This window comes from Cryobacterium sp. TMT1-66-1 (genome assembly GCF_004403435.1).
Taxonomy (GTDB): domain Bacteria; phylum Actinomycetota; class Actinomycetes; order Actinomycetales; family Microbacteriaceae; genus Cryobacterium; species Cryobacterium flavum.
In genome coordinates this window covers 1-56,921 of the sequence record NZ_SOGP01000011.1, presented here as the reverse complement: position 1 = coordinate 56,921, position 56,921 = coordinate 1, and the positions used below count along the sequence as shown (strand labels likewise).

Here is a 56,921-nt window from a genome sequence, read left to right as displayed (position 1 = left end):
CGTCCACAGCAGCAGCGCCCACACCAGCAGGCTCAGCCGGGTGCGCCAGAGCGCCGGCCAGGTGCGTTTGATGATGGAGCCGGCAAACAGCCCGGAGGCGAGGAAGAACAACGGCATGCGAAACACGATGAACATCAGGTTGATCTTGTTCCACAGCTCGGGGGCCAGGCCGGAGAGAACTGTCCACTGCACGGCATGCGCCAGGGCCACGAGCAGAATGGCAATGCCCTTGGCACCGTCGACCCAGTCGACCCGGGTGTGATCGATTGTGCTGGCCACAAGTGCCTCCCTGCTAGACCGTCCGGTGTCTCAGACCGACCACGGTGTTATACCGACCACTGGGCGAAGGTTTTGATCATGTCGGTGTGGGCGAAGCCCGGCGTTTCGTGGCCGAGCGTGTGGTACATCACCTGGGTGTCGGCGGCGACGAGCTTGATCTTGTTGACCAGGGCGAGACCGTTTTTGCTCGGCACGACGACGTCATCGGGGTGGGCATCATCGGAGACGAGCACCTTGACCCGGCTATTGGTCCACGGTGTTGCGCTGATGCGCGCCGGGTTGGTGCCCTTGATCAGGGTGGGGTCGTTGCTGTAGGCGTCGCCGACGTGCGCCTGATTCTTGGTGTCGTAGGCGTAGAGCCACTCGTTGTCATAGAGGCCGTTCACCATGTACAGGCCGCGAATGTAGGGGATGAGCTTCTTGCCGTAGGTGTAGCAGGCCAGCGACCCGCCAAAGGAGGTCGCGCGCAGAAAATTGCGACGCACGGTGTAGAGCGAGTTCAGGTAGGTCCAGGCGTTCTTCTGAGCAGTCGTGGCGATGGAGTTGGTGTACTGGGTGCCGCCGGCATTGATGCAGATGGCGATGCTGTTCTGGTCGACCACCAATTCGCCCGGGTATTTGAAGCCGCCGTTCAGCGCGTTGTGGGAGCTGGAGGCCGCGTGATAGAACCACACGGCACCGATGGCGGCGGTCGAGTTCATCGAGATTGTCTGCGGAATGAACAGGCGGGCACGATCGCCGCCGATGTCCACCTCAACGTTGTCGTAGAGCTTCCGTCCCTTCTGGGTGAGCACATTCGACAGGCGTGACACCTCCCCGGGTAGTTTCGGGGCGGTGGCAGCGAACGCGGCGGGTGCGCCGAGCGCACCCAAGCCGAGCGTGGCTGCGCCAGCAGTTGACAAAGTGAGAAACTCTCGACGCTTCATTCTGCCGAAGGTAGCAGAGAGAAACGACGAGGTCCAACCCGAAATGTTAGCGAAGGTGGATCGGGTGGGGCGTCTGGCGCGGTCCGAGGGCGAATCGCAGCACGACGAGCGCGAGACCCGTGCCGAGTAGTGCCCCGAGACTGTTGGCGACAACGTCGTTCATGGTCGCGAACCGTTCCGGCAGAAAAATCAGCTGGCCGAGCTCGATCATGGCGCTGATCAGGGCGCCAGCCACCAGGCCGAGCCACCAGCGGCGCGCTCCTGCGAGCACGACGACGAGCAGGCCGACCGGAACGAACAGCGCGATGTTGGCGGTGAACTCAATGGTGTCGTAACCGAACCGGTTCGGAATCCCGTGTGCGTGCAACCAGGTCACGAAAGCCCCGATTGATCCGTGCATGTCGCGGTCGACCGGCGTGGGCCAGAATGCGATAAGCGCGAGCAGCACCAGGTAGACCAGCGTGATCCACAGGGCACCGCGGCGCAGCAGGCTGTGCCGACGTCGTCGAATCACGGTCATGTCAGGTCCTGCATACTCGTCAACTCTGCCTTACCCGGCGGCAGCGGCCGGGCCGTTGCCGGCGACGCGTTTCGGCAGGGCAAAGACGAGCACGAGCGCGAGCAGGGCGAACCCGACGCTCACCGCCATCGCCATGGTGGCGCTGTGGGTGAAAGCCGTGGCGAGGGCATCCGCTCCAGGGCCGGTCACGGTCAGGGTTCCGAAGAAGACGCTGCCGATCACGGCGATACCGACCGCGCTGCCGACGCGCTGCATCACGCCGACCACGCCGCTCGCGCCGCCGGCCTCGGCGCGGTCGACGGTCGCGACGATGAATGACACGTTCGGGGCGATGAAGAATCCGCTGCCGAGGCCCGCGATGAACAGAGGCGGCAGCAGGTGCCAGTTGGTCAGATCGCCCGGGGTGGTCAGGAGCATGACCAGCCAGATCCAGGTCAGGCCGATCGTGACGAAGGCAACGCCGACCACGAGAATGGTGCGTCCGAGGCGTTTGGCCAGTCGGTCGCTCTGTGAGGCCCCGAGAATCGTGCCGATCGCGAAGGGGATGGAGACCAGGCCCGACTCGAGGGCGCTGTGCCCGAGGCCAGCCTGCCAGAGGATGGAAATGGTGAAGAAAATGCTGGTGAACGCCGCGAAATAGACCAGCGCGAGAATGACACCGCCGGTGAAGGCCGGGTGGGAGAACAGGTGCGGAGGCACGAGCGGGCTGCCGCTGCGCTTGGCGACGGACACCTCCCAGGCACCGAACGCCACCACGAGCAGCACGCCGGCCGCCAGGGTGAGAAAAGTCCAGAGCGGCCAGCCCTGGTCTTGACCCTCGATCAGCGGCACCAGGAGCGCCACGAGACCGACCGAGATGAGCACGAGTCCCAACCAGTCGATGCCCGCCCGCGAGCTCCGGGTCTTCTGAGGGAGCGCGGCGCCGCCGGGCAGGAGAAAGACCGTGGCGATGAGGGCGAGAACACCAATCGGAAGGTTCACCCAGAACACCAGTCGCCAGCCGTTCTCCACACCGAAGGCTTCGATGATCAGTCCGCCGACGATGGGGCCGAGGGCCGTCGAGACACCGATGACCGAGCCCATGATGGCATAGGCCTTGCCACGGGACAGCGGCGGGAACATCAGTTGGATGACGGCGGTCACGGCTGGCACGAACATGCCGCCGGCCAGGCCCTGAATGACCCGGGCGACGATGAGCTGCAGGTCGTTTTGTGCGAGTCCGCAGGCGAGGCTCGCCAGGGTGAACAGGGCCAGGCCGGTGAAGAAGACCCACTTGTGGCCGTACCGGTCGCCCACCCGGCCCGCCGGAATGAGCGCGAGGCCGAAGGCCAGGGCGTAACCGGAGATGATCCACGACAAAGTGGCTTCGCTGGCATCGAGGCTCGTGCGGATGCTCGGCAGCGCCACGTTCACGATGGTCGTGTCGAGCAGGGCCATGAACATACCGGCCAGCAGCACGATCAGGGCCTGCCAGGCGCGGCGGGGAACGACGGAAGTTGTTGGGGTGGCTGGCGTAGAAGTCATGCGCGAGATCCTTTTGCGCCGGTCTCCCGGCGATCCTCGGCAGGAGTGACGCTGATGCCGACAGGCGATCCTACAACAAAACCCCCACTCGATTGGAGTGGGGGTTTTGTGATGTTTCTGCTGATTTTACTGCTGTCGGGGTAACAGGATTTGAACCTGCGACCTCGTCGTCCCGAACGACGCGCGCTACCAAGCTGCGCCATACCCCGATGGCCCGTGGGCCTCAATCAGTATAGGCGCTCCAAGCCTCCCGCGACGAATTGAGTCGGCAGTTAGGCTGCGGTCAGGGTCAGCAGGGTCGCCTCGGGCGGGCAGGCGAACCGAACCGGCGCATAAATCGAGGTGCCGAGACCGGCCGAGACGTTCAAAAAGGCGGTGTGCAGGCCGTGGTTCCACAGGCTCAGACCCTTCACCTGGCGGCGCGGAATGTCGCAATTGGTTACGAGCGCTCCGAAACCGGGTACGCAGACCTGACCGCCGTGGGTGTGGCCGGCCAGAATGAGCTGGGCACCGTGGTTCACGAACGAATTCAGCACGCGTTGGTAGGGCGCGTGCGCCACGCCGACCGTCAGGGTGGAGCGCGGGGCAGCGGCTTCTTCCGGGTCGGGCCAGACGTCATCGCCGAGCGGATCGTTGGCCCGCAGGTCGTCGATCGCGCGAGTGATCAGGTCGAGCCGGTCTCGGCCGATGTGCGGGTCGTCGACGCCGAAGAACTCCACGTGGGTGCCGTTGAGGTCGAGAGCCTCGGCGGCGTTGTTGATGTCGGTCCAGCCAAGATCGGCGAACACCCGGCGGAGGGCATCGGTGTCGAGCTCCTCCCGGCGCACAGTACGCCGGCTGGACGGCCCGCCGAAGTACGTGAACGGGTTCTTCAACTGCGGAGCAATGTAGTCGTTGGAACCGTTAACGAACACGCCGGGAATTCCCCGGAACGGTGCCAGGGCATACTCGATGCCCGTGACGCCGTCGTCATGCCCGAGATTGTCGCCGGTGTCGACCACGAGATCGGGCTTCAGGGCGGCGAGACTGCGCACCCACTCCTGCTTGTTCTTCTGCCACGGAGCCATGTGCAGATCGGAGAGGTGCAGCACCCGGATAGGCGCCGATCCCGGCGCGAGCACCGGCACACTCACCTCACGCAGGGTGAACCGGGTGCGCTCCACGAGCGCGCCCCAAGCGAAGGCGGCCAGGCCGATGGCGCCGGCCGCCGCGAGCGATGTGCCGACGAGCCGCCCGCCCTCGCCCAGGCGACGGAGCGCGGTCATCCGTTCTTCTTATCGGGGGCGGCCGTGGCGGGGGCTGGCTCGGTGTATTTGCCGATGACGATCGTCACCCCGTCGCCGGGACGGCCTACCGCGCCGACCCCCGGCTGGATTGCCATGACCTTGCCGTCTTGCGCCTTGTCGGCGGTGGCCTCTTCAGTCTTGGCCACGCTGAAACCGTAGGGAGCGGCCGTCAGAGTGGCGCGGGCATCCGCTTCGGTCTTACCGATAACCGCGGGAATCACCACTCCGGTGCCGTCACTCGAGAAAGCCGTGACGGTGGCACCGCGAGTGGATGCCGCACCGCCGGCCGGATCCGTGTTGGCCACGGTACCGGCGGGCATCTCGGAGCTGGTCACGCCGCCGTCGACGAACAGGAACCCGGCCGCCTCAATGGTGGTCTTGGCTTCGGCCATCGACTTGCCGCGCACGTCGGGCACCGGAACGGCGACCGCGTTGATCACGGCCGAAGACGCCTCGGGAAAGTCAGCTCCGCCGTACTTGGCGTTGGCGACCGACATGATCTTCGGCCAGATGGTGTGGCGCACGTTGGAAACCTGTTTGCCGAAGAACTTACTGTTGCGTTGGTTCTTCCAATTCGACCCGCCCACGTTGACCACGCCGACGACGGTGGCCACCTGGGTGGTGGCACCGCTCATCCAGGTGTCCTTGGCGGAGTCAGTGGTTCCGGTCTTACCGATCATGGGCAGTCGGGGTGATGTCGCACCGTTGGAACTGCGGGCTGTTCCGTTGGTCATGACCGTTTCCATGGCGTACTGCATGCCGGCGGCCACTGCGGGCTCGACCGACTGGGTGCAGGTCGATTTCGGAATCGGCAACTCGGTGCCGTCGGAGCTGAGCATCTTCGTAATGGCGATTGGACTGCAGGTCATGCCGTTGTTGGCGATTCCGGCGAAGGCCACCGCCATGGTCAGCGGGGCGATCTCGTTGGTACCGATCACTGACGAGGCACCCTGGTCGAGGACAGCTCCGTCAGCACGGTGCACGCCAAAGGCTTCGGCGGTCTTGCGGATTCCGCAGAGATCGAGCTTCTTGGCCATGCCGATGAAACCCGTGTTGATTGAACCGGTGGTGGCCTGAAGCGCCGAGTAATTTGGGTTCGATTCGCTACTGCCGCCGTCGTTGCGCGGGTTGAAGGGCGGGTTGGTGTTGTCGTAGTTTTGCACCCCGTTGCAGCTGTCCTGAAAATTACCCCAGTTGGATTTGCGTCGGGAGTCGACCCGCTCGGTGAGCGCGTGACCTTCCTTGAGCCACTCGGCCAGGGTGAACACCTTGTAGGTAGAACCGGGTTGGAACCCGTTCGATCCGCCGTAGGCGTGGTCGGTGTTGTAGTTGAGGCTCGTGTAGTTGGTACCGGTTGCCTGAACGGCCGGATCCTGACTGTAGTCCTTGTTCTGGGCCATCACGAGAACGGCTCCGGTGCCGACCTTCACGCTCGACACCACACCGCCGACGTTCCAATCGTCGACAACCTTCGGAACGCTGGCGTTGAGTGCGGCGACCGAGGTGGCCTGCAGCTCAACGTCAAGGGTCGTGTATACGTCGAACCCGCCGCGGGTGAAGTTGTCGATGCGTTCTTCCTCGGTCGCGCCGAATGTCACATCGTTCTTGAGCACCTTGGTCACGTAATCGCAGAAGAAGGCGTTGTCGCCGGCGGTCTGGCAGCCGGTGCTCGGCACGGTAATGACGGGCTCGATCGGCGCTGCGATAGCGGCGTCGTAGTCGGCCTGCACGATCTTGTCGTACTTGAGCATCTCGGCGAGGATGTAGTCCCGCCGTACCTTGTTGGCGGCGTAGCCGTTGGCGGCGCCGTTGGTTTCGCTGTCTGGGCGGTCGAGCTGAAACTTCACCGGGTTGTTCACGATCGCCACCAGGCTCGCGGCCTGCGGCAGGGTCAGGTTGAGGGCGGTGGTGTTGAAGTAGTAGTTGGCGGCGGCTTCAATGCCATAGACCGTTCCGCCATAACCGGCAATGTTGAGATAGCCGCGAAGAATGTCTACTTTTTCGTACTTCTTCTCGATGCCGATGGCGAGGCGCATCTCGCGCAGCTTGCGGTCGGCGGTGGGCTTGGTGGCATCGGCGTAGCACGACTTCGCCGCATCGGCGTCGGTCATGACCTCACACTTTTGAATGAGCACGTTCTTCACGTACTGCTGCGTGATCGATGAGCCGCCGCGGGTGTCGCCGCCGGCCAGGGTCTGCACGGCACCGTTGAAGCTGGACTGAATATCCACGCCGCCGTGCTCCATGAAGCGCGGGTCTTCACCGGCAATCGCGGCATCCTTGGCGAACTGGCTGATCGCGTCGGAGGCGACATCTACCCGGTTCTGTTCATAGAACGAGGCGAGAAGTACGCGGGTACCCACCGGATCCTCGGCGTTGGTCGACGCGTAGATGTTGCTTTTCTGGGAGAGCCGATCGATGGAGAGATACTCGGGCAGGCTGTCGAACACGTTGATGGTGTTCGTAGCGGCCATGCCGGACAGGGCAACGGCGGGGGCGACGGCGGCGGTCACGAGAATGCCGGCAACGGCACTCATCCCGACGAGACCCAGGAAACCCCCCAGAGCCCCGCTCACGGTTCGATTTTTGGCAGACATACACTTGAGCGTAAGCGACAAATCTGAATGACCGCCTCAATAGGAGACTTATGCCCGCCTGGGAGTACCTCACAACGCCGTTGATGATCCACAACACGGCCGCTATTTTGAACAACTGGGGCACTGACGGGTGGGAACTCGTGCAGGTTGTCCCCGGCCCCGAAGGCGGCCTGGTTGCCTATCTCAAACGCCCGCTCGCCGGCAAGGAAGAGGCCTAAGCGTGTCGAAGATCGAAGCCCGCCTGGCCGAACTGGGTCTTGAATTGCCCAGCGTCGTACCGCCGGTCGCCGCCTACCTGCCCGCCGTGATCAGCAACGGGTTCGTCTATACCGCCGGCCAGCTGCCCATGGTGTCCGGCGCGCTGCCCGCCGCCGGCAAGGTCGGTGACGGTCACGGCCTCGTTCCCGCCGCTGACGCCCAGGAATATGCCCGCACCTGCGCCCTCAACGGCCTCGCCGCCATCAAGAGCGTCATCGGTTCGCTCGACCGCATCACCCAGGTGGTGAAGGTCACCGGCTTCGTCGCCTCCGATCCGTCATTCACCGGCCAGCCGACCGTGGTCAACGGAGCCTCCGACGTTCTCGTGGAGATCTTCGGAGACATCGGCCGCCATGCGCGTTCCGCCGTCGGCGTCGCGGTGCTGCCGCTCGACGCTCCGGTTGAGATCGAGTTCGTCGTCGCGTTCGCCTAACCGCCGTTATCTGCGCGGCGCGAGCCGGAGCATCCGCTCTGAAACGGATGCCCCGGCTCGCGTTCCGTAGACCTGCGCCGGTCGCTCGACCCACCGGGTCATCGCTTGCGCCATCAGCAGGCTGAGCGGCACCGACACCAGAGCGCCCAGCCACCATCGACCCGGTCCGGCGAGCAGTGCGAAGGCCACCACTATCGGAAAATGCACGAGGTACAGGCTGAAGCTGATCGAGCCCAGCCAGGTGAGTAGTCGGCGCGGCCAGTGCCCGCTGAGCCGCGGCCCGCTGACCCGCTGCGCAGCTGGCCAGAACGCCACGGTCGCCACGATCACGAACGCGCCGGCCACTCGCAGCGACAGGGTGACGTCGCTCCACGCGCCGTTGGTCAGCGGGCGCAGCATCCAATAGGCCACGAGCAGGAACGGGCCGAGCGCGGCCAGCGCGAATCCGAGCAGGCGGCCGCTGGCCCGTTCGGCCAGCCGCTCGCTGCACCGCTGCAGTTCATCAAAGTTGGCAGCGAGCAGGGCGCCGAGCGCGAACGGCGGCAGGTACATGAGCGCCTGAGTGGTCGTGACGTAGCCGAGGCCGGCGAGGGCACACCAGAAAGCGGCCCAGAGCAGAACACGGCGCACCGGCGCGCTGACCAGACTGCGGGTGAACGCGGCGAGGGCGACGAACACCGGCAGCAGCAGCGAGAACCACATTTCCCAGACCAGGGACCACAGGGGCGGGTTGATGTCGGGGCGCCGGGTCTCTCCAATGATGCTGGCTTCCCGCAGCAGATTGCCAAGGCCCAGGTCTGGTGTGTCCTGCCGGGCCAGCCACGGTCCGCCTGCCGCGCCCACCGTGCGCGGCACCAGCACGATCCAGATGACAGCGAGGCCCACCGACACCAGCACGGGTACGGCCAAACGGATGACGCGGCGCACGTAATAGGCCACCCAGTCGTACCGCGCGCCGTTCCAGCGGGCAGCCAACGGGGACCGCACGAGCACGAAGCCGCTCAGCACGAAGAACACCAGCACGAACTCGGGGCCGGCCAGCAACACCTTGAGCGGGGACAGGGTGGTCCACCAGCCAACGGAGTACACGGTCACGCCGGCACTCGACTCGTAGGCTGCAGCGATCTGCGGCACCGTCATCGACACGTGGTGCACCAGCACAACAACGGCGGCCACCCCGCGCAGCGCATCCAGCCGGCCGAGGCGACCGCGCCCGGGTGTCGCGGCTGAAGTCATGTCCACACAGTAGGGCCCCTTGCTGGTTCCCGGGCGGGAGCCTGCACAACTCCTGCAATTTGTGGGGGTCGCGCGAAGCATCCGCGTGAAATCAGGGGCCAGATCTGCGGCGGCGGTGAATTGCCGGAGTTACGGTGCCGGGGGAACGGCAACGGCCGACTTCCGGAGGGAAGACGGCCGTCGCTGGTGTTCGCTGGCTACTTCTTCATCTGCGAGGTGATGGTGTTCATGACCATCGTGTCGGCGAGGGTCGTGACGTCGCCGACGTCGCGTCCCTCGGCCGCGTCACGCAGCAGACGGCGCATGATCTTGCCGGAGCGGGTCTTCGGCAGCTCGTCGACGATGTAGATGTCGCGCGGGCGGGCAATGGCACCGATCTGCTGGGCAACGTGCTTGCGCAGAATATCGACGATGTCCTCGTGCGAGGCAATCTCAGCCTGGCTGAACTTGATCACGACGAACGCGACGACCGCCTGACCGGTGGTCTCGTCGGCGGCACCGACCACAGCGGCTTCGGCCGTGAGCGAGTGGGCAACGAGAGACGACTCGATCTCGGCCGTGGACAGGCGGTGGCCGGACACGTTCATGACGTCGTCGACGCGGCCGAGCAGCCAGATGTCACCGTCGTGGTCGAGCCTGGCGCCGTCGCCGGCGAAGTACAGCGGGCCGTCCTTCGCGCCGGTTGTGCCCTCGAACTTGTCCCAGTAGGTCTCCTTGAAGCGCTCGGGGTCGCCCCAGATGCCGCGGAGCATGGCTGGCCAAGGCTGGGTGACGACGAGGAGCCCGCCATTGCCGTGGCCCACGTGCACGCCGTCGTCGTCGAGCACGTCGATGGTGATGCCGGGAACCGGAACCTGGGCGGCACCCGGCTTGGTTTCGGTGAGGCCGGCGAGGGCCGAGACCATGATCGAGCCGGTCTCGGTCTGCCACCAGGTATCGACGATCGGCGTGATGTTACTGCCGATGACCTCGCGGTACCACATCCAGGCCTCGGGGTTGATGGGCTCGCCCACCGAGCCGAGGACGCGCAGGCTCGACAGGTCGAACTGCTGCGGAATCTGACGGCCCAGCTTCATGAACGTGCGGATCGCGGTCGGCGCTGTATACAGAATCGAGACCTTGTACTTCTCGATGATTTCCCACCAGCGACCGGTGTGCGGGGAGTCGGGGGTGCCCTCGTAGAGCACCTGGGTGGCGCCGTTGGCGAGAGGGCCGTAGACCACGTAGCTGTGTCCGGTGATCCAGCCGACGTCGGCGGTGCACCAGTAGACATCCGTTTCAGGCTTGAGGTCGAAGACGTTCTGGTGGGTGAACGCGTTCTGAGTCAGGTAACCGCCGCTGGTGTGCAGGATGCCCTTGGGCGCGCCGGTCGTGCCCGATGTATACAGAATGAAGAGCGGGTTCTCGGCCGGGAAAGCCTCGGCCTCGTGATCGGGAGACGCCGTCTCCATGGCGTCGGACCACCAGATGTCGCGGTCGTTCCACTGCACGTCCTGGCCGGTGCGCTTGACCACGAGTACGTTCTTCACCGAGGAGTCGTTGGACTGCAGGGCGGCGTCGACGGCCGGCTTGAGGGCGCTGATCTTGCCCTTGCGATAGCCGCCGTCGGCCGTGATCACGAGCACGGCATTGGCATCGTCGATGCGCGAGCGCAGGCTTTCGGCGCTGAATCCGCCGAAGATGACGGAGTGCACGGCGCCGATGCGGGCCACGGCGAGCATGGAGATGACAGCCTCTGGAATCATCGGCAGGTACACGGCCACGCGGTCGCCGGCTGTCACGCCGAGGCCGAGCAGCACGTTGGCGGCTTTTTTGACCTCGGTGGTGAGCTCGGCGTAGGTGTAGCTGCGGGAATCGCCGGGCTCGCCCTCGAAGTACAGAGCTACGCGCTCGCCGTTGCCGGCCAGAACGTGGCGATCGAGGCAGTTGTAGGCGACATTGAGTTCGCCGTCTTCAAACCACTTCGCGAACGGCGGGTTGCTCCAGTCGAGGGTCTTGGTGAACGGCTTGTGCCAGTGCAGCAGATTGCGGGCCTGATCAGCCCAAAAGGTGGTCGGGTCGTTTTGCGCTTCGGTGTACAGGTCTGGTGTCGCTGCTGTCTGCGCGGCGAACTCGGGAGTGGGCGCGAATCGACGCGATTCGTGCAGGAGGGTGTCAATTTTAACCGTCATATGTGTAATTCGCTCCTTTGCGGTACGTGCATGCAGGACATTGCCAGCTCACCTGAACCCTACCGGTTTCAGGCCAATCTCTGTATACACAAACGAAATACTGAGAAATGGACCCCTGTTTCAGGGTGATTTTGTACCCCCCGCCCGAGTGTCCTCTCTAATGAGGACATCGGACTTGCATTTTGAGCGCGGCTGCGTAAACTGAAACACGTCTGAACGAAAGTTTTGACCAGCATCGCGTACGGTTCCCCCCAATCTGCGCGATGCTAGGCGGCACCTGTTCCCCCCAATAGGTGCCGCCCCTTCTATTTAAGCGGTTCCATAGTTTATGGCGGGTGCGCGGAGTTGATGTGGGTGAAAAGTCGTGCCGATGCGGCTCCTCCCCTGCTTCCTCGGCCCGCCGGTTGTCCACAGATTGTGCCGGCCGAGCCGGCGCCGGCACGGCTCGCCGTACCGTCGAAGCATGGGCCAGCCTTTCGTTGCCGTTCCGTCGTACGCCGTTCCGGCCGCGGCCGTTGCAGTGTCGGCCATTCCGAGTGCTGCCGGTTCGGGCGCTGCCGTCTCGGGCGTTGCCTATTCGGGCTCGCCAGCTGTGGCAGATCCCTGGGCGGCGCCGCCGGTCGGCCCGGCGGTGGCACGGTCGGGCACGTCGGGCACGTCGGGTTCTGGAGCCGCACCGCCGCCTGTGAACTCCGCCCGGCACCGTTCGGCGACAGCGGATGCCGCTGGCGCGAGACCGCAGACCACCCCGGCGACCCCGTCGCTGGTGGGCAACGAGCGACTGAATGTGCGGGCGCTGGGCCCGCTGGCCAGCTATGCTGCCGCCCCGGAGACCACTGACCTGTTCGTCAACGGAGATGCCGGTCTGTGGATCGACGCCGGGCACGGTCTCGCATTCGCGCCGGCCTGGCAGCTCGGCGAGGCCGAAGTGCGCGAGCTGGCCGTACGGCTGATCGCTCTGGGCGGGCGGCACATTGACGAAGCGAGCCCGTGCGTCGACGTGCGACTGGCCGATGGCATTCGGGTGCACGCCGTGCTTCCACCGGTCTCGAGCACCGGAACCCTGCTCTCGATTCGGCTTCCCCACGCTGCCGACCGCAGCCTTGGTGCACTCGCTGACGCCGGTTTGTTTGGCGTGGGGGAGGCAGCCGCTGCCCGATTAGGGCGGCTGCGCGCCGCGGTGCGCGGCCGCCAGAATCTGCTGATCACCGGTGCTGCCGGGAGTGGAAAGACCACGCTGCTGGCAGCGCTGCTCGGCGAAGCGCCGGACAACGAGCGCATCGTCGCGATCGAAGATGTCGCCGAGTTGCGCATCCGGCATCCGCACGTGGTTGCCCTCGAGGCCAGGCAGGCCAATCTGGAGGGGGCCGGGCGCATCGGCCTGGAGGCGCTGCTGCGGGAGGCGCTGCGCATGCGGCCGGATCGGCTCGTGCTCGGCGAGTGCCGCGGGTCGGAGATTCGGGAACTGCTCGCCGCGCTCAACACCGGTCACGACGGGGGAGCGGGCACGCTGCACGCGAATTCGCTCGAAGACGTTCCGGCCCGTCTGGAGGCGCTCGGTTCTCTCGCCGGCATGAGCGCTTCCGCCGTGGCCCGGCAGACCGTGAGCGCGATCGGCCTGGTGCTGCACCTGGAACGCACCGACGGGGTACGCCGACTCGACGCCGTCGGCCGTTTCACGCTCGACGGCCGAGACCGGCTCTCGATCGAGGCGGTCTGATGCGGGGCGATCAACCAGCCACGATTCGGCCAGGGGACAACCGTGCGCCGAGCTGATGCTGTCCCGCCGATCGAAGAGGTCGCGGCGGTGACCCAACGGCTGGCGGTATTGCTGTCGGCGGGTGTGTCCCCGGTGTCCGCTTGGGGCTACCTGTTACCGCCGTCACTACTGGTGGATTCGGGGACCACGGGCATCCTGCGTGCTGCAGCGCGCGCCGCGACTCGGGGCGACAGCGTGGCCGATGCGATCGCCGGTCAGGCGCGCCGGCTCGGCAGCGAGAATTCTTCTGCGGGCGGTGCCGCACGTGCGGCGACTGCCGCACCCGGGCGACGCCGGAACGGCGCGGCCGCTGAGGCCGAGCACGCCTGGCTCGGACTCGCTGCGGCCTGGCAGGTAGCGACCCAGGCCGGTGCCCCGCTGGCCGGCTGCCTGCGCGAACTCGCCGCCTCGCTGCGCGAACTCGCCCAGGTGCAGCGCGATCTCGAGGTGGCGCTGGCGGCTCCGCGCGCGACCGCCCGGCTGGTGATGGTGCTGCCGCTGATCGGGGTCGTCTTCGGCAGTCTCATGGGCTTCGACTCCCTGCACACCCTGTTCGCGACCGTGCCGGGGTGGGTTTGCCTCGGCGGCGGCGCTCTGCTGATGCTCGCCGCCGCAGGCTGGAACCGGGCGTTGGTGCGTCGGGCCGGCCCGACCGACCTCACGCCGGGGCTGCGACTGGAACTCATGGCCATCGCTATGAGCGGCGGAGGTTCCATCGACCGCTCCCGTGCACTGGTGCAGGCTGCCGCCGAGCGCTACGGCATTGCAGCGGGCGACGTCGGTGACCCGGTTGACCGGGTACTCGACCTCTCGACGCGTGCGGGAGTTCCTGCGGCGGAACTACTGCGCAGCGAGGCCGAACAGCTTCGGCGCGATGCCCGCAGCGCGGGGCAGCGCCGGGCCGCGACACTCTCCGTGACGCTCATGCTGCCGCTCGGCCTGTGCGTGTTGCCCGCGTTCATGCTGGTCGGCGTCGTGCCGTTGTTGCTCAGCGTGCTCTCCTCCACCCTGACAACGTTCTGAAACTGTCCACAGAAAAGCGGATGCCGCTGCCCGCGCCGGCGGATCGGAGCAGAGTGAACGTGCTCGTGCCGACCAACCCGCGTCGATGGACGCCGAAGGAGACGAGTCTGTGTATACAAAGACCACCCTGAAAAAATTGGCCGACGAGGCCGGAGCAGCGACGGCGGAATACGTTGTCGCCACGATGGCCGCGGTCGGGTTCGCCGGGCTGCTCATCGTCATTCTGCGCAGCGACGAGGTGCGCGGAATGCTCACCGATCTGGTGCGACGTGCCCTCAGTATCGGGTAGCCAAAGTGGGCGAAGTAGCCGGGGCAGCACGACCGCTGAGTTCGCCACGGCACTGCCGGCAGTGGTGCTGGTGCTGGCCTGCTGCCTCGGTGCTGTTCAGGTCATCGGTGTGCAGGTGCGGTTGACGGATGCTGCCGCCAGCGCCGCGCGTTCGCTCGCCCGCGGCGACAGCGTGGTACGGGCTGCGGGGCTCGTGCATCAAGCCGTGGCCGGCGCCAGTCTGGCTCCGGAGCGCCGCGGCGAGTTCGTCTGCGCGCGCGTCGTCACGCGTGCGCCGGGAATCTTCGCGGGCCTCACCCTCGAAGCACAGTCCTGCGCTCTGGCTGGCGGCCAATGAGTGAGGGAATCGGCACGCCGAGCGACAGGGCCGCCCGGACCGGAACTTCCGGGTTTGGAGTCTGGCCCGGGCCTGGAGTCTCGCCTGACGCCGGGCCCGAGACCGGGCCTGGCTCGACCGAGCGGGGAGCCGGGTCGATCCTCGCGCTCGCCGTGCTCGCTGCCACCGTGCTGCTGACAACCCTCGTCCTGTCGGTTCTCGGGCTGCTCACCGCGGGCCGGTCCGTCGCGAACGCGGCCGATGCGGCCGCGCTCGCCGCCGCCGACACAGCCTCCGGTGCCATCCCGGGCTTCCCCTGTGAGGCAGCGGATGCCGTCGCCACGATGAACGAGACCACCGTCACAAGCTGCACGGTAACGGGACTGATCGCATCGGTTTCGGTGCGGCGGCGGGTGCACGGCATCGACATCTCCGCGAGTGCTCGGGCCGGGCCGCCAGCCTGATCTGACGAGCTAACTACGAGAGGAGCACCTCGAGGTAGCGGTACTCGACCGCGCTCGGGCGGCCGGGGAAGTCGGAGCCTTCGAATTCCAGGCCGGCACCGCGCGCGTAGAGATAGCGCTTGCCGGAATCGGCCGGAATCTCGATGCGCGGCTGCGGATCACCCGAGTCGAGAAAAGTCGTCGTGATTGTCTTGCCCTGAAGGGGCCCGTCCGTCAACTTCGCGGTGTATGTGGCCGTCATTGTACCCATGGGTCTATTCTGCACCGGGGCGGGCAAACAGCAAGGGTTTGGGATTGTTGTGCTGCATGCTCTGAGCGAACTGAGCACGGGCTGGGAGCGCCGTGTGTGCGAGCGGGACGCGCCGAGACGTGCCCGTCGATTAGGCGCGCACTCCATTCCGGTGTGTATGGTGTGCCTTGGCCCACATTTGGTCACTACGTATAAAGAGGAGTCTGGTGCCAGGCACTAAGAAGCTGGTCATTGTTGAATCACCGACCAAGATGAAGTCGATCGCCGCGTATCTCGGCGACGGCTACGAAGTTTTGTCTTCGGTCGGTCACATTCGCGATCTGATCGAGCCGAAAAACCTGCCGCCTGAACTCAAGAAGGGTGCGCTCGGCCGATTCTCGGTCGATGTGGAGAACGGTTTCGAACCGTACTACGTGGTCAGCGACGCCAAGAAGAAGACTGTCAGCGAACTCAAGCGGGCCCTCAAGAATGCGAACGAACTCTTGCTCGCAACTGATGAGGACCGCGAGGGCGAGGCCATTGCCTGGCACTTGCTGCAGGTGCTGCAGCCCAAGGTTCCGGTCAAGCGCATGGTGTTCCACGAGATCACCAAAGACGCCATCCTCGCCGCCAAAGACAATACCCGCGACCTCGACACCGCCCTCGTCGACGCGCAGGAAACCCGCCGCATCCTCGACCGCATCTACGGCTACGAGATCTCCCCGGTCCTGTGGCGCAAGGTCGGCCCCGGTCTGTCCGCCGGCCGCGTGCAGAGCGCCGCGACCCGCCTCGTCGTCGACCGGGAGAAGGAGCGCCTCGCGTTCGTCTCCGCCGGCTACTGGGACCTGCTGGCTCGACTGGCAGCATCCGCTTCAGAAGCAGAGCAGGCGTTCGACGCGAAGCTCGTTCGACTGAACGGTGAGCGCATTGCCACCGGTGGCGACTTCGACGACTCCGGTGCGCTCAAGCCCACCGTGAAGGCCGTCACACTGGACGCCTCCGCCGCCCAGGCGTTGACGACCGCGCTGCGGGCCCCCGGTGTGAAGCTCGAGGTCACCAAGGTCACCTCCAAGCCCTACCGTCGCAGCCCCGCAGCCCCGTTCACCACCTCGACCCTGCAGCAGGAAGCGGCACGCAAGCTGCGCTTCACCGCACGGCAGACCATGAGCGTCGCCCAGTCGCTGTACGAAAACGGGTACATCACCTATATGCGTACCGACTCGCCGTCGCTCGGGCAGCAGGCCCTCACGGCTGCCCGCACCCAGGCCGCGGCACTCTACGGAGCCGAGACGGTTCCGGATGCCCCGCGCGCCTACAAGGGCAAGAGCAAGAACGCCCAGGAAGCGCACGAGGCAATTCGCCCCTCCGGCGACACCTTCCGCACCCCGACCTCGCTTGCCTCCAGCCTGCGCGGCAACGACTTCAAGCTGTACGACCTGATCTGGAAGCGCACCGTCGCCTCGCAGATGAAGGACGCCACCGGCTCGACCGCCTCGGTGACCATCGCGGCCGGCCCGACCGGCACGTCGGAGCACCCCTCCGCCTCGGGTGCGCTCGCCGAATTCGGAGCCAGCGGAACGGTCATCACCTTTCGCGGCTTCATGCTTGCCTATGAAGAGTCCAAGGACGAGGAGCGCAACGCGTCGACGGATGCGACCGAGTCCAAGCTGCCGCCGCTCGAAGAGGGCCAGACACTGACCCTGCTCGAGCTCGAAGCCAAGGGCCACGAGACCACCCCGGCCGCCCGGTACACCGAGGCCAGCCTGGTGAAGAAGCTCGAAGAGCTCGGCATCGGGCGCCCCTCGACGTTCGCCTCGATCATCTCGACCATCACCGAGCGCGGCTATGTCACGCCGCGCGGCCAGTCGCTCGTTCCCAACTGGATCGCTTTCTCGGTCGTGCGCCTGCTCGAAGAATTCTTCGGCGACCTGGTCGAATACGACTTCACCGCCGAGATGGAAGACGACCTCGACCGCATCGCCGGCGGCGAAGCCAACCGCCTGGACTGGCTCACCAGCTTCTACTTCGGCAGCGACAAGCACCGCGGCCTGCGCCAGGTCATCGACAACCTCGGTGAGATCGACCCGCGCGTGATCAACTCGGTCGCCATCAGCGACGACATCACCCTGCGCATCGGAAAGTACGGCCCCTATCTCGAGGTCATCGACCCCGATGCGGCAGCGGATGCCCCGCCCCGCCGAGTAAACATCCCGCCGGAACTCGCGCCCGACGAACTGACCGCCACCAAGGCTCGCGAGCTCATCGACGCCCCGGTCGTCACCGACCGCGTGATCGGCCTCAACCCCGACAACGGCAAGGAAATCGTCGCCAAGGACGGCCGCTTCGGGCCGTACGTTACCGAGCTCGCGCCGGCACCGGCCGAGCCGGTTGCTCCGGTCGTCGTCGTGGCTCCGGTCGAGACGATCGACCCCGTCACCGGCGAGGTCACCGTGGCCAAGCCGAAGCGCAAGCCGGCCGCGAAAAAGGTGGCCGCGGCGGACAAGCCGCGCACAGCATCCATTTTCAAGTCAATGGACCTGGCCGCCGTCGACCTCGAAACGGCCCTGCGCCTGCTCGCGCTGCCGCGCGTCGTCGGGCTCGACCCAGAGACCGGTACCGAGATTCTGGCCCAGAACGGCAAGTTCGGGCCGTACCTCAAGAAGGGCATCGACACCCGGTCGCTCACGAGCGAAGACCAGATCTTCGACATCGACCTGCCGGGTGCGATCGAGCTGTATGCCCAGCCGAAGTACGGCGCCCGCCGGGCGTCGAGCGCACTGAAAGAGTTCGAAGCGCCCGACCCGGAGAGCGGCAAGGCGATCAAGATCAAGGACGGCCGGTTCGGAGCGTATGTGACCGACGGGGTCACCAACGCGACGATTCCCAAGTCGGAGGACATCGAGGAGATCGACTTCGACCGGGCCGTGCAGCTGCTCGCCGACAAGCGGGCCAAGGGTCCGGCGGCTCCCCGCAAGAAGGCACCGGCCAAGAAAGCCGCTGTCAAGAAGCCGGCAGTCAAGAAGGCGCCGACCGCTGCGGCCAAGGCGGCGACCGCGAAGAAGGCAGCCGCTACCCGCGCCAAGAATGCGGCGGCAAAGGCCGCGCTGACCGGCGCACCCGTGGTCAAGAAGCCGGCTGCGAAAAAGCCTGCAGTGAAAAAGGCGGCCAGTTCGGCCGCTGAATCCGCCGCCACGACAACGATCGCGCCGAAGGTCTCGTGACCGGTCTGTTCATCACCCTCGAGGGCGGCGACGGATCCGGCAAGACCACTCAGGCGCAGTTGCTCACCGACTGGCTCGAAGCGCGGGGGCGCACCGTGGTGCGCACCCGCGAGCCCGGCGGAACGGATGTCGGAGTCGAGATTCGCCAGATCGTGCTGCACCACCGCGGCGAGGTCGACCCGCGCGCCGAGGCCCTGCTCTACGCCGCCGACCGTGCCCAGCACGTGGGCACCAAGCTGCGGCCCGCGCTCGCCCGCGGCGACGTGATCGTGCAGGACCGCTACCTCGACTCCTCCGTGGCTTACCAGGGAGCCGGCCGCGTGCTCGGCGCCTCCGAGGTGCGCGACCTGTCGCTCTGGGCTGTCGAAGGACTGCTGCCCGACCTGACCGTGCTTCTCGACCTCGACTCGCGTGCCGCCCGGGCCCGGCTCGACGCCGACGACAAGGTCTTCGACCGGCTCGAAGCGGAGAAGAACGACTTTCATGCCCGCGTGCGCGCCGCGTTCCTCGACCTGGCCGCCGCCGAACCCGACCGGTTCCTGGTAGTGGATGCCGCCGCTCCCGTCGCCGAGATCGCCGCCACCATCCGGTCCCGCGTCCTCCCCCTCCTTCTCTAAGGGACTGGGCCCAGGCCCCGTCCGGTTACGGGAGTGCGGACGCGGCCTGTCGGCGGCGCGGGTTACCCTTGACTCATGGCAGTGTGGGACAACCTAACGGGACAGGCCGACGCGATCGCCATCTTCCGGGCGGCGGCGCAGCGGGTGCCGTCGACGACCGGTGCAGCGGATGCCGGGGGAGCGGCCGGCAGCACCGCCACCGCCGAATCCAGTTCCATGACGCACGCCTGGCTCATCACCGGCCCGCCCGGCTCCGGCCGCTCCAACCTCGCTTTCGCTTTTGCGGCGGCCCTGCTGAGCCCGGGCACCCCCGACGGCGACCTCGCGGCCGCCCGTCAGGTGGAGGCGCGCACCCACCCCGACCTCAGCGTGCTGACGACCGAGGGCGTCATCATCCCGATGAAGACCGTCAAGGAGGCCGTCGCCCGCTCGCAATACTCGCCCTCGGTCGGTCGTTACCGGGTCGTCGTGGTCGAAGACGCCGACCGCATGGTCGAGCGCACCTCGAACGTGCTGCTGAAAGCCCTCGAAGAACCGCCCGAACGCACGGTGTGGATTCTGTGCGCGCCGAGCGAGGCCGACCTGCTCCCCACCATCCGCTCGCGCGTGCGCACGGTTCGTCTGCGCGTGCCGAGCGTCGCCGACGTCGCCGACCTGCTCGTACGCCGCAACGGCGTCGACCCCGTCATCGCCGAGCTCAGCGCCCGCCTCGCCCAGAGCCACATCGGCATGGCTCGGCGGCTCGCCACCAACGCTGATGCGCGGGCACGACGCGAGGAGACCCTGCGCGCGGCTCTCGGCATCCGCTCGGTGTCGTCTGCCGTCAACGCTGCCGCTCGACTGCTCGCGATCGCCGGTGACGACGCGAAGGCGATCACCGTCGAGCTGGATGCCGCCGAGCGCGACGGCATGCTGCGCTCGCTTGGTGTCGAAGCCGGGCAGTCCGTGCCACCGGGGCTGCGTAGCCAGATCAAAGACCTCGAAGACGACCAGAAGCGCCGGGCGAAGCGCAGCCTGCACGACGGCATCGACCGCATTCTGGTCGACCTCGCCTCGCTCTATCGCGATGTCTGCATGGTGCAGCTCGGACGGGAACACGCCGTGATCAACCTCGAACTGCTCGCCGAACTGCGCACGGCCAGTGTGGCTGGCAGCCCAGCAACCACGGTCGCCACGATGGACGCCATCGCCGTGGCCCGCCAGCGCATTCAGGGCAACGTCGCCCCGGCTCTCGCCCTCGAGGCAATGCTCGTGTCGGCGATCCGCCGCCCCCAGTGAGACGCCCGCAGTGCCACGATGCGCAGTGACTCCCAGCCGCTTTCGGTAGCCTGAACCGCAGCATCCGCTTCACGCTATGAAAGAGGAACCCGTTGAACCGACGCACTCGCGCCACCAGCATCACCGCCACAGCCCTGGCCCTCACCCTCGCGCTGAGCGGATGCGCCTCCTGGTTCGCGACAAATGCCGGCCCGACCGAGTCCACCCCCACAGGCGAGCAGGTGACCAACGACCTCGACCCGTTCTACAGCCAGGTGCTGCAGTGGAGCGACTGTGGCGACGGCCTGCAGTGCACCGATGCTTCAGCGCCGCTCGACTACACCGATCCGGCTGCCGGCGATGTATCGCTGGCCCTGGTACGCCATGTCGCCACCGGCAATGACCGAATCGGCTCGCTGCTCGTGAATCCCGGCGGGCCGGGCGGTTCCGGCTACGACTTCATCAAGGATTCCCTCGACTACGCCACCGACTCCACCCTGCAGGCGAGCTTCGACATCGTCGGGTTCGATCCTCGGGGCGTCGGGCGTTCCTCGGCGGTCGCCTGCTACGACTCCGCGGAGATGGATGAGTACGTCTACGGGCTCACGACCGCCGAGCGCGGAACGGATGCCTGGATCGCCGAGCTGAAAGCCTCCTCTAACGCCTTCGCTGCGGCCTGTGCCCAGCGCACCGGGCCGCTGCTCGGCACGGTCGACACCAAGAGCGCCGCCCGCGACCTTGACCTGCTGCGCGCCGTACTCGGCGACACCCACCTGAACTACCTCGGCTACTCCTACGGCACCTTCCTCGGAGCCACCTACGCCGAACTCTTTCCCGAGAAGGTCGGCCGCCTCGTGCTCGACGGCGCCGTCGACCCCTCGACCAGTAATTTCGAGGTCACCAAGACCCAGGCGGTGGGCTTCGAAAACGCCCTGCGCGCTTACCTCAGTGACTGCCTGGCCGGGGAGGACTGCCCCTTCCGTGGCAGTGTCGACAGCGCGATGACGACGATCGGTGCGCTGCTGAAATCCGTCGACGCAAGCCCGATCACCGCCACAGACGGCCGTCAGCTCGGCGGAAACGCGCTGCTCACCGCGATCATCTACCCGCTCTACCAGGCCACCGCGTGGCCGCAATTGAGCACGATGCTGGACACCGTGCTGCACGGCAGCGCCGAGGGCGCGTTTCAATTTGCGGATGCCTACAACGGCCGGGACGCAAACGGCGACTACACCGACAACTCCACCGAGTCGTTCATGGCGATCAACTGCATCGACTATCCCTACAACGCCGACCCGACCGTGATGCGTGCTCAGGCTGCCGAGCTCGAGGCTGCGGCCCCGGTGATCGGCCCGTTCATGAGCTTCGGCGACATCGGCTGCGCCGACTGGCCGTACAAGTTCACCGGCGAACGCACCGAGATTCATGCGGCGGGCGCGGCACCCATTCTCGTCGTCGGTACCACCAACGACCCGGCCACCCCCTACGTCTGGGCGCAGCAGTTGGCCGAGCAGCTCGACAGCGGCAGCCTCGTGACCTACACCGGCGAAGGACACACTGCCTACAACAAGTCGAACTCCTGTGTGAACGATGCCGTCGACTCGTATCTGGTGGACGGAATCGTGCCCGCCTCCGACCCCCAGTGCTAGCATTTTGCGCGCTGTGAAATAATTGCGGCATGTCGATCGATACTGAACTGCTCGGACTGCGCGAGCGCAAGCGCCTCGCCACCCGGCGGGCCATTCAGCACGCCGTGCTGACCCTGTCCCGCGAGCGCGGAATCGACCACGTCACCGTGGAAGACATCAGCCGCGTCGCCAACGTGTCGCCGCGCACGTTCTTCAACTATTTCTCCTCCAAAGACGCCGCCCTGATCGGGGACGCGCCGGGACTGGCATCCGCTGAAGATATCGAGGTGTTTGTCGCTGGCGGCCCCGACAACGACGTGCTGGCCGATCTGGCCGTGCTGCTCTCCAAGAGCCTGCAGCGCACAGAGGCCGACCGCGAGATCCACCAGCTGCGACGCACGGTCATGAGGGAAAATGCCTACCTGTTCGGCATGCGCATGGCCACCCTGCGCGACTTCGAAGACCAGTTACAGCAGATCATCGAGCAACGCTTCAAAGCGGATGCCCCCGCCCCCGCTCACGACGCAGCCGAGCTGCACCAGCGCGCCCTGCTGTTCACTCTGGTGGCCGTGGCCGCCATCCGTCATGCCTGGCGGTGCTGGGCCGAGGGGGACGGTGCGAGCCCTCTCTCGGAGCGCGTGGACGCCTCGTTCGCCGAGGTGTACAGAATCACTCGCAGAAACGACTAGGCTTGGCTGCTGTGTCACCGAGTGCCTTATGGGGTGTTCTGGTATCGCCGCCTTAGCTCAGTTGGTAGAGCATCTCACTCGTAATGAGAAGGTCGTCAGTTCGATTCTGACAGGCGGCTCCACTAAAACTTCTGGTCAGAGTTGGTTTCCAAAACTGGCTGAGTGGTATGTTTCTCCGAATTTGACGGATTTGCCCACAATTTGCCCACGCCCAGGTGCTTTTCACATTCTTCGTGGAGTTGAACTGGGTCGAGCAGCACACGCGGTGCTGAAGTGTCTAGAACTTGGTAGCTGAGAAGGCCGCTCTCCTGAGGGAACTGTCAAGGAATCGATGTCAAGGGTGTGGCTGAGGCGCCGTTTGGCGCGCATGAGGCGTGCTCGGACTGCGCCGGGGACGATGCCGAGGATCTCGCCGACGTCTGGTGCCGAGAGCTCTTCGAGAACACAGAGTGAGAGGATTTCCCAGCCTGAAGCTGTAGCGGAAGACCCGGTCGCGGTGCCGGTCGAAGAGCACCCCGAACGACTGGCCGTTGCCCGCGCGCACCTGCGACCACACGTCTGCATCGCTGGCGTCTGCGTCAAAGTCAGTCATACCTAATAATGTCCGGCCGCAGTCAGAGTGTTACACGCTTCGGTTCATTTTGCGAAGGGGTGCAGGATTTCGGCGCGAAGGACATCTTCGGTATCGCGAAGGCGGCTGTAGATCCCACGTCTCCGGGGGTCGCACGCGCCGAGTAGATAGTCGTCTCTTGGCTACACGCCGGGGTTGACGATGCGCTCCATCCACGTCTCCGGGGCGATCAAAGCGGAGAATCCGAGATTGGAATACAGGCCGTGTGCATCGTTGGTCGAGAGGGCGATGCGCCTCAGTCCCAGGGGATCGCACTCCTCGAGAATCCCCGCGATGAGGGCCTTGCCAATGCCGTGACCGCGAACGGCGGGGTCGACGAAGACATCGCAGAGCCAGGCAAACGTGACGCCGTCGGTGATGACGCGCGCGTAGGCGACCTGCCGGTTGGACACGGTGTCGTACACGCCGAAGTTGCGTGAGCCGTCAATCGCTGCGTCCTGCCGTGAGCGTGATCGATCGGGCGCCCAGTAGGACTGCTCGCTGATCCAGCGGTGCACCTGGTCGCGGTCGATCTCGGCGATGTCGGATGAGAACCGATATTTTGCATTCATCGTCCCATCTAATCGTGTTGACACAAGTCGTGCAGACTGCGCGCTCGGGTGCCTGTTTTGCGTGAAGCTGATGGTATGAATCTTCCAACCCTTCTAGAACCGCTCAGTTTCGAGACTGGCACCATGACCCGACCGCAGTTGCGGGAGGCTCTTGGCAAAGCGGGTGTGCAATTGAACGACTGGGCGACCGTCTTGCTCGACGACCCCATCTTCGACGGCCCGGAACGCGAGACCATAACCGTCGTCGAACACTCTTTGATCGAACTGGGGCTGGAGGACGGTGCTGTGCTCTCGCGCATCTTTCAGACAGCCCGCGAGGGCGGCCTCCACCTCTGCCCATCGGGTGCCGCCCCCTACCTTCGGTTGGCGCTCGGCAGTCAGGGGGCAGCTCCCGACACGGTCATGTCCAATGGCCACGCACCGTCCGGATCGCTCACCGTCGCCGCCCCACCACTTCGAGTAGAAGCCGCATTCCCGAAAGGCTTCTACCTTCGCGTCGTCGACGGGCAACCGTGGCTGCGCGGTTACCGTTGCGACGACGAGTACGAATGGGATCCACACGACAGGTTCGTATTCACGTCGACCGGTCATCGACAGCGGCCATGTCGATGACAATAGCGTTGTAGTCATCTGATCCTGCCTAAGGGCTCGAACCGACCACGGTACGTTGTGGCATGACAATTTACCTGCGATTCGCAAGTGCTGCCGCCTAGACTCGAAACGTAAACCACTGCCCGCATTCGGTGCGGAGATGCCGTTGAGTCCCTCTGGTGAGATTGAGATCGGTTGGCATCTGCACCCCGACGCGTGGGGGCACGGTTATGCGAGTGAAGCGGCGCGAGCCGTCCTGGCCCACGCCTTTGTGATGGGACTCGATCGGATCTCTGCCGTGACCAACAAGGACAATGTCGCATCACAGGCTGTGGCCCAGCGCATCGGAATGACGCACAAAGGGACGACCTCTGACTACTACAACGCGGAGTGTGAGCTGTTCAGCGTCGAACGGAAGTAGGGAACGGGCACGTCCTCGGCTGTCCGCAAGCGCTCGCTGCACGTTGTGCGGAAGCTGGCCCGTGTTCAAACCAGTGCCAACTTCTCAAAGGCGTGCCACGACGGGCGGGATAACCGGCCACCTACCTGCAGCCGCAGAACCAGCCGCAGTCAGGCGTCGGAGGGAACGCCGGGCTTGACGGCCTTCACGATGGCTCCGTGCATTTCGGCGGCGACCTCGTGGGTGTAGTCCACGGCCCCGTCGACGAAGCCCGCTGCGGCCAGGGCGTCGAGGTACTCCTGGTTCGAGAGGGCACCAGCGATGCAGCCGGCGTAGCTGCCGCGCTGGATACGATCCTCTGCGCTCAGGTGGTTTTCGGCCACGACATCGGAGATGCCGAGGCGCCCGCCGGGCTTCAATACCCGGAACATCTCGGAGATCACGGCATTCTTGTCGGCGGACAGGTTGATGACGCAGTTGGAGATAATCACGTCGATGCTGTCGTCGGCCAGGGGGATGGCCTCCATCTGCCCCTTGATGAACTCGACGTTAGTGGCTTCGGCCTTGGCGGCGTTGGCCCGGGCGAGCGCGAGCATCTCATCGGTCATGTCGAGCCCGTAGGCGAAGCCGGTCGGACCCACTCGGCGGGCGGAGAGAAGCACGTCGATGCCGCCGCCAGAGCCCAGGTCGAGCACAGTTTCGCCCGGGTGCAGGTCAGCGACCGCCGTCGGGTTGCCGCAGCCCAGGCTGGCCAGGAACGCTTCCTCGGGGATCTCGTCGTCCTCACCCTGGGTATACAGCACCCGCCCGAACACGTCGCCGTTGCCGAGGTCGGTGGGCACGCAGCAGGACGTGCTCGAGACATCGCTCAGCTGCAGGGCGGCCGCCGCGTAGCGCTCGCGAACGAGCTCGGTGATCTCAGATTTCTCGGTCATCGGTTGATCCTCTCGGTAGGTGGCGGCACCAGCCTACTGCTACATTGATACTGATCGATATAGCGAGTGTGACTGAAGTTTAGAGGGAGATCGACATGGCTGCCATCCGAATCTACGAACCGGCATTGTGCTGCGACACCGGCGTCTGTGGCGTCGACGTCGACCAGTCCCTGGTGGAGGTGACGGCCGCCGTGCGCAATCTGCAGGAGCTCGGCGCGGACATCCAACGCCACAATCTGGCCACCGATCCGCTCGCTTTCACGACGGATGAGACCGTGCGCGCTTTCATGCACGTCGTCGGTTCCACCGGGCTGCCGCTCACCGTCGTCGACGGCGTCACCGTCGCGACCGGCTCCTACCCCTCCAAAGATCAGCTGCTCGCCTTCGCCGGCCTGGCTGAGCGCCCGCAGCTCGGGTTGACCGCACAATCTGACAGCGGATGCTGCGACGCCGACTCGGCCTGCTGCTGACACCACGGACAGCTGACACCATGAAGTTCCTGCACAACCCGCCCCGCTTTCTGTTCTTCACCGGCAAAGGCGGCGTGGGGAAGACATCCGTTGCCTGCGCCGCCGCCATGGAGCTGGCCGAACGCGGACGCCGCGTGCTGCTGGTGAGCACCGACCCGGCCTCCAACATCGGCCAGGTCTTTGGCCTCACCATCGGCAACACTGTCACGCCGATCGTCGCGATTGCCGGCCTGAGCGCTCTCGAAATCGACCCGGAGCAGGCAGCGGATGCCTACCGCGAACGCATCATCGCTCCGGTTCGCGGACTGCTGCCGGAGCGCGAGCTCGCCAGCATTGCCGAGGGCTTGTCGGGCTCTTGTACCACCGAAGTCGCCTCGTTCGACGAGTTCACCAACCTGCTCACCGACGACAGCCTGCTCACGACCTACGACCACATCGTGTTCGACACTGCGCCGACCGGGCACACGATTCGCCTGCTGCAACTCCCGGGTTCCTGGACCGAATTTCTCGACGCGGGTAAGGGCGATCCGTCGTGCCTTGGCCCGTTGTCCGGGCTGGACAAGCACAAGACGGTCTACGCCGCGGCGGTCGCCGCCCTGGCCGACCCCGCGCGGACGCGACTGGTGCTGGTGGCGCGGGCGCAGGCATCCGCTGTGGCCGAAATCGATCGCACCTTCGGCGAGCTTGAGCAGATCGGCATTCTCGGCGGCTACGTCGTGATCAACGGCGTACTGCCGAATCAAGCCGGAACCGAGCCGATAGCGACAGCGGTGCGCACCCGGGAGGAGGCCGCGCTGAGCGGAATTCCCGCACGCCTGGCAGCCTTGCCGCGGGACATCCTCGAGCTCAAAGCGGGCAACATGGTGGGCGTCGCGGCGCTGCGCACACTGTTTCGGCCCGGTGCTGACAGAGCCGATTCGCAGACTCGGGTTGACGTGCCGGATGCACCGCTCGGCGCGTTCGTCGACGAGCTGGAACCGACCGGGCACGGCCTGATCCTCTGTATGGGAAAGGGCGGCGTGGGCAAGACCACGATTGCGGCGGCCCTCGCCGTGGCTCTCGCCCAGCGCGGCCACGCCGTGCACCTGACGACGACGGATCCGGCCGCCCATCTGGCCGCGACCCTGCACGGGAGCCTGCCGGGGCTGCGCGTCTCACGCATCGACCCGGAGGAAGCGATTCGGGAGTATCGGGATCACGTCATGGCCACCAAGGGTAAGAACCTCGACGACGATGGCCGAGCTGCCCTGGCCGAAGACCTGCTCTCGCCGTGTACCGACGAGGTCGCGGTTTTTAGGCAGTTCTCGCAGGCGGTGCACGAATCGCGGCACGAATTTGTCGTGGTCGATACCGCGCCGACCGGTCACACCCTGCTGTTGCTCGACGCCACCGGGGCGTATCACCGGGAAATCGCCCGCCAGATGGGGGAGGGCATGGCGTTCGTGACCCCGTTGATGCGGCTTCAGGATCCGGCGCTGACCAAGGTGTTGCTGGTGACCCTGGCCGAGACGACGCCGGTGCTCGAGGCCGCGGGGCTGCAGGACGACCTCGTTCGCGCCGGAATCCAGCCCTGGGGCTGGGTGGTGAACAATTCCATCGCCGCAGCGCACCCGGAGACGCCTTTTCTACAGGCGCGCGCCGCCAACGAGGCCATCCAGATCGACGAGGTGCACGCCCGTGCCGATCGGGTCGCGATCGTTCCGTTGCTGGCCGACGAACCGATCGGTGTCGACAGGCTCGCCGCGCTGACCGCCCGAGCGCCGCAGACCGCCTGAGTGGTCGAGGTTAGGCGGCCATTCCGGGGTGCACCTTCACGAAGGTGATGTTCTTCGTGGGGTGCACGGTTTTCGCGGGTGCCCGGGAGAAGCCTTTGGCGCCCTCGAGACGGTTCTGCCCGCGAAACTCGGCCAGGGCGTCGTCGAAGATGGCGTTCAGCTGGGTTCCGGTGAATTCCTTCGCGGCCCCCTCTGTGAAGCTGATGCTGATGAGTGAGTTGTCGGGAAAGTGCCGGTTCATGCGGATGAAGCCATCGGCATCCTGCTGCAGGGTGATCATTGGTCTAGTTTGACCTATATATTGCGGCCGGTGGAGTTAACTCGGATCATGACAAGTTCTTCGGCCGGCACCCAACGGCTCGTTCTCGTGGTCGCGGTGCTCGCCTCGTTCATCGCATTTCTCGACGGCACCGTCATAAATGTGGCCCTGCCGGCGATCACTCGTGAGCTCGGCGGCGGCATTGCCACCCAGCAGTGGGTCGTCGATGCCTACCTCATCACCCTGGGCGGCATCATCCTGCTCGCCGGTTCACTCTCCGACGCGTTCGGGCGTAAGCGGGTGCTGTTCTGGGGCCTCGTGGGGTTCGCCGCGGCATCCGTTCTCTGCGCCCTGGCACCGAGCGCCTTCTTTCTGATCGGCGCGCGTGGATTGCAGGGGGTGGCCGGTGCCCTGCTGGTGCCGAGTTCCCTGGCGCTTATCTTCAGCACGTTTTCCGGCGCCGGCCAGGCTCGCGCGATCGGCACCTGGACTGCCTGGACCAGTACCGCCTTCATCGCCGGCCCGCTCATCGGGGGTCTGCTGGTCGATCTCTCGTCGTGGCGGCTGGTGTTCGCCATCAACATCGTGCCCATCGCGGCGACCCTGTTTCTGCTGGCGCGCCTTCCCCGCGACCCTGCAGCGGATGCCGGCACCCGCGTCGACATCGTCGGCGCGGTACTCGGGGTGCTCGGCCTGGCCCTGCCCGTCTTCGCACTCATCGAACAGGGCAACTTCGGGTGGGGCAGCCCGGTCATCCTGATTCCACTCGTGGTGGGCCTCGTGTGCTTTGCCGCGTTCATCGCACACGAGCGCCGCACCCGGCAACCGATGATGCCGCTCAGCCTGTTCCAGGTGCGCAACTTCTGGGTGGGCAACGTGGCCACGACCTTCATCTACGCGGCCCTGTCGCTCGGCTCGTTCATTCTCGCGGTGTTCCTGCAGCAGGTCGGCGGGTATTCCGCGACGCTGGCCGGCCTGGCGTTGCTGCCCGTCAGCATCCTGAGCATTGCGCTGTCGGGTCTTGTCGGCCGGCTCGCCGGACGGTTCGGGCCGCGGCTGTTCATGTGCGTCGGCCCGATCACCGCCGGAATCGGCTTCTTCACCATGCTGCGGGTCGATCAGAGCGTCACCTACTTCAGCAGCGTGCTGCCCGGCGTCGTTATCTTCGGCCTGGGCCTGACCATCACCGTGGCCCCGCTCACCTCCGCCATCCTCGGCGCCATCGATCCCAGCCGGGCCGGCATCGCCTCGGCCGTCAACAACGCCCTATCACGGGTGGCGGGACTCGTCGCGATCGCAGCGGCGAGCATCATCGTAGGGCCGGTGCTCGACGTCGAGGGGTTCCATCGGGCCGCGATTGCCACCGGAATTCTGCTGGTTGGCGGCGGAATCGTGTCGGGCCTCGGCATCCAGAACGCAATGTCGGCGCCCGTGGATAAACTGCAGGCATGACGGCTCTCATTCGCTGGGGAATCCTGGCCACCGGCGGCATCGCCCACCTGTTCACTAACGACCTCGTGCAGAACGGCCACACGGTGCAGGCGGTCGGATCGCGCAGCCAGGCCTCGGCCGATGCTTTTGCTGCCGAATTCTCTATCCCCACCGCGCACTCCAGCTACGCCGATCTCGTGAACGACCCCGAGGTCGATGCCATCTACGTGTCGACCCCGCACCCCTTTCATGCCGAGCACGCACGTCTCGCGCTGAACGCCGGCAAACACGTGCTCATCGAGAAGCCCTTTGCGCTCAACGCTCGTGAAGCCAGGCAGATCGTCGACCTTGCCGCGAGCCGCGGAGTGTTGGTGATGGAAGCCATGTGGACGCGGTTTCTGCCGCACATGGCTCGTATCCGCGAGGTTCTCGCCGCCGGAACGCTCGGTGATGTGCGCAGCCTGCTCGCCGACCACACCCAAGATCTTCCTGACGACCCCGCGCATCGGCTGAACTCGCTCACCCTCGGCGGCGGTGCCCTGCTCGACCTCGGCGTCTACCCGGTGAACTTCGCGCACGCCGTGTTCGGGGTGCCCGACACGATTCTGGCCAGCGCCTCGTTCAAAGCCACCGGAGCGGATGCCCAGGTCGCCACCATCTTTCGCTACGCCGGCGGCCAGATCGCCACGACGTTCTCGGCCAGCGACACCCTCGGCCCCACCACGGCCTCCATCATTGGCACGAGCGGGCGCATCGATATCGACTCGGTGTGGTACTCGCCGACCGAATTTCGGGTGCTGGATAATCTCGGCGCGGTGCTCGAGACCTTTGTGCCGACCGAGTTCGCTGGCCGCGGTATGCACTTCGAAGCGGTCGAGGTTGAGGCGCTGATTCGGGCCGGCAGAATTTCGAGCGACATCATGCCGGCCGAAGAATCCGTTGCGATCCTGGAGACCCTCGATGCCGTGCGCGCCCAGATCGGCTTGCGCTACCCGGGCGAATAGCCTGCCAGAGGCCAGTCGGATACCATACGGAGGTGGACGAACCAGTGCAGACACCCGAACCCGCCACGGCTTCTACGGCCCCGCGCGGCGGCATCGCGGCCGTCTTCTCCCAGCACCGCCGGGCGTGGTTGATCGCCGCCGGCGCCCTGGTGTTCGTACTGCTGGGCAGTGGAGCAGTGTTCGCTGGAACGCAGACCGGCGGGAACGAGCCGGCTGCGGCATCCGCTGTTTCATCGTCGACGGCCACTCCGAGCCCGACGCCCACGGTGGATCCGGCCCGGCCGGTGCCCGCCGAGGCAACGACGGCCAGCCGTCTGCGCACCTGCTCGGTCGCCGGGCTCGCCGCCGACACGCGCCTCGCCGATTTTCAGGCGCAGGTCGTCAACGCCACCACCGGCGAAGTTCTGTTCGACCGCGGCGGCACGACGTCTTCCCGAACGGCGAGCGTTATGAAGGTGCTCACCTCGGCCGCCGCGCTCAACGTGCTGGGCAGCGACTACCGCGCCACCACCCGCGTCGTGAAGGGCGCCGAACCCGGCCAGATCGTGCTCGTCGGCGGCGGAGACCTGACGCTGTCGCGCCTGCCCACAGGCCAGGAGCCGTTCTATACCGGGGCAGCCCACCTCGACGACCTCGCCACCCAGACCATGGTCGCCTGGGCCGCCGACCCGGCCAACCCGCCGATCACCTCCCTCGTGCTCGACTCCTCCTACTTCTCCGGCCCCGACTGGGACGACGGCTGGGCCCGCACCGAACTCGGCCTCGGCTACATGCCCGAAATCACGGCCCTCATGGTGGACGGCGACCGCAACGAACCCACCCGCAGCACCTCCGCTCGCAGCGAAGACCCGATTGCCCGGGCCGGGCAGGCCTTCGCCGACGCCCTCGGTGGCGGACTCGCCATCAGCCAGGCCCCGGCCCCGGCCGGCGCCGCCCAGCTCGGCGCCGTGCAGTCCGCGCCGGTGTCCACGCTCATTCAGCAGTCCCTCATCGTGAGCGACAACACCATCGCCGAAATGCTCGCCCGCCTCGTCGCCATCGAAAACGGTGCCGGCAACTCCTTCTCCGCACTGCAGCAGGGCATCGTTGGCGGGCTTGCCGCCTATGGCATCGACACGACCGGCATGATCATCAAGGACGGCTCCGGGCTCAGCCCGAACAACGCCGTATCGCCGGCCTACCTCACCGCCCTGTTCGTGAAGGTCAACGCGCGTGAAGGCAACCTGGGCGTACTGTTCGACGGCCTGCCAGTCGCCGGCGGTCCGCGCGGATCCCTCTCCTACGGCGACCGTTTCGCTGGCGCGAACTCCGCTGCCGACGGCGCCGTCTTCGCCAAAACCGGCTGGATCGACACCGGCTACACACTCGCCGGCGTCATCCACTCCGCCGACGGCACCCCGCTTACCTTCGCCGTCTACGCGATCGGTAACGTCAGCTCGAACGCAAAAATCGCCATTGACACCCTGACCACCGGCTTTTATCACTGCGGCGATAATCTGTCCAACAACTGACCATTCGTAAGGAGAACTCGTGACCCGTGCACTGTTCATCATCGACGTTCAGAACGATTTCACCGAGGGCGGTGCGCTCGGGGTTGACGGCGGTAGCGCGGTCGCGGCGGGCGTGAGCGCGCTGTTGGCGCAGCATCCGCTCGCCTATAAATATGTCTTCGCCTCGCGCGACTGGCATGACATCGGCAACGACAACGGCGGTCACTTCGCCCGCGATACCGCTCCCGACTATGTCACGACCTGGCCGGTGCACTGTGTGGCTGGAACGGCGGGCGCCGAATATCACAAAGCTCTCACAACGGATGCGGTGACCTTTCACATTCGTAAGGGCCAGGGCAAGCCCGCGTACTCCATCTTCGAGGGCACTACCGAGGCCGGGCAGACCGTGGGCGCACTGCTCAGCGAGCACGGAGTCACCGACGTTGACATCGTCGGCCTCGCCACCGACTACTGCGTGCGGGCTTCCACCCTCGATGCCCTCGAGCACGGCCAGCACGTGCGCGTGCTGACTGACCTCGTGGCCGGGGTCGCCGCCGAATCCACCCAGGCCGCCCTCGCCGAGATGGCGCACGCCGGCGCGGTGTTCGCCGCGAGTGACGCCGTCGAGTGACGGAGTTCGCGAGACGGCTCGACGGTGTGCGCATCGCCTTCGACGCCACGCCGGGAGAGCGGCCGGTGCTGCTCGTGCACGGTTTCGCCTCGACTGCCGCGGTTACCTGGGGCGGTTCCGGCTGGGTGCGCGCGCTAGGCGAGGCGGGGCGCGGGGCGATCACACCCGACCTGCGCGGTCACGGGCGCAGCGACAAGCCGCATCGTGCCGCTGATTACGCGCCCCGGCAACTCGCCGCCGACCTCGTGGCCGTGCTCGACGCCCTCGAACTTGACCGGGTCGACGTGATCGGATATTCCATGGGATCGCGGGTGGTCGCCGGCCTGGCCCGGCTGGCGCCGGAGCGCGTGCGGCGACTCGTGCTCGGCGGAGCGGGTCCGCTCGAACTGTTCGAGACCTGGGACCAGGGTGAGGTCAACCGGTTCGTTGTCTCGGGTCAGCTGCCCGCCGACCCGACCATCGCAGCGGTTCTCGGCCCGGCAATCGCGGCCGGTGCCGACCGCGAGGCGCTGTTGGCGTGCGTGCAGGGGGTCGCGGGTTTCACGCTCGACGTGCCCGCCGGCATCCCGCAGCTCTTTGTCGCCGGCGGTGCCGACCAAATTCCCGCCGGGGTAGCCGCACTCGCGGTCGAGCGCGGCGCGCAGTACCTCGAGCTGCCTGGCCGCACCCATGTCAACGCGCTGACGTCGCGTGAGTTCAAGCAGGCGGCGCTGGAGTTTCTGGCCTGACCATCGGCTCGTGCACGATGTGCGCGGGATGGCGAGTGGGCAGCGCTCTCGTGCAAGTGGATGTCGGTGCTCGCGCATACGGTGGAGCCACGGCGGGACTGAAGACGCCGCACTCAATGTGGAGGACTCATGACAACGAACGACACCCTGGCCACCCCGACACTCGACACCTTCGACGGGCTGCTCGCCGCCATCACTCCCACAACGGGTGAGACGCGCGAGATTCTCGACCCCGCGACCGGCGCGGTGGTCGGTCTCGCCCCGGTGCACACCGTCGACGACCTCGAAGCCGCCATCGCCGCGGCAACGCTGGCCCAGCCGGCCTGGGCCGCGCTCGGGCACACCCAGCGCAGCGCCGTCATGGTGCGCGCCGCCGACGCGATCGATGCAGCAGCCGAGGCCCTCGCCCAGCTGCTCTCCCGCGAACAGGGTAAACCCCTCAACGGCCCCAACGCGCGGTTCGAGGTGGGCGGAGCATCCGCTTGGCTGCGCACGGCCGCGGCGACCCCGCTGGAGTCTGAGGTACTCATCGACGACGGCACCACCCACGCCGCGATCACCTACCGCCCAATCGGCGTCGTCGGCGCGATCGGACCGTGGAACTGGCCGATGATGATTGCTATCTGGCAGATCGCGCCCGCGCTACGCATGGGCAATGCCGTCGTGGTGAAGCCCTCCGAGTACACGCCGCTCAGCGTGCTCGCTCTCGTCGCAGTGCTCAACCAGGTTCTTCCCGAAGGCCTCGTCACCGTCGTCTCCGGCGGCCGTGCGATCGGCGCTGGCCTCGCCGCGCACCCCGGCATCGGCAAGGTCATGTTCACCGGCTCGACCGCGACCGGCAAAGCCATCATCAAGAGCTCGGCCGACACGGTCAAGCGCCTCACCCTCGAGCTTGGCGGCAACGACGCCGGAATCGTACTCCCCGACGCCGACCCGGAGGCCATCGCCGAAGGATTGTTCTGGGGCGCGTTCATCAACACCGGCCAGACCTGCGCAGCGCTCAAGCGCCTCTACGTGCACGATGAAATCTACGACGCGGTCTGCGACGCACTCACAGCGGTCGCCGCGAAGATGCCGATGGGTGTCGGAATCGAGGAGAACAACGTGCTCGGCCCGCTGCAGAACCAGGCCCAGTTCGACATCGTTGCCGGCCTCGTGCAGTCGGCGAAAGACTCCGGAGCGCGCGTGCTCATCGGCGGCAACCCCGACCTGGCGGCGCCCGGCTTCTTTTACCCGACAACGCTCATCGCCGACATCGACGACGACAACCCGCTCGTGTGTGAGGAGCAGTTCGGGCCGGCACTTCCGATCATCCGCTATACCGACCTGGACGATGTCATCGCCCGCGCCAACAGTGTCGACGTTGGGCTGGGCGGTTCGGTCTGGTCGAGCGACCTCGTCGCCGCGCGCGCGGTCGCCGCTCGCCTGGAAACCGGCACGGTGTGGATCAACGCGCACGGCGCGGTGCACCCGATGATTCCGTTCGGCGGAGCCAAGCAGTCCGGCTACGGACTCGAGTTCGGTGTCGAGGGCCTCAAGGCGCTGGGTGTGCCGCAGGTCATCAACGGCTAGCCGTCCGCTGAAGAAACAGGGCCCTCGCTACCGGCGAGGGCCCTGCTGTTGTCAGGCCCAGGTCATGAGCGCAGCGCGCGCCAGCATCCGCGCGCGTGCGGTGTCGAGCCCGCTCGAATCCGACCCCACCGGCGGCAGAAGCTGTCCCAATTCGGCCCAGCCGAGCACTTCCCGAGTGTCGAAGGCATCCTGGAGGGCATACAGATTGCCGTACTGCCCACCTCCCCCGTAACTCCAGCCGATCATTGAACTCAGCTGGTCGATCTGCTCCATCACGTGGTGCAGATTCTCGGTCTCGCCGGCCGCAACGATCAGGAGCAACAGCAGCGCTATTTCCGAGCCCGCTGCGGTGCGCTCTGCCGGCAAGGACGCGGCCAGATACTTCAGCAAGGCCACCGGATCATCTTGCAACTTTCGGCCGCGCGCCGAGAGCCGTAATTCCCCCTTGAACTTGCGGGTCAGCCCCAGCAGAGTCACGGTCTCGCGTAATTGCAGCACCGGGTAGGTCTGCACCTCACGATTAGCCGGGCCACGCCACCGATGCCCCGGGTCCATGGTCGTCATGATCGTACGCACCGCTCGGGGAGGCAAATAGCCGGCCTCGGTGAAGCGGATGCCGTCGCCCACCAGCCCGAGAAACGTGCGGATCACTGCCGTGGCCGCTTCTGCCTCGCCGAGGTCGATCGGCAGCGACACGTCCGCGGCGGCCAAATAGCCCGCGAGAACCTGCTGCGCTCCAGGGCTTTGACCTGCCACAAGAAGGGCGAGCGCCGACGGCCCCTTCGGGCCAACCGGCTGGGCGCGCAACCAGTCCAGGGCGGCTGTCGAACCCGCCAGGCGGTCCAAACCACGATTGATGCTGTCGAGGTCGATCTCGTCGACGAAACCGGTCAGACCAAGAAAACGCACGGTCTCCCACTGCTCCGGGTACCCGTGGCCCGGACCATCGGCAACCAGCGCGAGCACTTCCTCCCAGCCATTCACTCCGCCTACGTCTTCGGCAGGCCCCTGGCGCGCTCCGGCGACGCAGCGAGCCGCAGTCGAGGCATCCGCTTGCGGCTCGACGGACTCCAGGGTGAGCAGGTGCTCCCAGTCGTCGCCGAAATCATAGGTATAGAGGAGGGTGTCGCCAGGAGCAGTCAACAGCTGGTCGACGCGCACCTCGCTCTCGAGAATGCCGATGTCACCTTCGGTCACATCGAACGGAGTGAGGATACCCTCGAACTCGCGGCCGAGCGGGTCGTGGGTGAGCGCGAATCGGTGCAGGTGGCTATTGGTGAAGCCGAAGGCCACCTGCAAGACGTCGTGCAGCACATCGAGGGTGAGGTGGGCCGGAACGACCAGCTTTCGCCAGAGCGGCGACGTCGTGCCGACCAAGTCAACGCGCAGGCGAAATTGCGTTGGCCCGGCGGTCACCGGGTGTAGTGGAAGGGGTTTCGTGCCTCGGTCACCCCAGGAGAGGTCGGTGGGCACGGATTGCACACTGGCGTCGTGGTCGTCGGCAGCAATCCGGTACGCAGCCTGCGCGCGGAACGCGGCCAGATCGGTGATGTTGTCCGGGTCAGAGGGCAGGTTCGGCATCCACCGACGATACCCCGACCTGGCCCGCCACCCCTACTCACTGGGATTACGCGCGCGTTTGCCGGACGGGTGCCGTTGGCGAGAAGCGAAACGCCGCCAGGGCGAGTTGTGGCTGAGCCCGGACGACTGGGGGTACTTCACCACTCCGCAAAAGCAAGCCTTCGAGCGTCGGCTGCACTGGCCCCGAGGTCGGGCGCTCGGGGGATCGCTCTCCCTCAACGCGTCGATCTACGTGCGCGGTGCGGCCCACGATTTCGACCAGTGGGAAGCCCAGGGTAATCCAGGTTGGGATTGGAATGACGTACTGCCGATCTGCCAGCGACTGGAGAACTGCGACGGACCAGCATCGGCTACTCGCGGTGTCGGCGGCCTGCTGGATGTCACGACGGATTATCCCAAACACCCGATTCAGGATGCTGTACTCTGCGGCGGCGACGTTGTGCTGGCCGGAGGCGCCTTGGATTCCCCGCGCATTCTGTTGCATTCGGGCATCGGACCCGCTCGTGACCTCGAGGCCCTCGGCATCCCCGTGGTGTTCGACCTGCCGGGAGTGAGCGAAAACCGGTCGCCGAGGTCGGGGAAGTGGGCCGACAGGCGGCGCTCGCCGAAGAGGGGGGTGCCGAGGAGGTCTACCCCGGTCCCCGGGTGCCGGCCGACGACATTGAGGCGTACGTGCGTCGCACCGCGATCACGTACCACCACCGGGTCGGTACCTGCAAAATGGGCGTGGACCCGATGGCCGTCGTCGCACCAGATCTGCGCGTGCACGGGTTGGCGGGGCTGATGGTTGCCGACGCGTCCATCATGCCGACGGTGACCACGGGGAACGCGAACGCTCCGTCCATGATCATCGGTGAAAAGGTGGCGACCTTTCTGATCGATTCGAGCCGCCGGGTGAAGCGCCACGAGGAGGATGCCGGGGTGCGGGTCTAACCCGAAATACACCGTGCCGCCCGGGATGAAACCCGGGCGGCACGGTCAGGATGAACGGGTGGTTACTCGTGGGTGCTGACGCCCAGCGGAACCCCGCGGGTCTCCTTCACGAGGGTCACCGCGACAAAGGAGATCGCGGCGAGCACCATGAGATAGACGCCGATCGAGACGGACTGGCCGGTCTGATCGAGCAGCAGCTGGGCGATCAGCGGGGCGAAGGCTCCACCGAGAATCGCGCCGAGGGCGTAACCGATCGACACGCCGGAGTAGCGCACCTGGGCCGGGAACATTTCGGCGTAGAGGGCGGCCTGTGGGCCGTAGGAGAGGCCGAGTCCGCTCGCCAGAATGATGAGCGAGAGCGCGAACCAGACGATGTCGCCGGTGTCGATGAGCAGGAACATCGGGATTGCCCAGATGAAGAGAAACGCGTAGCCGATCTGAAAGGTGCGCACTCGGCCGATTTTGTCTGAGAGGATGCCGCCGGCCATGGTTGACGCGAGCCAGAACACGGCCGCAACGGTGCTCGCGATGAGAACCGGGGTGCGCTCCATGCCGAGTCCGCCGGCCTCGGCGGGCTTGGTGGCGTAGGAGCTGAAGAATGCGATGAGCATGTAGCCGGCCGCGTTGTTGGCGATGAAGATGAGTGCGGTGAGGATGACCTGACGAGAGTGGTTCTTGAACAGCTGCTTGAGCGGTGCTGCGGACTCTTTTTTGCGGGTCTGCATTTCCTTGAAGACCGGGCTCTCGGCGACAGCGCGGCGGATGACCCAGCCGACAACGATGAGCAGCACGGAAACCAGGAACGGGATGCGCCAGCCCCAGCTGAGGAACGCTTCCTCGCTCATCGAGGTGGTCACGGCGATCATGACGCCGGTGGCGAGGATGAGGCCGACCGGAACACCGATCTGCGGGTAAGCGCCGAAGAATCCGCGCTTTTGGATCGGTGCGTGCTCGACGCTCATGAGCGCGGCACCACCCCATTCGCCGCCGGCCGAGAAGCCCTGCAGGATACGCAGCACGATGAGGAGGAGGGGCGCCCAGACGCCGATCTGGTCGAAGGTCGGCAGCAGGCCGATGAGGGCGGTGGCCGCGCCCATCATGACGAGAGTGAAGACCAGCATTGCCTTGCGGCCGATCCGGTCGCCGAGGTGGCCGGCGACGATCGCGCCGAGCGGTCGGAACAGAAAACTGATGCCGAGCGTGGCCCAGGAGATCAGCTGCGCGAGGCCAGCATTTTCGCCGGCGAGCGGGGCGAAGAACAGGCCGGCCAGAACGAGGCCCGCGGCCTGGGCGTAGATGAAGAAGTCGTACCACTCGATGGTGGTACCCACCATTGTGCCGGCGAGTACCCGCCGTTCTTCGTTCCGTTTAGCGCTGGTTGCCTGCGTGCGCTCGGTCGTTAAAGCCATGGAATACTCCCTCGTATCTCACTGCGGTGCTGGGTCGGGTGCTGCTGCAAAGTGTGTGGATCGTGCGGAGAAAAACCGGCACTGGGGCAGTATGGCAGGAAAATCAAGGATTACCTACCTTTTGGTCAGTATTGTTATTTTCGCGGGTGCCGGTACACCGGAGTGTGCGCTGTTCGGGGTTGTGCTGAAGCATGCCGGGTGCTGCGCGTTAGTTTGAAGGGAATGTCCTCCCAGAAATCCGCCGTGATACGGGCTCGCACCCCACTCGGCGTGCTGATCGCCGGCGGTAGTCGTTCCAGGGTGGTCAGCGCAGCTCGGCGACGATCGTGCGCGCGGCCTCGGCGAGTACAGCGCCAATGTCGGTGGGGGAGTGCAGACTCGAGATGTAGACGACGGCGAGAGAGGCGGGTGATTCCCCGGGAACGGCCAGTGGCACGGCGATCGACGACAGGCCGGGAATGACCTCGTCGTGGCTGGAGGCATAGCCGAGAGCTGCGACCTCGCCGGCCTCGCTGCGCCGGGTTTCGGCGTGGCCGAGCGCGGACCACTGGGCGGCGTTCAGGCCGGATTGGATGGCGATTCCCGGTGCGCCCATGTGCAGCGGATGCCGCGTGCCTGGCCGTTGCGCGACCGTCGCGTGGGCCTGCCGCGACTCGACGCTGACCAGAGTGACCACTTCGCCCTGGTCGAGCACGGCGACGAACGCGGTCATACCGAGATCATTGGCGATGCGGGTGAGCACCGGCAGCGCCGCCGCCTGCAGGTCGCGGGACACCCCGCGGGCCAGGGCCGCCAGACGCGCACCGAGCCGTACCAGTCCGGCCGAGTCGCGAAGGACGAGGCCATGATCTTCCAGCGTGCGCAGGATGCGATACGCGATCGAACGATGCACGTCGAGGGCGGCGGCAAGAGCGACGATGGTCATCGGCTCGTCGGTTTCGGCGAGAATCTCCAGCACCCGGATGCCGCGCGACAGGGTTTGCGAGTGGGCGGCGGGCGCGCGGGGCGAAGGCGCCGGCGCATTTGCTCTCGTACTGCTGCCGCCGGTCTCGGTGAATTCAGGAATCGACACCCTCTTATTCTCGCAGTCGGTCAATAACTCGGCCGCTGACCGGCCTCATCCGCCGACTCCGTGTCGGGCCGGATGAACGTGGCGGCGAGCTTCTCCGAAGCCCGGGCGAGGATGGCCACGTCGGCACCCACAAGCACGAAACTGGCGCCGGCCGCCAGATAGCGCTCGGCGGTGGCCGGAGCGAAGGCATTCACTCCCACGGGTTTGCCGAGCGCCGTTACGGCGCGAATGCAGCGCAGGGCTGAGGCGACGACGTCGGGATGGTCCTGCTGGCCGAGCAGGCCCATCGAGGCGGCGAGGTCGGACGGGCCGATGAACAGGCCGTCGATGCCGTCGACGGCGGCGATCTCGGAAACGTTGGCCACGGCATCCGTCGTCTCGATCTGCACGAACAGTGCGATCGTCTCATTGGCGCGAACCAGGTAATCGTCGATGCGGTTCCACCGGGAGGCCCTGGCGAGGGCGCTGCCGACGCCGCGAACCCCGTGTGGCGGGTAGCGCACGGCGGCCACCATGTCGCGGGCCTGCTCGGCCGTGTCGATCATGGGAATGAGCAGGTTCTGCGCGCCGAGGTCGAGCAGTTGCTTCACGATGACGCGCTCGCCGGTCGGAGCGCGCACCAACGGCACGATCGGGTAGCCGTGCACGGCCTGCAGCTGGCTGAGGGTCGACTCCAGTCCGTTGGGGCTGTGTTCGGTGTCGATCAGAAGCCAGTCAAGGCCGCTGCCGGCGCAGATTTCGGCCATGAGTGGGCTGCCGGAGCACACCCACATGCCGACCTGCGCACGATCGGAGCCCGCGAGAACGTCGCGGAAGGTCGGCTCTGCGGCTACTCGAATCGGCATGTGATTGCTCCCAGGGGTCCATAGTCGGCGTGCACGGTGTCGCCCTGCTCCACCCACATCGGGCGGGTGAACGAACCGGCCAGGATGATCTCCCCGGCCTCGAGGCTGGTGCCGTGCTGGGCGAGCTTGTTCGCCAGCCAGTAGACGCCGGCGGCGGGGTGGTTCAGCACGGCCGCTGCCACCCCCGACTCTTCGATGGTCTGGTTGCGGTAGAGCAGCGCAGACACCCAGCGCAGGTCCACGTCGCCGACCTTCACCGGCGTGCCGCCCAGCACCATGCCGCCCATCGCCGCGTTGTCGGAGATGGTGTCGACGATGGTGCGACCGGGCATCTCGATGCGCGAGCTGAGAATCTCGAGCGCCGGAACCACGTAGTCCGTCGCGTCCAGCACATCGAACAGGGTGCAGTTCGGCCCGGACAACGGCTTGCCGAGCACGAACGCGAGCTCGACCTCGATGCGTACGTTCGAGAAACTGTCGAAGCGGATGCTCGCCCCATTCTCGTAGACCTCGTCCGCGAAGATCACACCGTAGTCGGGCTCGGTGATGCCGGTCGCAACCTGCATGACCTTGGAGGTCAGACCGATCTTGCGGCCGACCAGCCTTCGGCCGGCCGCGATGCCGCGTTCCTTCCACAGGCTCTGCACGGCGTAGGCGTCTTCGACGGTCATGCCGGGGTAGCGGGTGGTCAGCAACGGAACCGTTGACCGGGTTCGGCCGGCCGCGATGAGTTCGTCGGCGATCTCTTCAATGACTGACTGGTCAAGCATGCGCGCTGCTCTCTAGAGGGTCGTGCCGAGTTTGAAGCCGGCGAGCTCGTCGTCTTTACGGGTGTACGAGAAGCCGTCGGCGCCGACGGTGACGGCCATTTCGCTGGATTCGGTACGCTCGATGACCGGTTGCGGATTGCCGTCGAGGTCGAGCACGAGCGAGGCATCCGTGTACCAGCTCGGCACGACGGGGTTGCCCCACCAGTCGCGGCGCTGGTTGTCGTGCACGTCCCAGGTGACGACGGGGTTGTCGGGGTCGCCGGTGTAGTAGTCCTGCGTGTAGATCTCGACGCGGTGGCCATCGGGGTCGCGCAGGTACAGGTAGAACGCGTTTGAGACGCCGTGGCGGCCCGGTCCCCGCTCGATCAGGTCGCTCTTGCGGAGAGCCCCGAGCTTGTCGCAGATGTAGATGATGTTGTGCTTCTCGTGGGTCGAGAACGCAATGTGGTGCATGCGCGGCCCGTTTCCACCGGTGAGCGCAGTATCGTGCACGGTGTCCTTGCGGCGCATCCAGGCGGCGTAGGTGACGCCGTCGGAGTCCTGGATATCTTCGGTGACGCGAAAGCCCAGGTCTTCGAGGTATTTGCGGCCGCGGCCGACGTCGGGGGTGACCTGGTTGAAGTGGTCGAGGCGCACCAGCGCGCCCGGGCCCTGCAGGTCGTAGCGCCAGGCGAGGCGTTCAACGTGGGTGGTGGCGAAGAAGAATTCGTAGGGGAAGCCGAGCGGGTCTTCGACGCGCACGCTGTCGCCGATTCCCTTGACAAAGCCCTCGGTGCGGCGTTCGGTACGGCAGCCGAGCTCCTTATAGTAGGCCTCGGCGAGGTCGACGTCTTCGGGGCTGCGCACCCGGAACGCCATCGCGGCGACGGCGGCAATGGGCCCCTGGCGCAGCACGAGATTGTGGTGGATGAATTCTTCGAAGCTGCGCAGGTAGATCTCGGTGTCGCTCTCCTCGGTGACGACGAGGCCGAGAACGTCGACGTAGAACTCGCGGGAGCGGGCCAGGTCGGTCACGACGATGTCCATGTAGGCGCAGCGCAGGATGTCGGGCGGGGTTGCGGTGGGGGTGGGGATCGGGCTGAGTGTCATGGGGTTCTCCTCGTTGAGGTTTCTACAGTGGATGCGTGGGACTGGCTATCAAGACCGCCAGCGCTGGTCCTGCGGCCGGGCCCACCTTATGAACGCGGGCCCAGTTTATAAACGGGCCCCGTCCCTGGGTGGGGCGGGACTAGTTGCCGCCGAAGCGGGGCGTGTGCACGGGGGCGAGTGTGATGTGCACGGCCTGTGAGTCGGTGTAGAAGTCGATCGACCGGTAGCCGCCCTCGTGCCCGAGGCCGGAGGCTTTGACGCCGCCGAACGGGGTGCGCAGGTCGCGTACGTTGTGCGAGTTCAGCCACACCATTCCGGCATCGACCGCCTGGGCGAAGTTGTGGGCGCGAACGAGGTTAGTGGTCCAGATGTACGCAGCCAGCCCGTACTTCACGCCATTGGCCAGGGCGAGCGCTTCGGCATCCGTTTCGAAGGGGGTGATGGCCACGACCGGGCCGAAAATCTCCTCCTGAAAGATGCGGGCGGTCGGCGCGACATCCGCGAAGACCGTGGGGGAGACGTAGTTGCCATCGGCCAGCCCTTCGGGGCGGCCGCCGCCGGCCAGCAGCCGACCCTCGGTCTTGCCGATTTCGACATAGCTCATGACCTTCGCGTAGTGCTCGGGGTGCACGAGCGCGCCGACCTCGGTCTTCGGGTCGTGCGGGTCGCCGACCACGATTGCCTGGGCGCGGGCCGCATAGCGGGCGCAGAAGTCGTCGTAGATGGAGCGCTCAACCAGGATGCGGCTCGACGCGGTGCAGCGCTCGCCGTTGAGTGAGAACACGCCGAACAGGGTGGAGTCGATCGCGGCGTCGAGGTCGGCGTCGGCAAAGACGACGGCGGGCGACTTGCCGCCGAGCTCCATCGACATGCCCTTGAGGTTCGCGGCGCAGTTGCGGTAGATGGTCTGGCCGGTCGTGGTCTCGCCGGTGAAGGAGATGAGGGGCACATCCGGATGCTTGACCAGCGCATCGCCGGCCTCCTCACCGATGCCGTTGACCAGGTTGAAGACGCCGTCGGGCACCCCGGCCGTGCGGAAGATCTCGGCCCAGAGGCTCGCCGACAGCGGCGTGAATTCGGCCGGTTTCAGCACGACGGTGCAGCCGGAGGCGAGCGCGGGTGCGAGCTTCCAGCTTTCGAGCATGAACGGGGTGTTCCACGGGGTGATCAGCCCGGCCACGCCGACCGGCTTGCGGTTGACGTAGTTGATCTGGCGGCCTGGCACCTTGTAGGTGTCGTCGGCCTGCGCCACGATCAGGTCGGCGAAGAAGCGAAAGTTCTCGGCCGCGCGCTGCGCCTGGCCGAGTGCCTGGGTGATCGGCAGGCCGGTGTCGAAGGTTTCGAGTTCGGCGAGCCGGGCGTCCTGCGCCTCGACGGCGTCGGCGATCGCGTGCAGCACCCGGGCGCGGGCGCGGGGCAGCATGCGCGGCCAGGGTCCGTTATCGAAGGCGTCCTTGGCGGCGGCGACGGCCAGATCGATGTCGGCCTGCTGGCCGGCGGCCGCGGTGGCGTAGGTCTGGTTCGACACCGGATCGAGCACGTCGAAGGTTTCGCCGCCGACACTGTCGACAAATTTTCCACCGATGAAATGACGGATGCTGGTGGGCAGGTCGGCGGGGACGTAGTGCGTGGTCTGGACAGACGTCTGCGTCATCGTCAGGCTCTCTTTCTCGGGGACGGTTCGGGGGCTGAGTGGGGGTGATGCGATTTCTGGTAATCGAGGAAGGCATCCAGTGTGCCGGTGCGGTGTGCGCGCGCGGCCAGCTCGAGCGTGAGCGCGTCGGAGCCCGACTCGATCAGCTGCAGCAGGTTTTCGTGCTCCGCAACGGAGTCGCGGGCGCGGCCGGGCACAAAGCTGAAGGTCGAGTCGCGCAGCACTTTCATGCGGTTCCATCCGCGGTGCACGAGGTCGAGGATGTGCGGGTTCGGGCAGTTCTCGAACAGGATCGAGTGAAAGTCGAGGTTCAGTTCGGTGAACCGGTGTGGGTTCAAGTCTTCGAGGGAGGCGGCCATTGCCTGGTTGACCGAGCGGGCGCGTTCGATGTCGGCGGCGGTGATGAACGGTGCCGACAGCGCGGTCGCGACCCCCTCGACGACACTCAGGGTCTGCATCGTGTAGAGATATTCGGTCTCCTCGAGCATGGCGACCTGCGCGCCGACGTTGCGCTCGAAGGTGACCAGCCCCTCCGCTTCGAGGCGACGAATCGCCTCCCGCACCGGGACGACGCTGACACCGAGCTCCTTGCCGATTGCGCCCAGCACCAGGCGGTAGCCCGGCGTGAAGGTTCCATCGGAGATGCGCGCCTTCACCCACTGATAAGCGAGTTGCGACTTGCTGACCGACGGCGCTGTTACTGCAGCCATTGCTGGTACCGTCCCTTCCACTTCGCGTTCATCGGGTACAGCCCGTCGACGCCCTCGCCGGCGGCGACCATCTCGGCGATGAAGGTTTCCTCGCGCTCCTGCTCGATGGCGTCGGCGACGACCTCCTCGATCAGGTGCGGCGGAATCACGAGGATGCCGTCGGCGTCGCCGACGATCACATCGCCCGGCTGCACGGCCGCGCCGCCGCAGGCGATGGTGAGGTCGGTGTCCCACGGCACATGCTTGCGGCCGAGAACGGCAGGATGCGCGTTGGCGAAGTAGGTGGGAATTTTAAGGGCGGTGACGGCGGCGACGTCGCGCACCCCGCCATCCGTCACCAAGCCGGCCGCGCCGTTCACCTGGGCGCGGAGGGCGAGGATGTCGCCGACGGTGCCGGTGCCGGTCTCGCCGCGGGCCTCGATCACGAGCACATCGTCGGGGCGGAGGGAGTCGAAGGCGCGCTTTTGGGCGTTGTAGCCGCCGCCATGAGAGATGAAGAGGTCTTCCCGGTTGGGAATGAACCGCAGGGTGCGAGCGAGACCGACCAAACGTTCGCTCGGACGAGTGGACTGCAGCCCGTCGATTGAGACGTTATTCAGACCGCGTTTGCGCAGCTGGGAGCTGAGCGTGGCGGTGCCGACCGAGTTGATTTTCGCCTTGAGCTCATCGGTCAGAAGTGTCTTCGTGGGCAGCCCGGCGGCCTCCGCTGATCCCCACGCCTCGGCCCGTTGCAGATCGTCGATCTTCGGGCCGGCGCCGTATTCGGCCATCGCGACAATGCCGGCGACGACGGGCGTGACCAGTCGACCGGTGCTCGGCGCGCCGGGCGCGGTGGGGGCATCCACTTCGACCTCGACCACGTCGCCGGGCTGCACGACGGAGGAACCGGCGGGGGTTCCGGTGAGAATCACGTCGCCCGGTTCGAGTGTCATCAGCTGGGAGAGGTCGGCGACCAGACGGCCGAACCCAAAGGCCAGTTGCGCCGTGGTGTCGTCCTGCACCAACGCGCCATTGACCCAGGTGCGCACCCGGAGGGCATCCGGTTGAATGTCCGTGGCGTTGATCACGTTCGGGCCGAGCGGGGTGAAGCCGTCGCCGCCCTTGGACTTCAGATTCGAGCCCTTGTCGGCGTAGCGCAGGTCGTAGACACCGAAATCGTTGGCGGCGGTGACGCCGGAGACGGCCGCCCAGCCTTGCTCTGGAGTTACCCGACGGATGCTGCGGCCGATGACCAGGGCGATCTCGCCCTCGAAGGCCAGCAGTTCGGTGCCGGCCGGGCGTTCGATCGGGATGCCGGAGGCGCTCACCGAGCTGCCGGGCTTCAGAAAGTACGACGGCTGCTCCGGCGTGCGACCGCGCTGGGCAATGCGGGAGGGATAGTTGAGGTGCAGGGCGATCACCGTGCCGGGGGTGCCGGTGAATGGTGCGGGGTTCTGCATGTGATGTCCTCTCGCGGCGCTGCGTGTGTATTTGAAATCATATACGATCACTCGAAAGATGCAACCCCTTCTTCAGCGTGAGGGTGCGCCGTTACGCCCCAACCGTGCGCCGGTCGACAAGCCGGCCATAAGGGTCGCGCGTAGCGTGGCCGCGCACCACGCCAGCATGATCGTTCCCGTGATGTTCAGCTGAACCACAAGCGCTCAGCGCCCCTGTTGGTGGGCGCAGCTAGGCTATTACCGTCAGATAGACGGGCAGACAAAGTATTGGGAGATGCAATGACGGTTGTTACCGAAGCGCCAACGAACGAATCCGAGCTGCTCGCTCGCGTCCCGAACCAGCTCTACATCAACGGCAAGTGGGTCGCCGCCACCGGCGGCCGCACCCTCAATGTCACTGACCCGGCCACCGGCCGCGTCATCAAGACCATCGCCGACGCGAGTGTGGCCGACGGCACTGCAGCCCTCGACGCCGCCGACGCCGCCCAGGCCGACTGGGCTGCGACGCCGGCCCGGGTGCGGGGTGAAATTCTGCGCCGCGCCTTCGACCTGCTGCAGGAACGCAAGCAGGAGTTCGCGCTGCTCATGACCATCGAAATGGGCAAGCCGCTGCCCGAGGCGCTCGGCGAGGTCGCCTACGGCGGCGAATTCCTGCGCTGGTTCAGCGAAGAAGCGGTGCGCATCAGCGGCCGCTACGGCACCAACCCCGAGGGCACCGGTCGTATGATCGTCACCCAGCATCCGGTGGGCCCGTGCTTTCTGATCACCCCGTGGAACTTTCCGCTCGCCATGGCGACGCGCAAAATTGCCCCGGCGCTCGCCGCCGGCTGTACCGTCGTCGTCAAGCCGGCCGCGCTCACCCCGCTAACCACCCTGCACTTCGTGGCCCTGCTCGAAGAGGCTGGCCTGCCCGCGGGCGTCGTCAACGTCATCACGACGTCGCAGTCCGGCGCGGTGTCCGAACCGATCATCGCCGACCCGCGCCTTCGCAAGCTCAGCTTCACCGGGTCGACCGTGGTCGGCAAGTCGCTGATCAAGCTCTCCGCCGAGAACGTGCTGCGCACCTCGATGGAGCTCGGCGGCAATGCACCGTTCGTCGTCTTCGCCGACGCCGACCTCGACAAGGCCGTCGATGGCGCGCTCATCGCCAAGTTCCGCAACATCGGCCAGGCCTGCACAGCGGCCAACCGCTTCATCGTGCACGAGTCCGTCGCCGCCGAATTCGCCCGCCGCATCACCGAACGCGTTGAAGCGTTCCAGATCGGCCGTGGCACAGAGGCCGGCATCACCATCGGCCCGCTGATCGATGGCAAGGCCGTCGCCAAGGCCGATTCCCTGGTGCAAGACGCCCTCACCCGTGGCGCGACCCTGCTTACCGGCGGCGCCGCCATCGAGCGCGAGGGAACCTTCTATGCGCCCACGGTACTGACCGACGTCAAGGCCGGCAGCGATATTCTGCGCGACGAAATCTTCGGCCCTGTGCTGGCAATCAGCACGTTCACCGACGAAGCGGATGCCGTGCGCCTCGCCAACGACACCGAGTTCGGCTTGATCAGCTATGTGTTCACGACCGATCTCGCGCGCGGCCAGCGCATGATCGAGAAGCTACAGACCGGCATGATGGGCCTGAACACCGGCGTCGTCTCCAACGCCGCCGCACCGTTCGGCGGCGTCAAGCAGTCCGGCCTCGGCCGCGAGGGCGGGCTCGAGGGAATCCAGGAGTATCTCTCGACGAAGTACACGCTCACGCCGACGCCGTAGAGCCGTGAGCTGCGGCAGGGTGCATCCGTTTCGCCCTCGAGGAGAGAAATAAAGGAGTAAGTGGTTTCCCGCCCCGGGAAGGGCCACAGCAAGCGACGTCGGGTTTGCTGCTGTGGCCCCTTTGCTCGAGCGGGTACCGCAACCGAGTCGAAGGAAACTCACTATGCTGGTGCGCGCGGAGGTTGACACCCGGAGTGTCCGGCCGAAGCGCCCCTGCCCGGTTCGTGTTTCGGCCCGAAGGACCCACACTCACGTGAGCGCACCCACCGACGATGACGCGGCTCTGGCCCGCGCCTTTCAGGACGGTGATGAGCGTGCCCTCGCTGCGGCTTACGCGCGCTGTTCGGCCCTGGTCTTCACGATCGCCGTGCGCTCCCTCGCCAATGCGGCTGACGCCGAGGACGTCACCCAGAAGGTGTTCATTGCCGCCTGGCGGGGGCGATCCGGGTTCGACCCGGCCCGTTCCCGCCTGCCGGCCTGGTTGATCGGAATCACGAGGCATGTGGTCGCCGACACCCACGAGGCCCGTAGCCGACAGCGACGGCTAGAAGAGTCCATCGCGGCGACCATCCCCGCCCATCGGGTCGACGACAGCGTGAGCGTGGTCAACCGGGTGCTGGTCGGCGACGAAATCGACCGGCTCGAACCGGTGCCACGGCAGGTGATGCGCCTGGCCTTTTTCGACGATCTCACCCAGGTGCAGATCGCCGACAGTCTCGGGCTGCCGCTCGGCACGGTCAAGAGCCACATGCGGCGCAGCCTGACCCGCCTCCGCACCCGGCTGGAGGTGTCCGATGACTCCTATTGATTGCGCCCACATCGCCGCGGACGACTTGCACCTGCTCGCTCTGGCCGAACAGGGCGCGAGCGCCGGCGAGCGTGCCCACCTCGCTGCCTGCGCCGAGTGCGCGGAGGAGTACCTCTCCCTGCGGCAGGTCGTGCAACTCGGTCGTGCCGCCGGGTCCGATCCGCTGCTCACGCCGCCGGCGGGTGTCTGGGCGGGCATCCATGCCGAGCTGGGGCTGAGCGATGCTGTGCGCAGACCGCCGTCGTTCGCGAACACCCCTGAGTTGATGGATGCTGCGCCCCCGCCCCGCGCATCCGCTTCGCCGGTCGTCGCGTCCCTGCCGGTCGAATCGACGCCCGAATCGTTGAGCGCGCCAGCACCGGTTCGGCTGCTGCCCCGCCGCCGCTGGGTGCCGTTCGCGGCGGCCGCCGGCGTGATCGGCCTGGTCGGCGGCATCGCCATCGGTGTCGCGAGTACCACCGGCCCGCCGCCCGAGCAGGTCGTGGCCGAAGCATCCCTGGACGCCCTGCCCGGCTGGACCGCGAGCGGCTCGGCCCGGGTCGAGCAGGCCGCCGACGGCCGCCGCTCGGTTGTGGTTGACCTCGACGCGGCAGCCATCCCGGGCTCGGGCCTGCGCGAGGTCTGGCTGCTCAAAGCGGATGCCTCCGGCCTGGTCAGCATCGGTTTCCTCGACGGTTCCACCGGCCGCTTCACCATCCCGGCGAGCGTCGACCTCACCCAGTACCCGCTGGTCGACGTGTCGGCCGAACCCGCCGACGGCGACCCGGCCCACTCCGGCGACTCGATCGTGCGCGGAGCGCTGCACAGACTCTGATTGCGAAATACTTGCTGCCGGTGCATCCGAAACGCGCCCGGCCGGAGAAGTTGTTACCAGGAAGGCACAGCCGCCTTCCGTAACGACCCACTGGAGGTAGCAATGCGCAAGTCCCTCGCCGTCGGAATCTCCGCCGGCCTTCTCGTCGCCCTCGCCGGGCTCGCGCCGGCGCAGGCGGCCGTGCCGGCAGCATCCGCTTCGTCGGGTACGGCATCCGTTTCGGTGCTGCACGCCATTCCCGGGCTCTCCCTCGACATCTCGGTCGACGGCCGCGTCGTCGTCGACGACTTCATGCCGGGAACCCTGCTCGGCCCGCTGAAGATCGCGGCCGGCACCCACACCGTCGACATCTCCGCGTCGAACCCGCTCGAGTTGGGCGTGGGCGCGAACGGCGTTCCGCTGCCCGCGATTGCGATCAGTGGTTCAACCACCGTGACGGTCACGGCCAATCGAAGCTTCACGGCCGTGGCCCACCTGAGTGACGCCGGACTCCCCACCGCCACCCTGTTCAACGACGACACCATGCCGTTGGCGCCCGGGCAGGGTCGCCTCACAGTGCGGCACGTTGCGGCCGCACCCGCCGTCGACGTGCTCGCGAACGGCGCGGTCGCCGTCGCCGGCCTGACCAACCCGTCGCAGGCCGTGCTCGACCTGCCGGTCGGCTCAATCAGCGCCGTCGTTGCCGCCGCCGGAACCACCGCGCCGCTGCTCGGCCCGGCCGACGTCACGATCGCCCCGCGCACCAACACCATCGTCTATGCCTGGGGGAGTCTCGCCGACAGCAACCTCGCATTGTTCGTGCAGACGGTGCGCACGCGGGCCGCAGCGCCGGCATCCGTTTCGGTGCTGCACGCCATTCCGGGCGTCATGGTCGACGTCTACGTCGACAACACCAAGGTCATCAACGACTTCGAACCCGGCACCCTCACCAAGACGTTGCGCATTCCGGCCGGCAGCTACACCCTCGCCATCACCGCAGCGGATGCCGTCGACGCGAGCGCTCCGGTGATCGGCCCGGTCGACTTCGTGGTTGCGTCCGGTATGAACTACACGGCTGTCGCCCACCTGAGTGAGGCCGGAGTTCCGACCGCTACCCTGTTCACCAACGACACCTCGGCGCCCGGCGCCGGCCAGGGTCGGCTCACGGTTCGCCACGTCGCGGCCGCACCCGCCGTGGACGTGCTGGCCAACGGCGCCCCGGCCATCACCGGCCTGACCAATCCGAACGAGTCAGTGCTCGTGCTGCCGGTCGGCACCATCTCGGCTGCGGTTGCCGCTGCCGGAACGACCGCAGCGCTCATCGGCCCGGCCGATGTGGTCATCGCCAAGAGAACCAACACGATCGTCTACGCCTGGGGCAGTCTCGCCGACGGTACCCTCGCGCTCGCCGTGCAGACGGTGGCCACGAAGTAATCCGAGCCACACGTGCAGCAGAACTCCCGCAGGCTTCGGCCTGCGGGAGTTCTGCCTTTCACTAGACTTTGCGGATGCCCCTGATCGCGATCGACGAGCTGAGCGACCCGCGACTGGTCGACTTCGCCCACCTCACCGATGTCGCGCTCAAGAAGGCCCGCGGTACCGAGCACGGCCTCTACATCGCCGAATCGGCCCTTGTGCTTGAGCGCGCGCTGCGCGCAGGTCACATTCCGCGGTCGGTGCTGGCGCTCGGCAATACGGCTGATGAAGCACTCGCGGTGCTCGGCGACTACGCGGCCGAGGTTCCGGTGTTCGTCGGCCCAGGAGAAATGCTCGCCGACCTCACCGGGTACATTCTGCATCGCGGCCTGATCGCGTCGATGAACCGGCCCGCGCTGCCCAGCGCCGACACCCTGCTAGCCGGTGCGCGCCGCATCGTGATCCTCGAAAACGTCTCGGACCCGACCAACGTCGGCGCCATCTTCCGCTCGGCCGGTGCCATTGGAGCGGACGCAATTCTGGTCACACCGCGCTGCTCCGACCCGTTCTACCGCCGCGCCATTCGCGTGTCGATGGGCACGGTGCTGCAGGTGCCGTGGACCCGCGTCGGGGACTGGACCGACACCCGCGCCTTGCTCACCCGGCATGGTTTTCACCTGGCCGCCCTCGCGCTGACGCCTGATGCGGTCAGCCTGCGCGACTTCGACGGCACCAGCCACGAGCGCCTGGCCCTGCTGCTCGGCGCCGAGGGGGAGGGGCTCACGCCCGAGGCGCTCGCCGCGTCGGACAGCGTCGTGCAGATTCCGATGAAGCACGGCATCGACTCGCTCAACGTCGCCGCAGCGAGCGCCGTCGCGATGTGGGCGCTGTCCGGGTAACGCTCGGCGGGCATCCGCTCACCGGCCGGTGGGCACGCGCCCGCCGAGCGGGCCTAGGCTGGGGTCATGAGCAATGAGGCTGTCATCATCGACGTTCTGCGCACCCCCTCGGGCCGGGGTAAGCCCGGGGGAACCCTCGACGGCATCCATCCGGCCGACCTCCTGGCCACCGTGCTGCACGAACTGGTCAACCGTAACAACCTCGACCCGGCACTGATCGACGACGTCATCGGCGGCTGCGTCAGCCAGGCCGGAGAACAGGGGAACAACGTTACCCGCACCGCCCTGCTCAGCGCCGGATTTCCGCACACCGTACCCGGCACCACTATCGACCGCCAGTGCGGGTCCAGCCAGCAGGCCGCCACCTTTGCCGCCCAGGCCGTGATGAGCGGCAACGCCGACGTCGTCATCGCCTGCGGCGTTGAATCGATGAGCCGGGTGCCGCTCGGTTCCACGGCCGGCGGACAGGACCCGTTCGGCACCCTCATGCACGAGCGTTACCCCGACGGCCTGGTCAACCAGGGAGTGTCCGCAGAGCTCATCAACCAGAAATGGAATCTCGGCCGCGACGCCCTCGACAACTACGCGGCCCGCTCGCACCGGCTCGCCGCAGCGGCCGCCGAACGAGGCGACTTCAGTGGCGAAATCGTGGCCGTCACCCGGCCAGACGGCAGCGTCTTCAGCGAGGACGAAACCATCCGCCCCGGCACCTCGCACGCCGGGCTCGCCGGCCTGCGCCCCGCCTATCGCACCGACGCGCTCGCCGCCCGGTTTCCGAAGCTTGGCTGGCATGTCACGGCCGGCAACTCGTCCCCGCTCACCGACGGCGCCTCGGCGACCCTGATTATGAGCGCCAAGCGGGCCGCGCAGCTCGGCCTGAACCCCCGCGCCCGCTTCCATAGCTTCACCGTTGTGGGAAGCGATCCGATGCTCATGCTGACCGGCGTGATTCCGGCGACCCAGCGCATCCTCGCGCGGGCTGGCCTCGGCATCGACGACATCGACGCCTACGAGATCAACGAGGCGTTCGCGAGCGTGCCGCTGGCCTGGCTGCGCGAGACCGGTGCTGATCCCGACTGCCTCAACCCGCGCGGCGGTGCCATCGCCCTCGGCCACGCGCTCGGTTCCTCGGGCACCCGACTGCTTGGCACCCTGCTCAACCACCTCGAAATGACCGGCGGTCGTTGGGGCCTGCAGGCCATGTGCGAGGGCGGCGGCATGGCCAATGCCACCCTGATTGAGCGGCTCTAATGCGCGATTTCGCGATTGTCACACCTTTGATGGAAAGGCTCTAATGCAGATTGACGGATGCTCCGCCCTCATTACCGGAGGTGCCTCCGGCCTCGGCTTGGCCTGCGTTCGCACGCTGCACGAGGCCGGGGCCGTCGTGGTGCTGCTCGATCTGCCAGGCGCGCCCGGCGAACAAATCGCGGCCTCCCTGGGCGACCGCGCCCGGTTCGTAGCCGGCGACGTCACGAGCGCGGGCGACGTGCAGAGTGCCGTCGACGCCGCAGTGGCGCAGGGGCCGCTGCGCATCGTGATCAACTGTGCCGGTATCGCGCCCGGCGCTCGCACGGTCGGCCGCGACGGCCCACTGCCGCTCGAGGACTTTGAGCGGGCCATCCGTATCAACCTCGTCGGTACCTTCAACGTCGTGCGCTTGGCCGCCGCCGCGATGCAGCGCACCGAACCCGTGGGCGTCCCTGACCGTCAGGGCGGCGCCGAACGCGGCGTCATCGTGAACACGGCCTCGGTCGCCGCATTCGACGGTCAGATCGGGCAGGCGGCCTATGCCGCGTCCAAGGGCGGCGTCGCAGCGATGACCCTGCCGCTGGCTCGCGAATTCGCGCAGAGCCTGATTCGGGTGATGTCGATTGCACCCGGCATCTTCGACACGCCCATGCTGCAGGGACTGCCGCAGCCGGTGCGTGACTCCCTCGGCGCCCAGGTGCCGCATCCGTCCCGGCTCGGCGACCCAAAGGAGTTCGCATTCCTGGTGCGGCATATCATCGAGAATCCCATGCTCAATGGAGAAACTATCCGTCTTGACGGTGCGATTCGGATGCAGCCGAAGTAGGACTGTAGGGTCGAAGTAACGACTCAGCAGGGAGCACCACCGCATGGCAGTGATATTCGGCACGATCCTCGTTCTGGCCGGCTTCGTCTGCGGCACCTACGGTGTTATCGTCCTGGTGCGGGCAAACCCGACGACCCCGCTGCCCATGTTCACCAGTCCGCCGAGCCGGCCACGGGCATCCGTTTTGTTGAATGTCGGAGCCGTCGCGCTGGTGATTTGGGGAGCCAACCTCATGACGCCGGACATCGGCGCCTGGGCTTTCCTGCTGCTCATCCTGGCCGTGCTGGGGCCGTTCATCGTGATTCGCGCCTGGCACAATGGGCGGGTCGCCGCAGGCCGCTGACCCCGCCGGTCAGGCCGGCACCGGCGCGGTCGGCTGCTGCTGCGTGATGCAGTGGATGCCGCCGCCGCGCGCGAACAACGGCCGCGCGTCGACCGACACGACCCGTCGCCCCGGGTAAGCGGCGGCGAGCAGGTCGCGGGCTATGGCATCGGCCCGTTCCTCACCGAAGCTGCAGGCAATGACGCCGCCGTTGACCACGAGGTGGTTGACGTAGTTGTAGTCGACGAAGCCCTCGTCGTCGCGCAGCACGGCGGGCGCCGGCAGATCGATAATGGTGAACGAGCGCCCGGCCGCATCGTGTTCGGCGGCCAGGAGGGCCCGGAAATCGCGGGTCAGCGGGTAGTCGGGATGCCCTGGATCGTTCTGCGCGTGCAGCAAAATCGTGCCCGGCGACGAGATCGTGGCGACCATATCGATGTGCCCGCGGGTGCCGAACCGGGCTTGGTCGCGGGTGAGACCGCGCGGCAGCCAGACGACGTGCTCGGAACCGATCGTGCGCTGCAATTCCACCTCCACCGACGCCCGTGTGGCGCCGGGATTGCGCCCGGGGTCCAACTGCACGCTCTCCGTCGCCAGCACTGTGCCCGCGCCATCGACGTGGATGCCGCCGCCCTCGTTCACGAGCGACGACGTTACGAGGGCTGCGCCGGCGGCATCCGCTACAAACCGCCCGACCGACTCGTCTTTGTCCCAGCTGGCCCAGTCCTGGCCGCCCCAGCCGTTGAAGGTCCAGTCGACGGCGCCGAGCCGGCCATCCGCGTCGTGCACGAAGCTCGGACCGATGTCGCGCATCCAACTGTCGTTCAGCTCGGCTTCCACGACCTCGATCTCGCTACTCAGATAGCGGACAGCGTCGGCGCGGGCGGCCGGGTCGACGACCATGGTCACCGGCTCGAAGTCGGCGATCGCATGGGCGACGGCGGTCCAGGTGCGGCGTGCCTCGTGCGCGTCGGCTGCGGTGTCCCCGAGAGTGTAGCCGCCAGCCGGAAAAGCCATCCAGACCCGGTCCTGCGGCGCGGTTTCGGCCGGCATGCGCCAGGTCATGCGCGCGCCGATCCAAACGGATGCGCCGGGTCGACCGCCGCCGTCAGCGCCGCGTAGCTGTCTGGCCGGCGGGTGGACAGGAATGGGAACAGGGTGAGCCACTCCTCGCGCTGCGTCAGATCGAGGTCGGCCACGAGCGCCACGGATTCGCCGCGCGGCGCCTGCACCAGCACGCGTCCGAACGGATCGGAGATGAACGAGGAACCGTAGAAGGTGAGGTCGCCCTCGTCGCCGTGCCGGTTGGGCACGACCATGAACAGTCCGCTGGTGATGCCGTTGGCCACGATGACCTGCTGCCAGATCGGCTGGGTGTCGAACTTCGGAAAAAGCGGCTCAGAGCCGATCGCGGTGGGGTAGGCGAGAATCTCGGCACCGCCGAGCCCGTACAGTCGGGAGACCTCGGGAAACCACTCGTCCCAGCAGGTCGGCAGGCCGAGGCGGGAACCCGCCACCTCGTAGACCGGGTAGGCGTCCTCGGCGGGACCCGGCCGAAAGTAGGTGTCCTCGTAGTAGCCCGCGGTGACCGGAATGTGCGTTTTGCGGGTGCGGCCGAGCAGCTCGCCGGCCGGCGATACGAGAATGGCCGTGTTGTAGCCGCGCGGGTCGGTCGGTTCGTCGGTGTCAGCTGGCCGTTCGAACAGGGACGCGTGCACGATGACATTGTGCAGCCGCGCCTGGGCCGCGGCGAATTCGTAGGTGGGGCCGGTCAGGAGCGGCTCGGCATCCGCTTTGGGAATTCCTGTAGCCTGCACGTTGCCGGGGTATTTGCTGAGGGTCAGTTCGGGCAGAAAGACGATGCGCGCGCCGGCTTCAGCCGCCAAACGGATGCCGTCGGCCAGCTCAGTCTCGAGCGTCGCCGCCTCGGCGTGCCAGCGATGCTGCACGAGGCCGACGCGCAGGGGGAGGCGGTCGGGCTCGCTGGCCCGGGTGGGCGACGCGGGGCTGGACGGGGCCTCGATCATGGCGAGTAGCGCTTGATGGTAGCGCCAGTCCAGGTAGTTGGTAACAAAGTTCTGACGAGGTGGTAGCGGCCCGGGAGTGGTGCCCGGGCCGCCTTGGGGTTATTCCCAGTAGCCTTTCTGGGCGCG

Annotated in this window: 55 protein-coding genes, 2 tRNA genes and 1 pseudogene (1 of these 58 running past the window's edge); 33 read left to right on the top strand and 25 right to left on the bottom strand. The window is 66.6% G+C overall.

The features are described 5' to 3' along the window. From E3T29_RS09420 to E3T29_RS09390, 7 genes are all read right to left on the bottom strand, one after another. Positions 1-279, bottom strand: partial view of an acyltransferase family protein gene (locus E3T29_RS09420; protein ID WP_134345216.1) — the start only. It extends 816 nt beyond the left edge of the window; the window shows 279 of its 1,095 coding nt (coding positions 1-279); the start codon lies at positions 277-279; its stop codon lies off the left edge, out of view. Positions 280-326: 47 nt separating this feature from the next. After that, positions 327-1,205, bottom strand: coding sequence for a hypothetical protein (locus E3T29_RS09415; RefSeq protein WP_134345215.1), 879 nt, complete (start codon positions 1,203-1,205; stop codon positions 327-329). A gap of 46 nt (positions 1,206-1,251) precedes the next feature. Further along, entirely contained in the window at positions 1,252-1,725 is a 474-nt protein-coding gene (locus E3T29_RS09410) for a VanZ family protein (protein ID WP_134345214.1), read from the bottom strand. 30 nt (positions 1,726-1,755) lie between these two features. Beyond that, entirely contained in the window at positions 1,756-3,249 is a 1,494-nt protein-coding gene (locus E3T29_RS09405) for a DHA2 family efflux MFS transporter permease subunit (protein WP_134345213.1), read from the bottom strand. 135 nt (positions 3,250-3,384) lie between these two features. Continuing rightward, a tRNA-Pro gene (locus E3T29_RS09400) sits at positions 3,385-3,458 on the bottom strand. A gap of 63 nt (positions 3,459-3,521) precedes the next feature. Then, positions 3,522-4,514: a metallophosphoesterase gene (locus tag E3T29_RS09395; protein WP_134345212.1), complete on the bottom strand. Its 993-nt coding sequence runs from the start codon at positions 4,512-4,514 to the stop codon at positions 3,522-3,524. Continuing rightward, positions 4,511-7,111 (bottom strand): transglycosylase domain-containing protein, encoded by a 2,601-nt coding sequence (locus E3T29_RS09390; protein WP_241987743.1) that lies wholly within the window; start codon positions 7,109-7,111, stop codon positions 4,511-4,513. The genes E3T29_RS09395 and E3T29_RS09390 overlap by 4 nt, the downstream gene beginning before the upstream one ends. A gap of 71 nt (positions 7,112-7,182) precedes the next feature. On the opposite strand from E3T29_RS09390, the gene E3T29_RS19640 reads away from it, so the two are divergent. Further along, entirely contained in the window at positions 7,183-7,350 is a 168-nt protein-coding gene (locus tag E3T29_RS19640; RefSeq protein WP_166789918.1) for a DUF4177 domain-containing protein, read from the top strand. A 2-nt stretch (positions 7,351-7,352) separates the two neighbouring features. Then, positions 7,353-7,823, top strand: coding sequence for a RidA family protein (locus tag E3T29_RS09385; protein WP_092339137.1), 471 nt, complete (start codon positions 7,353-7,355; stop codon positions 7,821-7,823). Between the two features lie 6 nt (positions 7,824-7,829). Here the strand turns inward: E3T29_RS09385 and E3T29_RS09380 are convergent, their stop codons facing one another. Both E3T29_RS09380 and acs read right to left on the bottom strand, forming a co-directional pair. Then, the gene (locus E3T29_RS09380; protein ID WP_166789917.1) at positions 7,830-9,059 is read right to left on the bottom strand and encodes an acyltransferase; all 1,230 of its coding nucleotides are present in this window, start codon (positions 9,057-9,059) and stop codon (positions 7,830-7,832) included. Positions 9,060-9,256: 197 nt separating this feature from the next. Further along, entirely contained in the window at positions 9,257-11,230 is a 1,974-nt protein-coding gene (gene acs, locus E3T29_RS09375) for an acetate--CoA ligase (protein ID WP_134345209.1), read from the bottom strand. Positions 11,231-11,993: 763 nt separating this feature from the next. On the opposite strand from acs, the gene E3T29_RS09370 reads away from it, so the two are divergent. The 5 genes from E3T29_RS09370 to E3T29_RS09350 all read left to right on the top strand — a co-directional run bounded on the left by E3T29_RS09370 (position 11,994) and on the right by E3T29_RS09350 (position 15,081). After that, positions 11,994-12,950, top strand: a complete 957-nt coding sequence (locus tag E3T29_RS09370; RefSeq protein ID WP_370449150.1) for a TadA family conjugal transfer-associated ATPase — start codon at positions 11,994-11,996, stop codon at positions 12,948-12,950. A 42-nt stretch (positions 12,951-12,992) separates the two neighbouring features. After that, a complete protein-coding gene (locus E3T29_RS09365; protein WP_134345207.1) occupies positions 12,993-14,012 on the top strand; it encodes a type II secretion system F family protein in 1,020 nt (339 codons plus the stop codon). A gap of 85 nt (positions 14,013-14,097) precedes the next feature. Then, a complete protein-coding gene (locus tag E3T29_RS09360) occupies positions 14,098-14,301 on the top strand; it encodes a DUF4244 domain-containing protein (RefSeq protein WP_092339129.1) in 204 nt (67 codons plus the stop codon). Beyond that, complete coding sequence (locus tag E3T29_RS09355) at positions 14,282-14,638, top strand: TadE family type IV pilus minor pilin (protein WP_166792366.1); 357 nt, start codon at positions 14,282-14,284, stop codon at positions 14,636-14,638. Before E3T29_RS09360 ends, E3T29_RS09355 begins: the two co-directional genes overlap by 20 nt. After that, positions 14,635-15,081: an Rv3654c family TadE-like protein gene (locus E3T29_RS09350; protein ID WP_134345206.1), complete on the top strand. Its 447-nt coding sequence runs from the start codon at positions 14,635-14,637 to the stop codon at positions 15,079-15,081. Before E3T29_RS09355 ends, E3T29_RS09350 begins: the two co-directional genes overlap by 4 nt. Before the next feature lie 13 nt (positions 15,082-15,094). Here E3T29_RS09350 and E3T29_RS09345 read toward each other — a convergent pair whose 3' ends face one another. Continuing rightward, on the bottom strand, positions 15,095-15,331 hold the full coding sequence (locus E3T29_RS09345) for a hypothetical protein (protein ID WP_092339125.1): 237 nt from the start codon (positions 15,329-15,331) through the stop codon (positions 15,095-15,097). A gap of 206 nt (positions 15,332-15,537) precedes the next feature. Here E3T29_RS09345 and topA point away from each other — a divergent pair, with 206 nt between their 5' ends. The 6 genes from topA (at position 15,538) to E3T29_RS09315 (ending at position 22,844) form a co-directional block, all read left to right on the top strand. Beyond that, entirely contained in the window at positions 15,538-18,531 is a 2,994-nt protein-coding gene (topA, locus tag E3T29_RS09340) for a type I DNA topoisomerase (protein WP_134345205.1), read from the top strand. Continuing rightward, entirely contained in the window at positions 18,528-19,148 is a 621-nt protein-coding gene (gene tmk / locus E3T29_RS09335; RefSeq protein WP_241987742.1) for a dTMP kinase, read from the top strand. The genes topA and tmk overlap by 4 nt, the downstream gene beginning before the upstream one ends. Positions 19,149-19,223: 75 nt before the next feature. Then, complete coding sequence (locus tag E3T29_RS09330; RefSeq protein ID WP_092339119.1) at positions 19,224-20,426, top strand: DNA polymerase III subunit delta'; 1,203 nt, start codon at positions 19,224-19,226, stop codon at positions 20,424-20,426. A gap of 92 nt (positions 20,427-20,518) precedes the next feature. Further along, positions 20,519-22,054, top strand: coding sequence for an alpha/beta hydrolase (locus E3T29_RS09325; RefSeq protein WP_134345203.1), 1,536 nt, complete (start codon positions 20,519-20,521; stop codon positions 22,052-22,054). Positions 22,055-22,083: 29 nt separating this feature from the next. Further along, entirely contained in the window at positions 22,084-22,722 is a 639-nt protein-coding gene (locus tag E3T29_RS09320; protein ID WP_134345202.1) for a TetR/AcrR family transcriptional regulator, read from the top strand. A 46-nt stretch (positions 22,723-22,768) separates the two neighbouring features. Next, positions 22,769-22,844 (top strand) — tRNA-Thr (locus tag E3T29_RS09315). Positions 22,845-22,944: 100 nt separating this feature from the next. On the opposite strand, the gene E3T29_RS20690 is transcribed toward E3T29_RS09315, so the two are convergent. Next, a complete protein-coding gene (locus E3T29_RS20690) occupies positions 22,945-23,286 on the bottom strand; it encodes an RNA polymerase sigma factor (RefSeq protein ID WP_134345201.1) in 342 nt (113 codons plus the stop codon). Between the two features lie 189 nt (positions 23,287-23,475). Continuing rightward, a complete protein-coding gene (locus E3T29_RS09305; protein ID WP_134345200.1) occupies positions 23,476-23,904 on the bottom strand; it encodes a GNAT family N-acetyltransferase in 429 nt (142 codons plus the stop codon). Between the two features lie 123 nt (positions 23,905-24,027). Here E3T29_RS09305 and E3T29_RS09300 point away from each other — a divergent pair, with 123 nt between their 5' ends. Together E3T29_RS09300 and E3T29_RS09295 are read left to right on the top strand one after the other, a co-directional pair. Then, complete coding sequence (locus E3T29_RS09300) at positions 24,028-24,516, top strand: hypothetical protein (protein ID WP_134345199.1); 489 nt, start codon at positions 24,028-24,030, stop codon at positions 24,514-24,516. A 139-nt stretch (positions 24,517-24,655) separates the two neighbouring features. Further along, positions 24,656-24,916, top strand: a complete 261-nt coding sequence (locus tag E3T29_RS09295; RefSeq protein ID WP_134345198.1) for a GNAT family N-acetyltransferase — start codon at positions 24,656-24,658, stop codon at positions 24,914-24,916. A gap of 149 nt (positions 24,917-25,065) precedes the next feature. Here E3T29_RS09295 and arsM read toward each other — a convergent pair whose 3' ends face one another. Further along, positions 25,066-25,830 (bottom strand): arsenite methyltransferase, encoded by a 765-nt coding sequence (gene arsM, locus E3T29_RS09290; protein ID WP_134345197.1) that lies wholly within the window; start codon positions 25,828-25,830, stop codon positions 25,066-25,068. Positions 25,831-25,925: 95 nt separating this feature from the next. On the opposite strand from arsM, the gene arsD reads away from it, so the two are divergent. Together arsD and arsA are read left to right on the top strand one after the other, a co-directional pair. Next, complete coding sequence (gene arsD / locus E3T29_RS09285) at positions 25,926-26,300, top strand: arsenite efflux transporter metallochaperone ArsD (protein ID WP_092339101.1); 375 nt, start codon at positions 25,926-25,928, stop codon at positions 26,298-26,300. Positions 26,301-26,320: 20 nt separating this feature from the next. Next, complete coding sequence (gene arsA, locus E3T29_RS09280; RefSeq protein ID WP_134345374.1) at positions 26,321-28,075, top strand: arsenical pump-driving ATPase; 1,755 nt, start codon at positions 26,321-26,323, stop codon at positions 28,073-28,075. A 10-nt stretch (positions 28,076-28,085) separates the two neighbouring features. Here arsA and E3T29_RS09275 read toward each other — a convergent pair whose 3' ends face one another. Further along, positions 28,086-28,355 (bottom strand): hypothetical protein, encoded by a 270-nt coding sequence (locus E3T29_RS09275; protein ID WP_092339099.1) that lies wholly within the window; start codon positions 28,353-28,355, stop codon positions 28,086-28,088. A 48-nt stretch (positions 28,356-28,403) separates the two neighbouring features. Between E3T29_RS09275 and E3T29_RS09270 the strand changes: the two genes are divergently transcribed. From E3T29_RS09270 to E3T29_RS09245, 6 genes are all read left to right on the top strand, one after another. Beyond that, positions 28,404-29,786, top strand: a complete 1,383-nt coding sequence (locus E3T29_RS09270) for a DHA2 family efflux MFS transporter permease subunit (RefSeq protein WP_134345196.1) — start codon at positions 28,404-28,406, stop codon at positions 29,784-29,786. Then, positions 29,783-30,769, top strand: a complete 987-nt coding sequence (locus E3T29_RS09265) for a Gfo/Idh/MocA family protein (protein ID WP_134345195.1) — start codon at positions 29,783-29,785, stop codon at positions 30,767-30,769. The genes E3T29_RS09270 and E3T29_RS09265 overlap by 4 nt, the downstream gene beginning before the upstream one ends. 32 nt (positions 30,770-30,801) lie before the next feature. Then, positions 30,802-32,280: a D-alanyl-D-alanine carboxypeptidase/D-alanyl-D-alanine-endopeptidase gene (locus tag E3T29_RS09260; RefSeq protein WP_241987741.1), complete on the top strand. Its 1,479-nt coding sequence runs from the start codon at positions 30,802-30,804 to the stop codon at positions 32,278-32,280. Between the two features lie 19 nt (positions 32,281-32,299). Continuing rightward, on the top strand, positions 32,300-32,890 hold the full coding sequence (locus E3T29_RS09255) for an isochorismatase family protein (protein WP_134345194.1): 591 nt from the start codon (positions 32,300-32,302) through the stop codon (positions 32,888-32,890). Next, complete coding sequence (locus E3T29_RS09250) at positions 32,887-33,618, top strand: alpha/beta fold hydrolase (RefSeq protein WP_241987740.1); 732 nt, start codon at positions 32,887-32,889, stop codon at positions 33,616-33,618. The genes E3T29_RS09255 and E3T29_RS09250 overlap by 4 nt, the downstream gene beginning before the upstream one ends. A 129-nt stretch (positions 33,619-33,747) precedes the next feature. Next, a complete protein-coding gene (locus tag E3T29_RS09245) occupies positions 33,748-35,190 on the top strand; it encodes an aldehyde dehydrogenase family protein (RefSeq protein ID WP_134345193.1) in 1,443 nt (480 codons plus the stop codon). Positions 35,191-35,241: 51 nt separating this feature from the next. Here E3T29_RS09245 and E3T29_RS09240 read toward each other — a convergent pair whose 3' ends face one another. Then, positions 35,242-36,771 carry a plasmid pRiA4b ORF-3 family protein gene (locus E3T29_RS09240; RefSeq protein ID WP_134345192.1) on the bottom strand — a complete coding sequence of 510 codons (1,530 nt, stop codon included), beginning with the start codon at positions 36,769-36,771 and terminating at the stop codon, positions 35,242-35,244. Between E3T29_RS09240 and E3T29_RS20225 the strand changes: the two are divergent. After that, a pseudogene (locus tag E3T29_RS20225) lies at positions 36,740-37,183 on the top strand (GMC family oxidoreductase N-terminal domain-containing protein); the annotation flags it as partial. The gene E3T29_RS09240 and the pseudogene E3T29_RS20225 overlap by 32 nt on opposite strands. Before the next feature lie 170 nt (positions 37,184-37,353). Then, the gene (locus tag E3T29_RS20220; RefSeq protein ID WP_241987739.1) at positions 37,354-37,704 is read left to right on the top strand and encodes a GMC oxidoreductase; all 351 of its coding nucleotides are present in this window, start codon (positions 37,354-37,356) and stop codon (positions 37,702-37,704) included. A 62-nt stretch (positions 37,705-37,766) separates the two neighbouring features. Here E3T29_RS20220 and E3T29_RS09230 read toward each other — a convergent pair whose 3' ends face one another. From E3T29_RS09230 to E3T29_RS09195, 8 genes are all read right to left on the bottom strand, one after another. Next, a complete protein-coding gene (locus E3T29_RS09230) occupies positions 37,767-39,113 on the bottom strand; it encodes an MFS transporter (protein ID WP_134345191.1) in 1,347 nt (448 codons plus the stop codon). A 304-nt stretch (positions 39,114-39,417) separates the two neighbouring features. Further along, complete coding sequence (locus E3T29_RS09225) at positions 39,418-40,179, bottom strand: IclR family transcriptional regulator (protein ID WP_134345371.1); 762 nt, start codon at positions 40,177-40,179, stop codon at positions 39,418-39,420. 26 nt (positions 40,180-40,205) lie between these two features. Further along, positions 40,206-41,030, bottom strand: a complete 825-nt coding sequence (locus E3T29_RS09220; protein ID WP_134345190.1) for an HpcH/HpaI aldolase/citrate lyase family protein — start codon at positions 41,028-41,030, stop codon at positions 40,206-40,208. After that, positions 41,015-41,800 carry a 2-oxo-hept-4-ene-1,7-dioate hydratase gene (gene hpaH / locus E3T29_RS09215; RefSeq protein ID WP_134345189.1) on the bottom strand — a complete coding sequence of 262 codons (786 nt, stop codon included), beginning with the start codon at positions 41,798-41,800 and terminating at the stop codon, positions 41,015-41,017. Before hpaH ends, E3T29_RS09220 begins: the two co-directional genes overlap by 16 nt. Positions 41,801-41,812: 12 nt before the next feature. Continuing rightward, complete coding sequence (gene hpaD, locus E3T29_RS09210; protein ID WP_134345188.1) at positions 41,813-42,889, bottom strand: 3,4-dihydroxyphenylacetate 2,3-dioxygenase; 1,077 nt, start codon at positions 42,887-42,889, stop codon at positions 41,813-41,815. Between the two features lie 139 nt (positions 42,890-43,028). Beyond that, positions 43,029-44,543 carry a 5-carboxymethyl-2-hydroxymuconate semialdehyde dehydrogenase gene (gene hpaE, locus E3T29_RS09205; RefSeq protein ID WP_134345187.1) on the bottom strand — a complete coding sequence of 505 codons (1,515 nt, stop codon included), beginning with the start codon at positions 44,541-44,543 and terminating at the stop codon, positions 43,029-43,031. A 2-nt stretch (positions 44,544-44,545) separates the two neighbouring features. Continuing rightward, entirely contained in the window at positions 44,546-45,253 is a 708-nt protein-coding gene (locus tag E3T29_RS09200; RefSeq protein WP_134345186.1) for a GntR family transcriptional regulator, read from the bottom strand. Continuing rightward, complete coding sequence (locus tag E3T29_RS09195; RefSeq protein ID WP_134345185.1) at positions 45,241-46,692, bottom strand: fumarylacetoacetate hydrolase family protein; 1,452 nt, start codon at positions 46,690-46,692, stop codon at positions 45,241-45,243. Before E3T29_RS09195 ends, E3T29_RS09200 begins: the two co-directional genes overlap by 13 nt. Before the next feature lie 279 nt (positions 46,693-46,971). Between E3T29_RS09195 and E3T29_RS09190 the strand changes: the two genes are divergently transcribed. The 8 genes from E3T29_RS09190 to E3T29_RS09150 all read left to right on the top strand — a co-directional run bounded on the left by E3T29_RS09190 (position 46,972) and on the right by E3T29_RS09150 (position 54,789). Continuing rightward, positions 46,972-48,453 carry an NAD-dependent succinate-semialdehyde dehydrogenase gene (locus tag E3T29_RS09190; RefSeq protein ID WP_134345184.1) on the top strand — a complete coding sequence of 494 codons (1,482 nt, stop codon included), beginning with the start codon at positions 46,972-46,974 and terminating at the stop codon, positions 48,451-48,453. 253 nt (positions 48,454-48,706) lie between these two features. Continuing rightward, entirely contained in the window at positions 48,707-49,261 is a 555-nt protein-coding gene (locus E3T29_RS09185; protein ID WP_241987737.1) for an RNA polymerase sigma factor, read from the top strand. Continuing rightward, positions 49,248-50,075 (top strand): anti-sigma factor, encoded by an 828-nt coding sequence (locus tag E3T29_RS09180; protein ID WP_134345182.1) that lies wholly within the window; start codon positions 49,248-49,250, stop codon positions 50,073-50,075. Before E3T29_RS09185 ends, E3T29_RS09180 begins: the two co-directional genes overlap by 14 nt. A gap of 102 nt (positions 50,076-50,177) precedes the next feature. After that, positions 50,178-51,488: a DUF4397 domain-containing protein gene (locus E3T29_RS20215; RefSeq protein ID WP_241987736.1), complete on the top strand. Its 1,311-nt coding sequence runs from the start codon at positions 50,178-50,180 to the stop codon at positions 51,486-51,488. A gap of 74 nt (positions 51,489-51,562) precedes the next feature. Beyond that, entirely contained in the window at positions 51,563-52,369 is an 807-nt protein-coding gene (locus tag E3T29_RS09165; RefSeq protein WP_134345181.1) for an RNA methyltransferase, read from the top strand. Between the two features lie 66 nt (positions 52,370-52,435). Beyond that, on the top strand, positions 52,436-53,620 hold the full coding sequence (locus tag E3T29_RS09160) for a thiolase family protein (RefSeq protein WP_134345180.1): 1,185 nt from the start codon (positions 52,436-52,438) through the stop codon (positions 53,618-53,620). Positions 53,621-53,663: 43 nt separating this feature from the next. After that, complete coding sequence (locus E3T29_RS09155) at positions 53,664-54,446, top strand: 3-hydroxyacyl-CoA dehydrogenase (protein WP_134345179.1); 783 nt, start codon at positions 53,664-53,666, stop codon at positions 54,444-54,446. Between the two features lie 43 nt (positions 54,447-54,489). Continuing rightward, on the top strand, positions 54,490-54,789 hold the full coding sequence (locus tag E3T29_RS09150; RefSeq protein ID WP_134345178.1) for a hypothetical protein: 300 nt from the start codon (positions 54,490-54,492) through the stop codon (positions 54,787-54,789). Positions 54,790-54,798: 9 nt separating this feature from the next. On the opposite strand, the gene E3T29_RS09145 is transcribed toward E3T29_RS09150, so the two are convergent. Both E3T29_RS09145 and E3T29_RS09140 read right to left on the bottom strand, forming a co-directional pair. Then, positions 54,799-55,833, bottom strand: a complete 1,035-nt coding sequence (locus E3T29_RS09145; protein ID WP_134345177.1) for an agmatine/peptidylarginine deiminase — start codon at positions 55,831-55,833, stop codon at positions 54,799-54,801. Beyond that, entirely contained in the window at positions 55,830-56,795 is a 966-nt protein-coding gene (locus tag E3T29_RS09140; protein ID WP_134345176.1) for a nitrilase-related carbon-nitrogen hydrolase, read from the bottom strand. Before E3T29_RS09140 ends, E3T29_RS09145 begins: the two co-directional genes overlap by 4 nt. Between the last annotated feature and the right edge of the window lie 126 nt (positions 56,796-56,921).

Coding starts and splice junctions, on each gene's coding strand:
- E3T29_RS09160 (WP_134345180.1), top strand. CDS start 52,436: ATGAGCAATGAGGCTGTCATCATCGACGTTCTGCGCACCCCCTCGGGC.
- E3T29_RS09295 (WP_134345198.1), top strand. CDS start 24,656: ATGCCGTTGAGTCCCTCTGGTGAGATTGAGATCGGTTGGCATCTGCAC.
- E3T29_RS09380 (WP_166789917.1), bottom strand. CDS start 9,059: ATGACTTCAGCCGCGACACCCGGGCGCGGTCGCCTCGGCCGGCTGGAT.
- acs (WP_134345209.1), bottom strand. CDS start 11,230: ATGACGGTTAAAATTGACACCCTCCTGCACGAATCGCGTCGATTCGCG.
- E3T29_RS09300 (WP_134345199.1), top strand. CDS start 24,028: ATGACCCGACCGCAGTTGCGGGAGGCTCTTGGCAAAGCGGGTGTGCAA.
- E3T29_RS20215 (WP_241987736.1), top strand. CDS start 50,178: ATGCGCAAGTCCCTCGCCGTCGGAATCTCCGCCGGCCTTCTCGTCGCC.
- E3T29_RS20690 (WP_134345201.1), bottom strand. CDS start 23,286: ATGCAGACGTGTGGTCGCAGGTGCGCGCGGGCAACGGCCAGTCGTTCG.
- E3T29_RS09220 (WP_134345190.1), bottom strand. CDS start 41,030: ATGCCGATTCGAGTAGCCGCAGAGCCGACCTTCCGCGACGTTCTCGCG.
- E3T29_RS09145 (WP_134345177.1), bottom strand. CDS start 55,833: ATGACCTGGCGCATGCCGGCCGAAACCGCGCCGCAGGACCGGGTCTGG.
- E3T29_RS09305 (WP_134345200.1), bottom strand. CDS start 23,904: ATGAATGCAAAATATCGGTTCTCATCCGACATCGCCGAGATCGACCGC.
- arsM (WP_134345197.1), bottom strand. CDS start 25,830: ATGACCGAGAAATCTGAGATCACCGAGCTCGTTCGCGAGCGCTACGCG.
- E3T29_RS09195 (WP_134345185.1), bottom strand. CDS start 46,692: ATGCAGAACCCCGCACCATTCACCGGCACCCCCGGCACGGTGATCGCC.
- E3T29_RS09155 (WP_134345179.1), top strand. CDS start 53,664: ATGCAGATTGACGGATGCTCCGCCCTCATTACCGGAGGTGCCTCCGGC.
- E3T29_RS09350 (WP_134345206.1), top strand. CDS start 14,635: ATGAGTGAGGGAATCGGCACGCCGAGCGACAGGGCCGCCCGGACCGGA.
- E3T29_RS09140 (WP_134345176.1), bottom strand. CDS start 56,795: ATGATCGAGGCCCCGTCCAGCCCCGCGTCGCCCACCCGGGCCAGCGAG.
- hpaD (WP_134345188.1), bottom strand. CDS start 42,889: ATGACACTCAGCCCGATCCCCACCCCCACCGCAACCCCGCCCGACATC.
- E3T29_RS09330 (WP_092339119.1), top strand. CDS start 19,224: ATGGCAGTGTGGGACAACCTAACGGGACAGGCCGACGCGATCGCCATC.
- E3T29_RS09230 (WP_134345191.1), bottom strand. CDS start 39,113: ATGGCTTTAACGACCGAGCGCACGCAGGCAACCAGCGCTAAACGGAAC.
- E3T29_RS09270 (WP_134345196.1), top strand. CDS start 28,404: ATGACAAGTTCTTCGGCCGGCACCCAACGGCTCGTTCTCGTGGTCGCG.
- E3T29_RS19640 (WP_166789918.1), top strand. CDS start 7,183: ATGCCCGCCTGGGAGTACCTCACAACGCCGTTGATGATCCACAACACG.
- E3T29_RS09200 (WP_134345186.1), bottom strand. CDS start 45,253: ATGGCTGCAGTAACAGCGCCGTCGGTCAGCAAGTCGCAACTCGCTTAT.
- E3T29_RS09405 (WP_134345213.1), bottom strand. CDS start 3,249: ATGACTTCTACGCCAGCCACCCCAACAACTTCCGTCGTTCCCCGCCGC.
- E3T29_RS09360 (WP_092339129.1), top strand. CDS start 14,098: ATGGACGCCGAAGGAGACGAGTCTGTGTATACAAAGACCACCCTGAAA.
- E3T29_RS09165 (WP_134345181.1), top strand. CDS start 51,563: ATGCCCCTGATCGCGATCGACGAGCTGAGCGACCCGCGACTGGTCGAC.
- hpaH (WP_134345189.1), bottom strand. CDS start 41,800: ATGCTTGACCAGTCAGTCATTGAAGAGATCGCCGACGAACTCATCGCG.
- arsD (WP_092339101.1), top strand. CDS start 25,926: ATGGCTGCCATCCGAATCTACGAACCGGCATTGTGCTGCGACACCGGC.
- E3T29_RS09410 (WP_134345214.1), bottom strand. CDS start 1,725: ATGACCGTGATTCGACGACGTCGGCACAGCCTGCTGCGCCGCGGTGCC.
- E3T29_RS09190 (WP_134345184.1), top strand. CDS start 46,972: ATGACGGTTGTTACCGAAGCGCCAACGAACGAATCCGAGCTGCTCGCT.
- E3T29_RS09395 (WP_134345212.1), bottom strand. CDS start 4,514: ATGACCGCGCTCCGTCGCCTGGGCGAGGGCGGGCGGCTCGTCGGCACA.
- E3T29_RS09240 (WP_134345192.1), bottom strand. CDS start 36,771: ATGCCGAACCTGCCCTCTGACCCGGACAACATCACCGATCTGGCCGCG.
- E3T29_RS09150 (WP_134345178.1), top strand. CDS start 54,490: ATGGCAGTGATATTCGGCACGATCCTCGTTCTGGCCGGCTTCGTCTGC.
- E3T29_RS09265 (WP_134345195.1), top strand. CDS start 29,783: ATGACGGCTCTCATTCGCTGGGGAATCCTGGCCACCGGCGGCATCGCC.
- E3T29_RS09345 (WP_092339125.1), bottom strand. CDS start 15,331: ATGGGTACAATGACGGCCACATACACCGCGAAGTTGACGGACGGGCCC.
- E3T29_RS09245 (WP_134345193.1), top strand. CDS start 33,748: ATGACAACGAACGACACCCTGGCCACCCCGACACTCGACACCTTCGAC.
- E3T29_RS09275 (WP_092339099.1), bottom strand. CDS start 28,355: ATGATCACCCTGCAGCAGGATGCCGATGGCTTCATCCGCATGAACCGG.
- E3T29_RS09320 (WP_134345202.1), top strand. CDS start 22,084: ATGTCGATCGATACTGAACTGCTCGGACTGCGCGAGCGCAAGCGCCTC.
- hpaE (WP_134345187.1), bottom strand. CDS start 44,543: ATGACGCAGACGTCTGTCCAGACCACGCACTACGTCCCCGCCGACCTG.
- E3T29_RS09180 (WP_134345182.1), top strand. CDS start 49,248: ATGACTCCTATTGATTGCGCCCACATCGCCGCGGACGACTTGCACCTG.
- E3T29_RS09415 (WP_134345215.1), bottom strand. CDS start 1,205: ATGAAGCGTCGAGAGTTTCTCACTTTGTCAACTGCTGGCGCAGCCACG.
- arsA (WP_134345374.1), top strand. CDS start 26,321: ATGAAGTTCCTGCACAACCCGCCCCGCTTTCTGTTCTTCACCGGCAAA.